Genomic DNA, 45,885 nt, shown 5'->3' on the forward strand with positions numbered 1-45,885 from the left:
GCAATACTTTGAAAGCGCACATGGCCAATTAACCTCCTTTATTCGCCACATTGCGATAAAGGATATAGGTTTTCATTACATTTTGTGGCCGCTATGCGGCTCATGGAGGTTAATATGGGAAAAGCTTTAATTATTGGTGCGGGCGGCGTTGCAAGTGTTGTAATCCATAAATGCTGCCAGAACCCCGATGTATTCGAAGAAATATGCATAGCCAGCAGAACAGTTGAAAAGTGCGATGCCATAAAAGCCAAACTGGATGGAGGAAAAACCAAAATCCAGACTGCCCGGGTTGACGCAGACAACACCGAAATGGTTATTGAACTTATAAATAAATTTAAGCCCGACATAGTTATAAACGTAGCGCTTCCGTATCAGGACCTCACTATTATGGATGCGTGTCTTGCCACAGGAGTGCACTATCTGGACACTGCAAACTATGAGCCGCCTGAAATACCAAAGTTTGAATATAAATGGCAGTGGGCCTACAGGGAAAGATTTGAAAAGGCAGGTATCACAGCTCTGCTGGGCAGCGGCTTTGACCCCGGCGTAACAAGTGTTTTTTGCGCTTACGCCCAGAAACACTATTTTGACGAAATACATTATATTGATATAGTTGACGCCAATGCAGGCGATCACGGCTACCACTTTGCTACAAACTTCAACCCTGAAATCAATATACGTGAAATAACAGCGCCCGGCAGCTACTGGGAAAACGGAGAATGGGTGGAGACAGAACCTCTGGAGCTCAAAAAAGTGTATGATCTGCCCGAGATAGGACCAAAGGACATATACCTGCTGCACCATGAGGAAATAGAATCCCTTGCCTTGAATATAAAGGGCGTAAAGAGAATCAGGTTCTGGATGACTTTTTCGGAAAAATACCTCACTCACCTGAGAGTGCTTGAAAATGTGGGTATGACTTCAATAGAGCCAATAGAATTCGAGGGTAAGAAAATAATTCCGCTTCAGTTCTTAAAGGCCGTATTGCCCGATCCTGCTTCACTTGGACCCAGAACAAAGGGCAAGACCAACATTGGCTGCATCATACAGGGTATAAAGGACGGAAAACCCAGAACATATTATGTCTACAATGTATGCGTCCATGAGGAATGCTACGCCGAGGTGGGCTCCCAGGCCATATCCTATACAACAGGGGTTCCTGCCATGATAGGTGCCATGATGATATTGAAGGGAATCTGGAAGAAACCGGGAGTATACAATGTGGAAGAGTTTGATCCCGATCCGTTTATGGACGCCCTGAACAAATACGGGCTTCCCTGGAAAGAGGATTTTTCTCCCAGGCTTCTTGATTGATTCCTGATTAATTCCTATTGCTTCTGATTGATACGAAACTGAAAATACGCCGCTGTTCACATGCTTGATGCAGGTATGCAGGTGGACAGCGGCGTATAATATATATCCTCATATGGAAAGGCCGTGGTAACTGTTATGGATATTAATATTGATATTGATTTTGGGAAATTGCCCACACCCTGTTATATAGTCGATGAAAGACTTCTTATAAAAAATCTTGAAATACTGGATTCAGTCCAAAAAAGGACGGGCTGCAAAATTCTGCTGGCCCAGAAGGGCTTTTCCATGCATGCGGTTTATCCCCTGATTGGAAAGTACCTTAAAGGTGTTACCTCCAGCTCGCTTTTTGAAGCCAGGCTGGGGTATGAAAAAATGGGGAAGGAAGTCCATGTATATGCTCCCGCATATATCGAAGAGGAGTTTGATGAACTGCTGAAATACACAGATCACATAGTATTCAACTCCTTTGCCCAGTGGGAGAGGTTTAGGTCCAGGGTCAAGAGTTACCCCGGCAAAAGGATAGAGTGCGGGATACGCATAAATCCTGAATATTCCGAGCAGGAGCATGCGATATATGATCCCTGCTCCAGGCATTCAAGGCTGGGAGTCACACTGAAAAATTTCAGGCCCGAGCAGCTGGACGGCATAGACGGGCTGCATTTCCATACCATGTGCGAGCAGAATTCAGACACCCTGGAACGTACCGCCGGAGCAGTGGAAGAGAAGTTCGGAGAGTTTATAAAACACATGAAGTGGCTGAATTTTGGGGGAGGACACCATATTACAAGACAGGACTATGATATCGAGACACTTGTCAGAACCATAAGCCGCTTCCAGGATAAATACGGCGTACAGGTATATCTTGAACCCGGTGAAGCCGTGGCTTTAAACACAGGCTACCTGGTGGCAGAGGTACTGGATATAGTAGAGAATGAAATGAATATAGCAATACTCGATACCTCGGCGGCCTGCCATATGCCCGATGTGCTGGAGATGCCCTACAGACCCAACATAATAGCTGCCGGAAAGCCCGGGGAAAATAAGTATACTTACAGGTTGGGAGGCCCCACCTGTCTGGCGGGAGACATAATAGGGGACTATTCTTTCAGGGAACCACTGAACCCGGGCGACAGGCTGGTTTTCTGTGACATGGCCCATTACACCATGGTAAAGAACAATACCTTCAACGGTGTCAATCTCCCGGCCATAGTGCTTTACAGCCAAAAGGACGGGGTGGAAATAGTAAGGAAATTCCAGTACGGTGATTTTGAGACAAGATTATCGTAAATATTGTTTAGAATTGAATATTGATTTTTGTATAAACCTAACAAAAAAGTTAGGTTTTTTGCTTCTATATGACACAAAATTATATGAAGAGGTAAGTTTTATAAATTAAATTGATCCTCCTTTGATGCTATTATAAATACATAAGGCGTGACTGAACATTGAGCTCATGCCAGTATATTAAAGGAGGTCATGAAAATATGAAAAAAGCTATTAGTAAGGCCCTTGCTGCAGGTATGGCCATCGTTATGACGTTGTCCATAGCAGCTTGCGGTTCATCGACACCGGCAGCTACTTCAACCTCAACCGCGGCAGCCAGCAGTGCTGCTCCGTCATCAACCGCAGCAGAATCATCTGCACCGGCAGGGGAGCCTGTAAAACTCACATTTTGGCATATCCAGACAACAGAACCTTTCCCGGGACTTATGGAAGAGTGGATGAAGAATTTCTCAACAGAAAATCCAAACTATACTGTTGAGGTTACAGCGGTTCAAAATGACGCTTTCAAACAAAAGCTTCTGATTTCAATGAGTTCAAATCAAACTCCGGACATATTCCCTCACTGGTCGGGCGGACCGATGAACCAATATGCCGATGAAGGAAAGATTGCTGACTTAACTACCTACATGAATGAAAATAACTATAAAGACCGCTTCATGACGGCAGCTATAAACCAGGCTACATATAAAGATAAAATTTGGGCAGTACCTGTTGAAAACACATCGGTGGCAATGTTCTTCTATAACAAGGAGCTGTTTGCAAAGTATAATCTGCAGGTTCCAAAGACAATTAAAGAACTTGAAGCTCTTTGTGACACTTTAAAGAAGAATGGTATCATACCTTTCTCTCTGGCCAACAAGACTCAGTGGACAGGTTCCATGTATTACATGTATCTGGCTGACCGTTTCGGCGGACCCGAACCTTTCAATGCTGCGGCACAGCGCACAGGTTCCTTTGAAAATGAAGCATTTACCCAGGCCGGAAACAAGATCCAGGAATGGGTCAAGAAGGATTACTTCAACAAAGGCTTCAACGGTCTTGATGAAGATTCCGGACAGTCACGTACTCTCCTTTATTCAGGAAAAGCTGCCATGACACTTATGGGCTCGTGGTTCCTTTCAACCGTTAAAGGTGAAAACCCGGAATTTTTTGATAAGAATGTAGGTTCTTTCCCATTCCCGGCTGCTGACGACGGAAAAGGTGATCCCAATTCAGTTGTTGGTACTGTAGGAGATAACTTCTATTCAGTTTCCGCAACCTCCAAAGATGTTGCAGGAGCCTTCAAAGCTATAACTTACCTTATAGACGACAAGGCTGTGGCTACACGTGTTGAAAACGGCAGAGTTCCTCCTGTAAAGGGTGTAAAGGTTACCGACCCGCGCCTCCAGGATGTATTAAATGCAGTTGAAAAGGCTCCTTATGTTCAGCTGTGGTATGATCAGTATCTCCCGGCTGAAGTTGCCCAGGTTCACAAGGATACTTCACAAGCCATATTTGGTCTTGCAAAGACTCCGGAACAGGTAAACAAGGAAATGGAAGCAGCGGCTAAAAAATACTTTGGCAAATAATAATCAGTAACTTAAAAGTATCTATAATTGATTGGGTATCACTCATCTGATACCCATCAATTATATTACTGTCAAAATATTTATTCCTAAAAATAACCGGTCTGAAATAAGCTGCTTACTCAGAGGGGAGGAGAAACAATGCAAAGTACCAAATCACTCTTAAGCTACAGAAAACGCAATACGGCAATTGCAGCAACAGTATTCCTTATTCCGGTATTCCTCTTTATCTTGATTTTTATAGTATATCCTATTATCAACTCTTTTTGGCTAAGTCTTCACAACTGGAACGGAATCAGTTCCAATAAGGTTTTTTACGGCTTGGAAAACTGGAAAACACTTGCGACCGACACCGTCTTTTACAAGTCTTTTCTTAATAATATAATAATAGTAATCCTGTCAATAGCCATACAGCTGCCCATAGCCATGGCACTGGCCTTTCTGCTGGATACGGGGGGAAAGAAACTGAATTTCCTCAAGATGGTCTATTTCCTGCCCATGCTCATGTCCTCAGTGGCAGTCGGCTTCCTCTTTAAATATACCTACGACCCCCAGTTCGGGCTCATAAGTGCAGTGTCCACATTATTCGGAGGAGAAGGCATGGTAGATCTGCTGGGAAATCCAAAGGTCGCCATTTATGCCGTTATCACAGTCATATGCTGGCAGTACATTCCATTTTACATGGTATATTTCCTGGCGGCTTTCAGTTCCCTGCCCGAGGAACTCTACGAAGCTTCAATAATCGACGGTGCCACATACGGACAGTACTTCTGGAGAGTTGCACTGCCCTGTATGAAGGGTACTGTAAAGAGCGCTGCGGTTCTCTCACTTGTGGGCTCGTTAAAATATTTTGATCTTATATACGTTATGACCCAGGGAGGACCTAACGGTGCGACAGAGCTCATGGCCACGTATATGTACAAAAACGCCTTCCAGACAATGCAAATGAGCTATGGCTCAACCATTGCCTCAGGTATGTTCCTTGTAATTACATTGATTTCATTGCTGACCCTCAGGGCTTTGAACGGAAGGGAGGAGGCGTAAAGGATGACCAGGAAAAAAAATTCAGCCGGAAAAATAATTGTAGCGTTATTGGCCCTGTTATGGTTGGTTATAGCAGGAGCTCCATTTTACTTCATGGTAATCTCAGCCTTTAAAGAACAGTTTGAAATTCTCACCACAGGTGTATTTTCAATACCCAAGGGTTTTTATATGGACAACTTCGCAGGTGTTATTAAAAGCCAGTTTTACAAATATTTGCTGAACAGCACCTTTGTGGTGATTGTTTCACTGGTACTTATTCTGGTTACGGCACTGTGCGCGGCATATCCATTTTCAAGATTTAAATTTAAGCTTAACAAGCCCCTGTTCGGACTTGTGGTAGCCGCAATGGCCGTGCCCATACACGTGACTCTTATACCTATCTTTCAGCTGACCCAGAAAATACACCTGTATGACACCATTTATGCGCTTATAGGGCCGTATACCGCCTTCAATCTGCCCATATCGGTATTCATTCTGACCAGTTTTATGGCAGAAATACCGAAGGAACTGGAAGAATCTGCTGAAATAGACGGCTGCGGCAAATACAGGACCTTCTTCCATATCATCGCGCCTTTGTCAAAGGCGGGACTGGCCACACTGGCCATTTACAACGCCGTCAACATGTGGAATGAATTCAGCTTCGCACTTGTACTGACCCAGTCGGCAAAGAGCAGGACATTGCCTTTGTCAATATGGGATTTCCAGGGACAATATAATTCCAATGTCCCCATGATAATGGCCGTATTGACCTTTTGCGCACTTCCCATGATAGTTGCCTTTGCCATCGGTCAGGATAAGCTGATCAAAGGCATGATGGCAGGAGCCGTGAAAGGATAGGGGCTGTATACATGTAAAACTTTTTTGCTGTTACCCGGGGATAAATATGGTGTATAATAAAAATGCATATGTTATCCCTGGCGGTTTATAACACACGTAAGCATGCAGAGGAGGTTAGCGTGAAAAGAATACTTCCAATCCTTATTGCACTTATAATAGTTCTTCCGCTGTCGGGCTGTTTTTACGACGGACACATGGGTATGACCACTCAGAGAGCGCAGAAAAAACAGCTGACCCTGTACAGTATTCAGGGGGATTCTGCCGTAAACGAGGTTATTACCGATTCAGTCAACCGGTTTGAGAGCAGCAATAGTGGTTTTGAGGTAGTACATGAACTAATTCCCAATGATCTGTATAAGAACAGACTTTCTGTGTGTGTGGCTACAAATCAGATGCCGGACGTGTTTCCAACCTGGTCGGGAAGCATATTGAAGGAATATGTGAGCATCGGAGGAGTTGTAAACCTGAGCAGTTATATGAGCAAGGAGGATTACAGCTCCAGATTCAACAAAAAAGCACTTGATATGGTTACCTTCGGAGACGGAATATGGGGTGTTCCGGTAGAAAATATGTCGGTTGCAATGATTTTCTATAATAAGAGTATCTATAAGACGCTTAACCTGTCGGAACCCGCCAATTTCACCCAGCTCAAGAAGAATATCGAGGTACTTAAAGAACATGGTTATATACCTTTTGCCCTGGCCAACAGAACGGCCTGGACGGGTTCCATGTTCTATATGTATTTTGTGGACCGCCTGGGAGGACCCGAGGTGTTTGACAATGCTGCTAACAGGAAAAATAACGGTTCCTTTGACAATGAAGTATTTGTAAGAGCCGGTCAAATGGTACAGCAGCTGGTTGACATGAGAGCTTTTCCCCAGGGGTTCAACTGGATGGATGAGGATTCCGGAGATGCGCGCAATCTTCTCTATAATGAAACGGCTGCCATGACCTTGGCCGGAAGCTGGTTTTTGAGCAATGTAAAATTTGAAAATCCCGGATTTTATGAAAAGATAGGAGTTTTTCCTTTCCCCGCAATTGAAGGGGGGAAGGGAAATCCAAACAATTCCATAGGTACCATGGGGGATAATTTTTACTCTGTGGCAGGTTCCTGCAATTACATTGATCAGGCCTTTGAGCTTGTGCAGTATCTCATTGACGATACTGCGGTTCAAAAGCGCATTCACGCAGGCAAAATTCCTCCGGTTAACGATGTCAGCATAGAAGATCCGCTGACAAATGAAGTATTTGATTTTATAAAGAAATCTCCAAATGTTCAATTCTGGTATGACCAATACCTCCCTCCCAAGCTTTCGGAGGCCCATTTAGCCCTTACAAGGCAGATATTCGGGGGTGAGGACCCTAAACGTGCTGCAAAGAGTATGGAAGATATAACACGACAGTACTATAGTCAATAAAGGGTGAGCCTATGAAGAACTGGTTATTACAATTAGCTAAAAAGAAAATGAGGAATATTCCTTTCAGATCAAAACTTACTTATTATCTTGTAATAACAATATGCTTGACCGTATTGATAGTGGTGGGCTTTTCATATACTGTGACCAGCCGTTCCATAAAACAGCAGGCAAAAGATATGACAATGCTTCAACTCCAGCAAAATACCTCAAACCTTGAGGACTACCTTCAAAACATTGAAAGTACTCCCGACAGCATAGTCACCGACAGAAGCTTTCAGGAATATCTTTCGAGACATGATGAAGACAGCATGGACTTTTCGGCCACTGTGGACGATGTTTACCGGTCCATGTCCAATATAATGGGCTCCAAGAGAGATATATTATATATGTTTCTTTATAAGGCCATTGACAATAATATTCTTTATCTGGGACCCACAAAAGCAGGACAGGACTCCGACTACTCCAATGTGGCAGCCTACATGTCAAAAAAGGACATCTCAGGAAGTCCCATAAGGGTCAGTTTCAGGCAGGATCCCATTTTAACGAAGAAATATACCCTTACAATATACCAGCCCATATTTGATATATACAGGATAAAGAGACCCATCGGCATGCTGGGCATATCGGTAACGGAGGATGTGGTGGCCAGGTTTTATTCCCACAGCAAAAGGGATCTCCCCCTTGAAACCTTTATTATGAACGGTCAGGGTACAATTGTTTCCCACACCGACAAGAGTAAGATAAGTTCAAGTGCCGGGCTGGATGAAATCCTGGATAAGCACGACGGTTCGGCCGAGATCGGAGGAAAGCTGGTCGTATATAAATACATAGAAGACTGGGACTGGTATGTGGTGGGTACTCTTCCCATCAGCTACCTCCTTAGAGATAATAATGTAATGCTTCTGGCAATACTGGCCATAGTTATTTTCACCATAATACTGGCATCATTTATCTCATTGATTTTCAGCCGGCATTTGCTGCGGCCCTTTAATGATCTGATATACAGGATGTCAATGGTATCAAAGGGGGATCTGACCACACGCATAAACCTATCGGACCACGGCTATGATTTCGAACAGGTATCAAAAGGTTTCAACCTCATGGTGGAACAGATAAATGTCCTCATGCAGAGAATATATGATGAACAAAGGCAGTTAAAGGAGATCGAGTTTAAAGCACTCCAGGCACAGATAAATCCTCACTTTCTTTATAACACGCTGGAGTCAATACATTGGCAGGCCCTTATGAACGGGCATCATGAAATTTCGACCATGGTAAAAGCCCTGGCAGGCTTCTACCGCATAAGCCTGAGCCGTGGAGAGGCCATTATTCCCCTGATGAATGAGTCCCAGCATGTTGAAAACTATCTGACCATACAGGAAATGCGGTATAAGGACAAGATGGAAAGTTATATAGATATTCCCGAGGAATTTCTGGAGGTAATGATACCTAAAATGACCCTTCAGCCCCTGGTGGAAAACTCGATATATCACGGCCTGAGAGTCAAGCAGTCAAAGGGCTTTATAAAAATAACCGCTGTCCGTGAAGGGGAGGATTTGATCGTAAAAGTCATAGACAATGGTATAGGTATGGTCCCCGACCAGATAAAAAGCCTGAACCGTACACTGGAGGATAACGATTCGGGTGTGGGCTACGGGGTCAGGAATGTCCACAGGAGGATAAAGCTTTTTTACGGAAACCCCTATGGCTTGTTCTATGAGAGCAACGAGTACGGCGGTGTCACCGTAAATGTCAGATTGCATATTAACCGGGAGGAAAACAATATATAATTTGCAGAGGGTTTCTTATGACTTGGGAAAATAGACTTAAAGGAAAAGGTTGGTGAAGTATATTGTACAAAGTGCTGATAGTTGACGATGAGGTAATGATACGGAACGGCCTGTATAATATGATTCCATGGAAAAAGCTTGAGATAGGTGACGTCCGGACTGCTTCCTGTGCCCAGGAGGCTCTTGAACTTGCCCGTGAAACAAAGCCCGATATTGTACTGACCGATATATGCATGCCTGAAATGGACGGCCTGGAAATGACCAGGCTTATGCTTGAATTCCTTCCCGATCTGAAGGTGCTTGTACTTACCGGCTATGATGATTTTAAATATGCTCAGAAGAGCTGCTATCTCGGTGTTAAAGAATTCATACTGAAGCCGGTGGATGAAGTCAGCCTGGCAAACAGCATCAAGCTCCAGGTGGAAAACATAAAAAACGAGCTGCAGTCCTCTTTGAAATGCAATATCCTCAACAGGAAGAGGGTACTGGAAAATCAGAGAGCCTTTGAAAAATCACTCATGCAGCTGACCGAAAAGTCCAATGAGACCGAAGAAATGGATATTGATGATCTGGCTCTGGAGGAGAACTGCCGGTATCAGGTGGGGCTCATATCACCCGTGCTGTCAGGTGACAGTGTGTGGGTGCAGCATAAAAATCTATTGTTGATTTCAATTAAAACCATTCTTATAGATATGATTGATTCCAATAATTCGGGCTGGACCTTTCAAAACAGGGACGGAGATATTGTTGTGATCTTTTACATAAAAAATAATAATGACAGTGCCGAGGACCAGATTTCCAGGCTTCAGGAAATTGTAAATGTGGAATATGACGTGGATCTGGAGACCGGTATCGGTCCCATAGTGGCCAATATTTCCAAAATAAAGACCTCATACAAAAAAGCAAAAGAGAATGTGAAAGCAAACAAAGCAGAATTTGATTTGCAGGAGGATAGCCAGGGTATTGAAGGCTCCAGGCAGAAGGATAAGCTGTCGTACTACAGGAATCAGATGCTGGAGAGCATACCGGATACCGAAGCGGTAAAAAAGTACCTTAAGCTGTATATTGACGAGGTAAAAAACTCAGGAATGAAAAAGGTGAATGCCGAGCAGAAATTCTATGAGCTGGCTTCGGCCTTTTACTGGGAATATCTGAAAACCACAGGCTACCAGGCCGACGGCCGTCTGGAGACTCTGATAACGACACTGCAGAGCAACGACCTTGAAAACTGCTGTGTTTTCATAGAAATGTTTATTGCCAAACTGATGTATACCAACAAAAAACAAATGCATGAGATAGTTGAAGCCGCTACCAAATATATTAAGGACAATCTGACCGAGGACCTTACGGTATTTACCCTGGCAGAGCAGTTCCATGTTGCCCGGAATTATTTTTCCAGGCTGTTCAAAAAGGAAATGGGAGAGGGCTGCAACGAATACATTACCAGGCTCCGCATTGAGAAGGCAAAGCAGCTTTTGGGGGCGTCAAGGCTGAAAACCTACGAGATTGCCGAAAAGGTAGGTTATCACGACACAAATTATTTTTCTCTGGCCTTTAAGAAAAATACCGGATTATCGCCGAAGGAGTTCAGAGAAAAGCTTAACAATCCCGAATAAAATAATTGGTAAACTGTTTTCCAGTCCCATGACAAATTTGCAGGATTTGCATTAAAACTGCGATTATTAAGGAAACTAATACTATAACCATGATCAGGAGGTATTGTAGCTATGGCAGTAAATACCAGAATTTTTCACTGTGACGAATACTTTCGTCTCCCAAGAAAAGAAAAAAAGGAATTTGACAGTATTATTCTAAAAGAACTGGAAGAGAATCCTGTCAGGCATCTGGAGACTGAATGGGGAAGATTTGAAAATCTGCCTCCCATGTCCGAAGAGGAGATTGACAGGCTGGCAGAGGATGTTTTGAGTGAGATGTCCCTGGAGCAGAAGGTTCACCAGATGTCCTGCGATAATTATGCAAGATATGCACTCATCAATCCTCCGAGATATAATTTCATACCCTATTATGCCGGAGAAAACCTGGAACTTGGCATACCGGCAGTCAAATTTACAGACGGACCTACGGGAATAGTGCTGGGCTATCATGCCACCGCCTTCCCTGTCTCCATAGCCCGCGGCTCCTCCTGGGATACCGAACTGGAGGAACGTGTGGGAGATGTCATTGGAATAGAGGGCCGCTCGGGCGGCGCAAACTTCTTTGCCGGGGTTTGTATAAACCTGCTGCGCCACCCTGCCTGGGGACGTGCCCAGGAAACCTACGGAGAAGATACGGTTCTGCTTGGAAAAATGGGTGCGGCTTTGACAAAGGGCGTTCAAAAGCACATGATGGCCTGCATAAAACATTACGCCGCAAACAGTATGGAAAACGCCCGCTTCAAGGTTGACGTGCAAATGGACGAAAGGACCCTGCGGGAAATCTATCTCCCCCACTTTAAAGCCTGTGTGGATGCGGGCGCAGCTGCAATCATGAGTGCCTACAACCGTGTAAGAGGGCAGTGGTGCGGGCACAACAGCTACCTTCTCAATCAGATACTCAACGGTGACTGGGGTTTCAAAGGTCTGGTGATGTCCGACTTCATATGGGGTGTGAGAGACACGGTAGAAGCGGCTAACGGAGGAATGTGCATAGAAATGTATGCCACACAGTATTTCGGAGAAAGGCTTGTGGAAGCGGTCAGGGAGGTCAAGGTGGACGAAAGCAGGATAGATGAGGCAGTCAAGCGCATTCTGAGGCAAAAGATCAGATTTTCCTTTGTGGGTGACAGGGCATTATATTCTGAAGATAAAATGGGCTCAAGGGAACATGCGGCCCTGGCTCTGGAGGTATCTGAAAAGTCCACGGTTCTTCTTAAAAATGACGGCATATTACCCCTCCACAGGGACAGGGTCAAAAAAATTACGGTGGTCGGAAAGCTGGCCGTCCGGCCCAATACCGGTGACCTGAAGGGCAGCAGTGCCGTATTCCCTCCCTATGTGGTCACTCCCCTTCAGGGGCTTGTCAATGAAGCCGGCGGCAGCATTGAGATATGCTATGTTGACGGAAGGACCCCCCACCAGGCTCAGGAACTGTCCAGAAATGCCGATGCAGTGGTGGTGGTTGCAGGCCTTACTTCACTTGACGAGGGTGAATTTATTACAAATGGAGGAGATGTGGGCGGAGACAGAAAAAATCTGGGCCTGCACCCAGAGGATGAAGACCTCATTGAAACGGTTTCCCGGGTCAACCCCAATGTCATAGTGGTAATGCAGGGCGGCAGCACAATAATTGTAGAGCCCTGGAAGAAGTTTGCCAAAGCAATTCTCATGCAGTGGTATCCGGGTATGGAGGGCGGAACTGCACTTGCGAACATTTTGTTCGGAAGCGTGAATCCGTCGGCCAAAATGCCTGTTACGGTTCCTGCGACCCCGCAGCAGCTTCCCTATTATGATATGGATGCCACCGAGATTGTTTATGACTATTACCACGGGTATTTCCTTGCCGATAAAAACAACTATGCAGTCACTTACCCCTTCGGCTTCGGAATGAGCTATACCACCTACAGCTACAGCCACGCCAGGGCTTCGGCCGAAAATGGGAAAATCATTGTAAGCGTTGAGGTTAAAAATACCGGCAAAATGGCAGGGGATGAGGTTGTTCAGCTCTATGTGGGCTATAAGGATTCCAGGGTTGAGCGCCATGTGAAGGACCTGAAGGGCTTTACAAAAGTCAGCCTGGAGCCAGGGCAGGAAAAGACGGTAACCATTGAACTTGACAGCCGGGAACTGGCTTATTACTGCGAAACCTCCAAAGGCTGGGTTGTGGAAGATATAGTTTATATTGCCATGATAGGAGCGTCCTCTGCCGATAAGGACCTTTTAAAGGCCGAATTCACTCTGAAATAGCTGTGGATGGCAAGAGGCAGGTAAATAGGCAAAGTTAAATAATAAAATTTTAATAAAACAGTACGGTAAACAGCCGGTAAAACAGCCCGTGTGAGATGTAAAGTGCACCACAAATGTTAGATAAAAAAATCTAACTTTTGGAGGTGTACTTTTTATGACTGAGTTCAGCAAAGATTTTCGGATTAAATTGGTAAAGGAAGTAGAAGAATTGACCATAGGCAATATATTGTTTAGATGCTGCATACTTCTTGCAGGTTCCAAAGAAATAGAATAAGTTATAGTTTGTGATTTGAAATCTGTTTTACAATATGGCCAAACCTTGCAATATCGGTTTTATCTGCTTTTAAATCCAACTTTTTATTAAGCACATCAAACTGCTGCTTCATTTCCGAATATATTTTTGTCATTAATTCAAAAATTTTATCGTCCATGTTCCAGACCTCCTGAGAATTTAATTATACCATATTACCCTCTATTGACAATGTACAATACGTTTTTGAGTGGTTAATTTGCCCTGCGGCTGCGTAAGTCGCTTGCAAGGCACAAAGCCTTACTGCACGTCTTTGACTTGTCGCAAACCAAATTCTCTCGCTCAAAAATCACCGGCGTGAGGCGTGTTGTACTTTGTCAATAGAGGGTACCATCAGCATTTATATATGACCGTCACAGAGCACAGCCACTTTGTTCATGTATTTGCATTTAATTACTTTTTAGGACTATAATTATGAGATACAGAGTTGAACTCAGACACAAAGAAAAGGTTGGTGATTTTTATGGAAAGAACAAGATTGGGACGGACAGGTCTGATGGTTGCAAGAAGCAGCTTTGGAGCACTTCCCATACAGAGGGTTTCCTTTGATGAAGCAAAGGAATTGTTATTAAAGGCATATGATAACGGAATTAACTTTTTTGATACGGCCAGAGCTTACACCGACAGCGAAGAGAAGGTCGGATATGCTCTTTCAGAAGTCAGAAAAGATATTATAATAGCTACTAAAACTTTTGCCAGCGATAAAAAGACACTGTTTGAACACCTTGAGACAAGTCTTATAAATATGAAAACCGATTATGTGGATATACTTCAGCTTCACAATCCTGCCGAACTGCCTGATCCCAATGATCCGGACAGTACTTATGCAGGACTTCTGGAAGCGAAGAAGAAGGGCATGATACGTTTTATCGGTATAACAAACCATAGAATAAAAACAGCTATGGAAGCAGTTGCATCAGGGCTGTATGATACGATGCAATTTCCTTTGAGCTCCTTATCCTCCGACGTGGATCTGGAGCTGATAGAAGAATGTATAAGATATGATGTGGGCCTGATTGCCATGAAAGCAATGTCAGGCGGTCTTATAACAAATGCCGCGTCAACCTTTGCTTTCCTGCGCCAGTATGAAAATGTCGTACCCATATGGGGCATTCAGCGGGAGAGGGAGCTGGACGAGTTTCTGGCACTGGAAAAGAATCCTCCTGTGCTGGACCAAGCCTTATGGGAGGTCATCAATAAGGACCGGGAAGAGCTGGCGGGCAATTTCTGCAGGGGCTGCGGCTACTGTATGCCATGTCCTGCAGGTATAGAGATACCTACCCAGGCAAGAATCTCCCTGCTTTTGAGGAGGGCCCCCTATCAGCAGTTCCTGCAGGATGCTTTCAGGGATAAAATGGAGCTTATAAACAAATGTATAGAATGCGGCCAGTGCAGGGAGCACTGTCCATATAAAATAGACACTCCAAACCTGCTCAAAAGCCAGCTGGCAAATTACACCGAGTTTTATAATGAGCATATGTAAAGCTGCAATAACCACAAAGACTCTTTAACTTACTATACCCTCTATTGACAATGTACAATACGTTTTTGAGTGGTTAATTTGCCCTGCGGCTGCGTTGAAGCCGCTTGCAAGGCACAAAGCCTTACTGCACGCCTTTGCCTTGCCGCAAGCCAAGGACGACGACAAAGAAAAGTGGCAAAATAGCCTGCGTGAGGCGTGTTATACATTGTCAATAGAGGGTACTAAAACAACAAAACACAAAGCGGCAGAGAAACAATTTGACTTTACCGGTACGCGAGGACAGAATTAAATTCAAAGGGAGGCACGTGGCCGGTTTTAGCATGTTGAAAAAATATCTCAAAGCCGGAAGGAATTATGCCGGCAGCAGCAATACCGGACTGAGCAATACAGATAGACTGCAATAACTACAAAGATTCTTTAACTTATATACTTGAACAACAAAACACAATGAGGCAGAAAGACATAGGGTTTTCCGGTACGCGAGGACAAAATTAAAGTCAAAGGGAGGCTCGATAGAAAGCAGTTGCTGAATTTTTTGGCGAAGTTCAAATGATGCAGCCGTCAAAGCGACAGGAGGTCGCTTTGAGCATCAAGAGCAGCAGGAGGCTGCTTGTTGTGCGACGGCGGAAGAATTTGAACGAGCCAATAAAAATTCAAGCAACTGCTTGGGGAGCAATCCCTTTGACTTAATTTTTGTACGGGAGTACCGGTAAACCCTATTCCAGCTTACCCGCCACATTGTGTTTTGTTAACATAGGAAGTACAAATTAAAGAGTCAATTGAGGATATTGCAGCTTCTTAATTCCACAGTCCGCTAAAAGCCGTTACTGGCATACCTTCCCTGGATTTAATATATTTTTGGGGTCGAAAGCCAGCTTTATCCCTCTCATTATCCCCATTATTTCAGGATCAAGAGATTCCTTGAGATAAGGCTTCTTTGCATAACCGATACCGTGCTCTCCAGAAACCTGTCCCCGGAGTTCGTTTGCCTTTTTATACATTTCCTCCATAGCCAGGGCAAGTCTCTTTTCCCATTCTTCTTCGCTGAGGTCGTCCTTGAGGATATATGCATGAAGATTACCGTCTCCGGCATGGCCGAAGCTCTTGATCCTCACGCCTACCTGATCCTGAAGTTTATGGCTGAATTCAACTATTTCGCTAACCTTGTTCCTGGGAACAACCACATCCACTTCGTCCATATAGGTGGTGGAGGCTTTAATTGCTTCAAGGAATGCGCCTCTGGCCTTCCAGATGGAATCATTCCTTTCCTCGGTATCGGAAATGAGAATATCAATGGCTCCCTGTTCCAGACATATTTTTGCAACACTGTCATAGGAGGCTTCGATTTCTTCGGTGGAATTGCCGTCAAATTTCAAGAGCAGGTAGGAGTCAGACTGATTGTCGGGGAACTTTTTGCCCAGAAATTCTTCGGCATCCATGATTGTCTGTCTCTGCATAAATTCAATAGCGGTGGGAATGGTCTTTGACTTGATAATCAGGGGTACTGTTCCTATAGCCTGCTCCAGAGACGGAAAAGGTATTAAAAGGCTGATTGCTTTTTTAGGCAGAGGCAGAAGCTTTAAGATTGCCTTTGTTATTATGCCCAGAGTGCCCTCGGAGCCAACTATCAGATCCTTCATGGCATAACCCGAACTGTTCTTGACCACCTTGCCGCCGAAACTGACAATATTACCATTGGGCAGAACTATTTCCAGACCTCTGACATAATCCCTGGTAACACCGTATTTTACCGCACGCATACCTCCGGCATTGGTATTGATATTGCCTCCGATGGTTGCGGTTTTTTCACCCGGATCGGGGGGATAGAAAAGATCGTGCTCCTCGACATACTTTGAGAGCTCCATGAGCAGAACACCCGGTTCAACAGTGACTGTCAGATTTTCCTCATCGAGCTCAAGGAAATGGTTCATCAGGCTCAGGTCCATAACAATCCCCTTGTTTATGGGGACGGCACCTCCCACAAGACCGGTGCCCGAGCCTCTGGGTGTAACCGGAATGTTGTTTTCAAAGGCATATTTCATAACTGCCGATACTTCTTCGGTTGAAACCGCCCGGACAACAATATCGGGATAGCATTCAGTGCCTCCAAGCTCATCATGGCTGTACTCTTCATTTATGTTTTCCCTGTAAAGAACTCTTTCTGTGTCGTCTATTATACGGGTTACAGCTTCGAAGTCCTTCTGGTCGAATATTTTGTAATTCATTTATATACCTCCCATTTCGCTGTTTGCAGCGATAAAATTAGTAATGAAAACCCGCCAGGGTTTTTTATGCGTGAAAAGTATGATGATCCACTTAATGAGTTTTTCACGCTGGCCTCCTTGATACCTTGATTTTTTCAATGAGCTTCGGAAGAATATCATATAAATCCCCGACGATGCCATAATGTGCTATTTTAAAGATTGATGCCTTTTCATCCTTGTTTATTGCAAATATATAGTCCGAGTTGTTCATACCGGCTGCGAACTGTACCGAACCGGAGACTCCGCAGGTTATTATGAGCTTGGGTCTCACTGTTCTTCCGCTCAGGCCGATCTGTTTTTTTGCGTCAAACCAGCCCGCTTCAATCATGGGTCTGGTGCAGGCAATTTCCCCTCCCAGAAGGTCGGCCAGCTCCTTTATGAGTTTCAGATCTTCCTGTGCTCTGACTCCTCTGCCTGCAACGACCAGAACATCTGCGTTTTCTATGAGATTTTCCTTCGGCTTTTCCACAACTCCCAGGACATCTATTTTGGACTCCAGACACTCCCTGCCAATCTTGCAGCTTATTATCCTGCCTGCCGGTTCTGCTTTCCTTTCAGGGGAATTCATAACCTTGTAACGGACTGTAGCCATCTGAGGTCTTGCGTTGGGGGTCATGATCTCTGCCATGATATTTCCTCCGAATGCAGGTCTTATTTGAACAAGATCGGTGTTTTCCCTGATATCCAGGATGGTGCAGTCGGCTGTAAGTCCTGTTCTGAATCTGGCGGCTACCCTGGGGGCAAGCTGTCTCCCGACGCTGGTTGCACCTACCAGGATGGAGGAAGGCTTTATTTTATTTATAAAGTCTTCAAATACGGCGGTATAGGCATCTATTTTAAAGTGATCCAATTCTTCATAGTCATAAACATATACTTCGTCAACTCCGTAGTGAAGCAGCCCGGCTGCACTGTCTCCGATTTTATTGCCCATAAATATGCAGTAAACCTTGTGGTTTACCTTATCTGCCAGTTCTCTGGCCTTTCCGATCAATTCATAGGTTACGGGGTGGATATCCCCGTTAACATGATCCACATAGACCGCTATCCCGTTCCAGGCGGATTTGTCTATACCTGCCTGCTCTTCCTTCAACAGCTCGGCAGCGCCTGCCGGTCCTTTTTTTACGCAGAGTCCGCACATTTTACAGGCACTGTTTACCTCAACCCTGCCATTGTTTTTTTCCAGCGCACCAAATGGGCAAACTGCCATAAATTCTTTGATATTTGTTATTTTATCTTGATGGATTATTAATTTTGACATGGTTTGCCTCCTAAACAAATTTCAATTCTTTGATTTTATTGAATAATTTTTCGGGAATATCCTCGGCGGCATCATTCCAGAGCTCGCGGTGATTGTTGGCCTCGGGAGGAAATATTCTTTGCACCTGTGTGGGAGAACCGTTTAAACCGTATTTCTTTTCATCCTGATCTCCCAGATCATTAAATGAGATGATTTTTATTTCCCGGTTTTTTGTCTCCATTTTTTTGACGTAGGAGGGAAGCCTCGGCTGACAGATATCCTTATCCACCGTCAGAAGGCAGGGGTAGGGGACCTTGGCAATTTCAACCGTATTTGCCATATCCATTTCAACCGTAATATGACTGTCACCGATTTCAATTAATTTTTTAACGTTGGATATACTGGGTATATTCAAGTATTCGGCCATTTCCGGGCCTACCTGTGCCGTATCGCCGTCAGTGGTCTGCTTGCCGCACAGTATCAGCTCGAATTTCCCCAGCTGTGCCACACCCTGGGAAAGGGTATAGCTGGTGGCAAGCACATCGGAACCGCCGAACTTTCTGTCCGAAAGCAGTATGCCTTCATCTGCGCCCATTGCAAAGGCTTCCATTATTATCTGCTTTGCCTGGGGAGGTCCCATACTGATTACCGTAACCGAGCCGCCGTGGGCTTCCTTTAATTTTAAAGCTGTTTCAAGGGCATACAGGTCATAGGGATTCATTTTTGAATCCACACCGTCCCTTTTTAAGACTCCCGTAACCGGATCAACCTCAACCTTATTGGTCCCGGGTACCTGTTTTATACAAACTAAAATATTCATATTAACCTCCTAAGCCATGTATGGCTTTGAGCCGCTTAGCGGCCACAAAACTGTAATGAAATTTTTTCTCTCCTCATCCGCTATAAGGCGAATAAACTGCTAGAAACCGAATAATGAACTGCAGAAATAGCTGATTAATCCTAAAATAACTACATACACTGCGCAAACCTTTATGGTGCTTCCGAGAATCTTGCCCTCGCTGCCTGCCAGGCCTGTAGCTGCAACCGCTATGGCGATGCTCTGGGGAGAGATCATTTTTCCTGCCGTTGCCCCGCCTGTGTTTATGGCGGCTATCCAGTACGGATTTGCTCCGGCTGCCTTTGCAGCCTCGGACTGAAGATTACCGAACAATACATTTGCCGAGGTATCACTGCCTGTTACAAAGGTTCCCAGGGCTCCTATAAGGGGTGCCACCAGCGGATAGAACGAACCTGTGATCATAACCAGCACTGTGGCTATGGAGTTTATCATTCCGCTGTAACCCATTACTTTGGCCAGGGCAATGATGGAGACTATTGTAATGGTGGATTTAATCAACTGTTTAACCGTTTTTAAAAGTATGCCTGTTATTGTTTTGAACTTTACTCCCTGTATCATACCGCCGATATAAGTTGCTATAATAATCAGCGTTCCGGGTGCTGCCAGCCAGGAGAAGGTATAAGGCTTCGCTCCCTCGCCGGTAAAGATTTGAACCGAGGTCTTGACTGCCGACAAAGCCTCGTTTACCGGAGGGATCAGTGTTGAAGAGCACAGTATGAAGAGGAATACCAGTATGAATGGCAGCCAGGCCATCAAGCCCTGTTTCAGTGTTATCTTTTCCTGCTTTGCTGCTCCAGCCGTTTGTATCTGATATTCTTTAGGTACAGGAGCCTTGCCTTTAAAAAGTTTGGCGGCTATTACAGTACACATCATTGAACAAACCGCGCCTACGACTGCCGGAAGCTCGGGTCCGAGGTATTTTGCTATGAGGAGCTGGGGTACTGCGAAGGAAATACCCGAAACCAGTGTGATGCCGAAGATTCCTTTAACAGCTTTAAAGGATTTGCCTGTAAGCATTACAAGTGCGAAGGGAAGCAGCATTACCAGCGGCAAAAGCTGAATTCCCACGGCATAGGACAGCTGCGATACATCCAGGCCGGTTACCTTGGCCAGGGTAACTACCGGGATACCGATGGCACCGAAGGCAGTAGGAGTTGTGTTGGATATGAGGCAGATCACTGCGGCAAAAAGAGGGTTGAAACCCAGTGCGACCAGTATACCCGCAGGTATGGCAACCGCTGTTCCGAAGCCTGCTATTGCTTCGAGAAAACCGCCGAAGCCCCAGGCCAGAATAAGGATCAGTATTCTTTTATCGGTGGTGACACCTGTTATCATTCTTTTAATTACATCCATGCCTCCGGTATGGAGAGACAGATTGTAAGTAAATACTGCCGCTATGATAACAAGGGTTATTGGCCATATTGCCAGGGCCACACCTTCCAGACCTGCGGTAAGAGTGTCCGGCAGATTGAGTTTCCATACAAATACTGCAAGAGCCGCCGTCAGTCCAAAAGCGATGGGACATGCCTTATAACCCGGCCATTTAAGTACACCCAGTGAAACAATAAGCCACATTATGGGTAAAAGAGCTAATACAAATAAAACAGCGATATTCATGGCTTTTCTCCTTTGAAAATCAGTATTGGCTAGCATTGGTTTTAGCTTTGAGCAGTTAGCATAAAGAAGTGCTGTAAATTGGTATGACCAATTTGATTAAAAAAATAAACATCTGAATTCAAGTGTTTGTGCATGTTACACATATTGGTCGTACCAATTTGTATCTTTATATTACAATATCACTAAAGCCGTGTAAACAATAGTTATTTATTTAACTATTTATTTTAACTTTACCTGCATATATCTGGAATAAAAAAGACCTCAATGAGGTCAAAAATACCTGAAGGTCAATTGTGCTTAATGTATTGGGCAATGATGTCAAAATGCTGCATGATGGCTTCATGAGTGGCTTTTGAGTCTCTGGCCTTTAAGGAATGGACAATTTTTTCATGAATATTCTGGAGCCTGGATACATTGTCCCTGTTGGATAGAATTTCCTTGCGCCTGTCCTTGATATATATGTTTATCAGTTCCTCCAGAATTTTGAGTATCTGTATGATAATGCTGTTGTGTGAGGCGGCGGCAATTGTGTAGTGGAGCTCGCTGTCCAGTGCCACGTTTTTGTTCTCATCCTCTGTTACAGCCATTTCTCCGACTATTTCCTCAAGCCTTTTTATTTGTTCATCCGTTATGTTTTCAACAGCCAGAAGAGCTGCCTTCGTTTCCAGGGCCTCTCTCAATTCACTTATTTGAAGGCTGTTGAACTGCTGCAGCAGGAACATCATGGACATTGATTCTGTGAGACTCTTTGTATAATTTCCCGTAATAAAGTTTCCAGAGCCTTGAATGCTTTCAATTACACCCAGTATTTCAAGAGTACGCAAGGCCTCTCTTATTGATGTACGGCTTACTCCAAACTGTCTGGCCAGATCCCTTTCAGGCGGCAGCTTGTCCCCGGAGGAAAGTTTTCCGGTGATCAGGTCGGTTTTTATAGAGTCGATTATTGATTCATAAGTTCTTTTTGAAGAATCCTGTTTTTCCATGTTCATCACCATTTCCGCGGTTTATGAATTGCAGTAACAATATTATCCTATCATCAGTATGGGCTAAAAACAACCCGCTGAAAAATAAATGGTCCGGGTATGTTGAATTAACTCCGATATTGTGATATTTTCAGTGTAAGAAGTAATGGCGGACATTGATGGAAAGGTTGGTCAAATGAAAAACATATTTATTTACAGCACTGCAATCGGGCGCATCGGAATTGCAGAAAAAGATGAGCATATAACAAATATTTTTTTTGAAGGGGAATTGCCGGGAATTGATTTACCGGTTACAAAAGATACAGGCCCGGTGACCTTCAGGGGAGAGGAATACGCAGTCAGGGAGACAGGTCTTATAAAGGAGGCCCTGCAGCAGATGGAAGAATATTTTTCCGGCAGGCGGAAGAGTTTTTCACTGCCTCTGGCACCCCAGGGAACCGATTTCATGAAAAATGTGTGGCAATGTCTGTGTGAGATTCCTTTCGGAGAGACAAGAAGCTATAGGGAAATAGCGGCGGCGGCAGGCAACCCCAAGGCTTCGAGGGCGGTGGGACTGGCCAACAACCGAAATCCCATACCTCTTATTATACCCTGCCACAGGGTTATAGGCTCAAACGGGAAGCTTACAGGCTACAGAGGGGGCCTGGAAACCAAACAGCAGCTTTTGGAGATTGAACAAAAACATGCGGATATTTAATTACGGACAAAAGGAAATTGATTACCTCAGAAAAAAAGATAAAAAGCTTTGTGCGGCAATTGACAGAATAGGCAGGATTGAACGCGAAGTGATACCAGACCTGTTTACTGCGCTTGTAAACAGTATAGTAGGACAGCAGATATCTGCCAAAGCTGCTGAAACGGTCTGGAACAGGGTGACTGAAAAGTTCGGTGAAATAACACCCGGAACCATAGCCGAAATACCTGCCGACCGGATACAGCAGTGCGGATTGTCACACCGGAAGGTACAGTATATCAAAGGTATCGGCCAGGCGGTACTGGACGGAAGAATTGACCTTGAACTGCTTCAAAGGAGTGAGGATGCCGGGGTGATTTCCTGTCTGTCCTCCCTTAACGGAATAGGGAAATGGACTGCCGAAATGCTTTTGATATTTTCAATGGAAAGACCCGATGTGGTCAGCTGGGGAGATCTGGCAATCCAGCGGGGAATGATGAAATTGTATGGATTGAAAACTTTGACAAAAGAACAGTTTGACAGGTATGTAAAAAGATACTCTCCTTACGGGACGGTGGCGTCGCTGTACCTCTGGGAAATTTCCAGAGAATAAAGTTAACATGAAATAAAAATCAAAATAAAATGAAAATCAAAATAAAATAAAAATCAAAACGAAATGAAAATTAAAACGAAAGATATTTTGATAATTGGGTATATATATTTATATACCCGATTTTTTATTGTCCAGAAGGTATTTTTCATGGGAACACGCCATATCCGGCTCACGGTATGTGTGTCGTATCATATTTTGTGAGCCGGAAAGGTAGATAGTACTTATATGGGTAAATTCGAGAGATTTGAGAAAGTCGGTTTAAGGGATAAGGAAACAAAAGCACTGATTGCCGTTTATCCTAAAAAGCCGGAGGGAACGGACGACCAGGTAGAGGCTGATGTAAAGTACTGGTATTACCAGAGAAGCTGTTCGGCAGAAGAGGAACTGAAGGGTCTTTTTGTGGATCATTTGACAGAACATGAGTTAAAGTCAATTCAATAGTATATTAAAGCATATTAAAAATTTTGATCCGGAAATTGATGGGAATTGCCGGAGCAGGTTTTCGGGCAGTTCCATCCAATTTCCTGCAGAGGTAAACTATGTTTAAACTCAGGAATATATATTTATATCTGGTAAGCTTTGTGTCACTGATGCTGATACTTATAGGGCTGATTTTTACAATTCAGAATTTGACCGACCTGATTTTCCCTACCAACTATTATTACGACACCGCCCCAATAGATAAAACCGGGCAGACCGAAGAGGAAAAAAAGGCCTATGAGGAGAGTCAGAGAAGAAATGAGCAGAACCAGCGAACCCTAAGAGGCAAAGCTGTGGCAAAATCCACGTCTGTAGTTGTCGTGGCGCTGCCATCCTTCATATATCATTGGAGAAAAATTGAGAAAGAGAAAAGGGAAAAATAATCCGTTATTTATTTTCCTTAATATCCTCAATTTCCTCCTTTAAAAGAATTTTAACCATATTGATGACGTCTTCGTCCACCACTCTGTAGCAGATTTCCAGGCCGTTGCGCACCCCGGCTATTATTCCGGCCGCCTTGAGCTTTGCAAGGTGCTGTGAAACCGTTGACTGGGGGAGGCCGAGACATTCCTGTATCCTGGTTACATTACAGCCGCCCTCCATCAGGCCCTTTATGATGCAGAGCCTGTGAGGGTGTGCTATTGCTTTAATTTTATCAGCTTTTTTTTCATATATTTTCAAATCGATCAATGGGGAAACCTCCTTGCAGGTAACTTTTTTCCAATGCTAAAGGGAATCAGATAAACAAGCTCATATCGGATTCTTCGGCCGAGCCAAGGAAGGATGCCACGCCTCCTATGGTGACGCCGTCAATGAGCTCCTCTTTTTTTATACCCATTATGTCCATTGACATATTGCAGGCAACAAACTCGATACCGTTCTGTTTAGCCTGGTCTATCAGGACTTCCAGGGAAAAGACATCCTTTTTGTTCATAAGGTACCGTATCATCTTTGGTCCCATGCCTGCCATATTCATTTTTGACAGGGATAATTTTTTTGATCCCTTAGGCATCATAACACCAAACATCCTGGAAATAAAGTCTTTTTTTACACCCGGACCGCCGGGCCTTCTTAAAATATTCAGTCCCCAGAAGGTAAAAAACATGGTGACCTTTCTTCCCATGGCGGCAGCTCCGTTTGCAATAATAAAGGATGCGATTGCCTTGTCCAGGTCGTTGCTGAATACAATCATCGATTTGTTATTTTTCTTTTCTGCAAAATTATTTTCCTTTTTTATTTCTTTTTTTATCCTTGCGGTGAATACATTTTTTTCATAATTTACTCCCAGCAGGCTGTTGCCGGTGGTTTTGCACCAGGTGCCGATATCCTCCTGGAAAGCCGGGTCAGTTGCCCTGACTTCAAGGATTTCATCATAGTCCAGATCCTTCATGGCATTATAGACCGTCATGATGGGCCCCGGACATTGCAGTCCGCAAGCATCCAGCTGAAGCCTGACCTTTGCCTCTTCGGGCCGGCAGGCAGTTTGCAGGGGAGCCTGCAGGGGAGTTTCTGTTCCTCCGGTACTTGCCGCCACCTCGTTTTCAGCGGAATAACCGGCTGCAGCGGCATTGTTGTCATTACTGAATATATCTTCATTGGATTGCTTGATTGAAGCCGTATGATATGTTTTGTAACCTCCGCTCAAATTTTTAACATTTTTAAAACCCAGCTGCAATAGGATTCTGACGGCGAGATACCCTCTTAAGCCCACCTGGCAGAAAATATATATGGTTTTATCCTTTGGAAATTCATGGATTCTGCTCCTGAGCCGGTCAAGGGGAATGTTTATTGCACCGTCGATAGTCCCGAGCAGGGCTTCTTCCTCTTCCCGCACATCCAGCAGGATATCTCTGGCTGTGTCAATTCCTGCCACCTCATCCCAATGAAATACAAAGGAGTCTTTTTTCAGGATATTATTGGCGGTGTAGCCTGCTATGTTTACAGGATCTTTTGCGGAGGAATAGGGAGGCGCATACGCCAGTTCAAGGGTTTCCAGATCCGAAACCGTCATGCCTGCACGCATGGCCGTTGCCAGTACATCCATCCTTTTGTCCACACCGTCATACCCTACGATTTGCGCACCCAGGAGTTTTCCGCTGTCATTGCTGAAAAGCAGCTTTACCGACATTGGAATGGCACCGGGATAATAGCTTGCATGTGAGGCCGTATGCGTGATGGATTTCTCATAAGCGGCGCCGCTGCGCTTTAATACCCTCTCGTTATTTCCTGAAACAGCTACCGTAAGGTCAAATATCTTGACGATTGAAGTTCCCTGGGTGCCCGAGTACTTTTCCTTCAGCCCGTATATATTGTTTGCCGCAATCCGACCCTGCTTGTTGGCGGGACCTGCAAGCGGGATCAATGCCGGGTTCCGGCTTACAAAATCCTGTACCTCAATTGCATCTCCCACCGCGTAGATATCCGGGTTGGAGGTCTGGAGATACTCATTGACACATATGCCCCCCGTTTGACCTATTTTCAGCCCGGCTCCCACTGCCAGCCCGGTTTCGGGCCTGACTCCTATTCCCAGTATAACCATATCTGCTCTCAGTGTTCTGCCGCCCGACAGTTTGACCCGTATGGCAGTATCGTCTTCCTCAAAGGCCTGGACAGCTTCCTTCAGATAAAGCTCGACTCCCTTTGCCTTCAGATGCTGATGAACAATTGCGGCCATCTCAAAGTCCAGAGGTCCTATGACATGGTCGGCAAGCTCCACAACAGTGACATTTATACCCTGTAAATGAAGGTTTTCCGCCACTTCAAGGCCTATGAAGCCGGCGCCTACAATTACCGCCCTTTTTGGTGAAGCCTTTTCTACAAAGTCTTTGATCCTATATGTGTCGGGTATGTTCCGGAGGGTAAAGATCCTCTTTGCTTCGATTCCCGGCAGGCCCGGCCTGACAGGTTCGGCGCCGGGCGACAGTATTAATTTATCATATGATTCGATATAGGTTTTGTTCTGGGGTTTATCAAATATTTCAACGCTTTTGTTTTCTGTGTTTATACTTTTAACCTCGGAACAAACTCTGACATCTATATTAAAACGTTCCTTCATTTTTTCCGGGGTTTGAACCAAAAGTTTTTCTTTTTCCTTGATGACTTCGCCTATGTAATAGGGAAGACCGCAATTCGCAAAAGATATATGCTCACCCTTTTCTATGAGGATAATCTCGGAATTTTCATCCAGCCTCCTCAACCTGGCTGCGGCACTTGCTCCGCCGGCAACACCACCGACAATGATAACCTTTATACTCATGGACAGACCTCCCAAATCAATTAATATATTATTATATTATGATTTTACGATACAATTGGTACCCAGTCAAGCTTGATTATCCGGGTTATTATATGAATATTAATTTTTTGAGATAACATACTAATTATTAAAGCTTGTTAAAAAATAATGTTCAGAAAAAACATCTGAGAAACGGAGATAAATATGCCTACCGATAAAAGAAGCAAAAAAACCAAAGACAAAAGGGAAGACGGAGCTTTCCCCTCAAAAAATATCACCCATGATCCCCAGGCCGAAAGTGCAAGAGCCAAATTCGGAAAAGATACTACGGCCGGGGAATAACGGATAACTTGTTTAAAAGGAAGTGCAATGGTATCATATCTATTGTACTTCCTTTATACATAAAGGTTTTTTGAAAAGTGCACTGATTTTGCATCCGTTTAAAATACAAAATAGCGGGGATGAATTGAATGAAAACAAATAATCAAATAACGAGCTTTAACAATCCCATTTTATCCGGATTTTACCCGGATCCGTCAATATGCCGTGTTGATGAGGAGTATTATCTTGTCACCTCGAGCTTTGCCTATTTTCCCGGAATACCCATATTTCGCAGCAGGGATCTTGTTAATTGGGAACAGCTGGGCCATGTATTGGACAGGGAATCCCAGTTAAATCTGGATAATCTCCGGCAGTCAGAGGGGATATTTGCTCCGACAATAAGGTATCACAACGGGGTTTTTTATGTCATATGCACCAATGTGGGAAAGGGCGGGAATTTTATTGTAACGGCAGAAAATCCTTCAGGTCCGTGGTCGGAGCCTTTTTGGCTGCAGGATGCACCCGGGATAGACCCGTCACTGTTTTTTGATGATGACGGAAAGGCCTATGTAACCGGTACCAGTGAAGCACCCCAAGGCGGACAGTACTACGGTGATAATGAAATATGGTTAAGGGAGCTGGATCTGAAAAGTATGGCCCTGGTGGGTCCCAGATACGGATTATGGAAGGGAGCACTCAAAAATGCCGTATGGCCTGAAGGGCCGCATTTATACAGGATCAACGGGATGTACTATTTAATGATAGCTGAGGGAGGCACCGATTATCACCATTCTGTTACCATAGCCAGAAGTGAAAGGCTTACAGGCCCCTATTACGGTAATCCCGGCAATCCCATCCTCACCCACAGGCACCTGGGAAGGTCTTATCCAATAGTAAATACCGGTCATGCCGACCTGGTTGAAACCCAAAGCGGGGAATGGTGGATGGCAGCTTTAGCCTCCCGCCCATATGGAGGGTATTATAGAAATCTGGGAAGAGAGACATTTCTTGTACCGGTTGTCTGGGAAGACGGGTGGCCAATAGTGAGCCCCGGGACAGGACGCATTGAGTTCCAGTACGGCAAACCTGCACTTCCGGAAGGGGACAAGATTACAAGCCCCGAAAGAGATGATTTTGATGGTTTGGAGCTGGGATTTATATGGAATATGTTACGGACTCCCAGGAAGCGTTTCTGGAGCCTGTCGGAGAGGCCCGGACACTTGAGACTGAGGCTGAGGGCAGCCAGGATAACTGAACAGTCAAATCCCGGCTTTATTGGCCGGCGCCAACAGCACATGGCTTTCTCTGTTGCAGCAAAAATGGAGTTTGTTCCTGCAGGTGAGGATGAAACTGCCGGTATTGCTCTATTACAAAATAACAATTATAATCTGCGAATGGAGCGTACGTTATCCGAAGGGAAAAATATTGTGCAGCTTATCCGCTGTTTTGACGGGAAGGAAACAATTATTGCCCGGAAAGAATTTGAAGGCAGGCATTTATACCTTAAGGTTTCGGCATTGGGGCAGGATTACAGCTTCTATTGCGGAGCAGATGAAAATGCTTTGCAGGCACTGTCTGAAAATGTGGACGGAAGACTTTTAAGCACCGATGTTGCCGGCGGTTTTGTGGGGGCATATATTGGAATGTATGTCTCAAGCAACGGCAGAGCCAGTACAAACCATGCCGATTTCGACTGGTTTGAATATAAAGGCCTTACGGCTTTTTAATTATATATTGTATATTATATATTATTTATAAGGTTAAATTAAAAGTGCGATCCCGCCATAGGGGATCGCACTTTTAATTTAACCTGTTGTGCTAATTGAAATTTTGTTTTGCTTTACAGTTAGCTCTATTTAGAATCAACTGGTACGCGAGGACAACTTCATGAAATAAGATGCACGGTTAAAAACAATTGCTATAAATTGTCGACAACGGAAGTTACCAGTTGATATAAAAAAGTTACATAGGTAAAGCAAAAATTAAATTAATTAGCGCAACAAATTAATTTACTCTTTTATATCACTTATTTATATTCACTTATCCAATGGTTAACTTATTTTAAATTTAGCTACCAATAGCTTTAATTCGTCAACCAATTCCTTTAACTTCTCACTGGAATTGGAGATTTCTTCAATGGATGCTGTCTGCTCTTCCACAGAAGCCGAAACCTCCTGGGTGCTGGCAGCATTTTGTTCGGCTATGGCAGCCAGGTTTTGCATTATATCCAGGATATTTATTTTATTCTGTTCCATTTCGCTGCTCAAGGTATTCAGATTGGAAATCCTGTCCACCGAAACCGAAATGGCATCGGCAATGCTTCTGTACTTGATATCGGTGGCTTCCACGCTGTGCTGCTGTTCTTCGATTATTTGCATAACCTGCTGCATTGTCTGTACGGCTTCATTTGAATTTTCCTGCAATTCTTTTACGACAAGATCGATTTGCTTGGTTGAAGTGCTGGATTGTTCGGCAAGCTTCCTGATCTCATCGGCAACAACCGAGAAGCCTTTACCGTGCTCTCCTGCTCTGGCAGCTTCAATTGCGGCATTCAGGGCAAGCAGATTTGTCTGTTCGGCTATCGAAGCGATTACGGCGCTTGCTTTACCGATCTTTTCCGAGCTTTCGTTTGTTTTTATGATGCCTTCGAAAATCTGTTTGGTTGCAAGGTCGCTTTGCCTGGTTTTTTCAGTTAATTCCCTTACTTCTTCAAGCCCGTTATTAACAAGTGATACCACATTATCCGAAGACTCATTCAGTTCACTCAAAAGAGCAATGTCTTTCTCAAGAATCCTGCCCAGATTTATGATCATGTCTGCCCCGTTCTGGGTCATCTCCGACTGTTCATTTGCACCCCTGGAAATCTCCTCTATGACTCTTGCGGTTTCCTCCGAGACGCGTGCCGTTTGATCAGTAATATCACTTAGCTTGTCAGAGGACATTTTTACGTCCTCTGCCGAGATGCTGACCTTGTTTATAAAATATCTCAGGTTTTCAATAAGGGACTGAAAGGACTTGCTGAGTACTCCTATTTCATCCTTCTGTTTTAAAAGCTTCTGAGGCAGATCCTCTTTGACATTCAGCCCACCGACAAGTTGGGCATAGGAAGTTACCTGAATGATAGGCTTTGAAATGGAATTGCCCACTACAAATGTTATCAGAAGGATAAGGAAAACTATAATGACGCCGGCTACCAGGGTAAATACCTTATAGCCGTTAAGTGCGGCAAAAATCTCACTTTCACGTTCGCTGGAAATGACGAACCAGTCGGTTCTCTCTATTGGAGCAAATGCCGCATATCTCACTTCTTTATTAAATTCGAATCTATGGACGCCGGTAGCTTTTTTAATGGCTTTTGTCACAATGCCTGCAAATTCCTTTGAGGCATTATTTTTTTTCGAATCTTCTATGGGGTTGAAGGCATTAAATACATAACTGCTTTCAATATGGGAAACAATGGTTCCTTTTTCATCAACCAGCATTGAATATCCGGTTTTATCAAATATGCTCTGATTTGAAAAAGAGGACAGAAAATCTCCGTTCAACTGGCCGACAAGAACACTTGTTACTTTACCGTCAACAGTAATGGGGACAGCAACCACCAGGACAAGTTTTGATTCTTCACCTTGAACAATGCTGATAATTGGATTTGAGATATTTGCCACACCCTTGAGGGCCTTTTGGAAATAATCTCTCTTGCTTATATCGGTTGTTTTCCCGTCAGGTAATGCGGCTATACCGTTAAGGTCGCTGACAATAATCATGTTATATTTAAGTCTTTGAGCTTCCTGTTTCAATTTTTCAGGTGCAGCAGGATCCGAGGTGTCCATAACAGCGGCAAGTGTCGCCATTTCTCTGATTTGAGCATCAACGAACGAGTCTACAAGCCTTGAGGTATCCTTTGCTCTTGTGACTAACTGGGCTTCAGAGGAATCCATTAACAGGTTTGAGACGCTTACATAATTAACTACGCATAATAGTACAAAAAATAGAGCCATGAAAGTAGAAAAATATAGTATTAATTTTTGCTTTATACTCTTCATTAAATTTCCTCCCTGATATAAATATATCTTATTATACAATATATGACTTATTATGACACTCGTTCTTAATTCCAAATGTTGAGAATAAGTTTACAATTATTTGTATAAGAAGTATCTTGACAAATCAGGGTATTCCTATTTCATGAAGTTGTCCTTGTGTTACCAGTTGATTCTGGTTAAGTCTATCTGTAAAGCAAAACACAATTACAATTAGCACAACTTTAAAAAATCTTAAGTAAACCTGCAACAATCACAACTACGGCAAAAATCATTCTGTAATAGGCAAATCCCTTCATAGGTTTTCTCTTGAGGTAGGATATGAACTTGCTTATAACCGCCACCGCCACTACAAAAGACACAATGAAGCCCACAATCAGGGCTGTGATTTCGGTTCCGGACAGTAAATTAAAACCGCCCAGCTTAAATATTTTCAAAAAGCTCATTCCAAACATGACGGGTATTGCCAGAAAGAAGGAAAACTCGGCCGCAACCACGGTTGAAAGCCCTGAAACCCAACCTCCGATTATTGTTGAGGCTGAACGGGACATGCCCGGAATTATTGCAAGACATTGGAAGAGCCCTATAATTAAAGCCTGCTTTGGTGTAACGCTGAGTTTCTGTTTTGTCAGATTGTTGTTGCGGAATTTATTTTCCGCATATATCATCCAGATGGCTCCAAGGAAAAGTACAACGGCTACAATTATGGAACCTGAAAGATATTTATCTGCGAGATCGTTGAACAATATACCTAAAATAGCTCCCGGAACGCATGCTATTACAATCATGAACCAAAACTTGAAGCCTGATTTTTCATATCCCACTTTACTTGGGAAGAAATTTATAATGGTATCCTTGATTTTTTTCCAGTAAAGAAGTACTACGGCAAGTATTGCTCCCAGCTGTATAACGTATGTATACATATCAACATAGTGCGGAGTTGTACTCTCAAAATGCATGAGGCTTTCAAATATCCTCAGATGTCCTGTCGATGAAATGGGCAGGAACTCGGTAATTCCTTCAACTATACCAAGTACGATTGATTTTAGAACGAACAGTAAAAAATCCATTTTCTCCTCCATACTTCCGCTGTACAATTCAGTTTATAGTGAATTGTATAAAAGTACTTTCCATACTTTATGGGAATAAATATATTTATAGGGTACAAAACTGCCGGCCTTAAGTCAAGCTGCAAAAAAGTTATATTAATAAAGTTATATTAATAACGGAGTTATTGGCCCTGCCGGATTCATTAATGCCGCTGGCCGGCGGATTGACCCTTTATGCTTCCATAAAGTTTACGGCAGGCAAATTGGTTTGTCTGATTAATTCTGGGTACAAATTATTATAGACACATTACCTTACTGAATGTACAATATCTTTTAGCAAGCGTCATTTTATTACTATTTATAGCGTGCAGGAGCACCGATATGGAGGTAAGCGAGTGTGAGACTCAGAAGGAAACCCTGGGCAAGGCCTGAATTGGCAGCATGTCCTTTTTATATTGACAATCCGCCCGAAGTGAAGGGGAAATGGAGGGAACTGTTTGGGAACGACAGCCCCATGCATCTGGAACTGGGATGCGGAAAAGGCGGATTTATTTCAAAAGTTGCCGCTGCCAATCAACAAATAAACTATATTGCGGTGGATATAAAAAGTGAAGTGCTTGCGCTTGCAAAGCGCAAGATAGAAGCGGAATATGCCGCCGCAGGAATAACTGAAATAAACAACATCAAGCTGATGTCACAAAATATTGAGCTGATAGATGACATTCTGGCTCCCACAGATGCAATAGAAAAAATATATATAAATTTCTGCAATCCCTGGCCCAAATCTCCCTATAAAAAGAAGAGGCTGACACACGGGAAACAACTGACAAGATATAAGACTTTTTTAAAGCCTGGCTCTGAGATATGGTTTAAAACGGATAATGATGAACTTTTCAGGGAATCGGTTAAATATTTTGAAGAAAATGGGTTTATAATAAAGTATACCACAGAAGATTTACATGCCAGCGGCTTTACAGATAGTGTCCCCACCGAACATGAAATAATGTTTTCCAGGGAGGGCATAAAAATCAAATTCCTGGCAGCCGTATATATGGAATAAAGTGCTGATGTTAATGGCGGATATTAATAAAACGATGATATTAACAGCCGGTATTAATAATGGATATAGTTATTTGCAATATTAATATATAAACTACCAAAATACAAATTGTTAAGGGATTGAGACATATGGAATTTTATAAACAAATATCGAAATATTATGACTATATCTTTCCTGCGGGTGAAGAGCAGGTAAAGTTTATAAAGGAAGTGGCGGGCAATCCGCCCAGGAACTTACTGGATATAGCATGCGGAACGGGAGGGTATTCCCTGGAGCTGGCAGCGCAAGGCTATAATGTGACTGCTGTGGATCAGGATGCCGGAATGCTTGAACAGCTCAGCAGCAAAATGAATGGAGCCGGAGGTTCACTGAATATTGTGCAGGCTGATATGGTCGGGGTTGATGAAAAGCTGTCAACAAAGTTTAACATGGCTTTTTGTATTGGCAATTCCCTGGTCCATCTTGAAAATCTGCAGCAAATAAAAGAGTTTCTGGCAAGCGTGAAAAATACCCTGGAAAGTGACGGTAGTCTTGTACTGCAGATTATGAACTTTGATAGAATATTGCTAAGAGAAATAAAAAGCCTGCCCACAATAGAAAATAAAAGTGTCGGGCTTACATTTGAAAGAAATTATGATTACAATAAGCAGGATAATACAATAGCTTTTAAAACAAGGCTTACTGTGGAGGGGAAAAGTCTGGATAACCAGGTCGCTCTTTACCCTCTGAGGCAGGATGAACTGACAGAGGCTCTCAGCCAGGCCGGCTTTAAAAAGCTAAGGCTCTTTGCCGATTTTAACGGCAATGAATTCGATAAGTATAATTCATTTATGCTGGTATTGTGGGCCAGACAAAAATAAACCGGATGAAAGTGAAGGATAATTTTACATGAGCAGAATTGGTCAGGAAATAAATAAATTAAGGCTGCAAAAGGGCTTGTCGGCAAAGCAGCTGGGAAGGACCCTGGGAGTTTCGGAAAGTTTTATCCTTGATATAGAGTCGGGAAAGAAGATAATCAGCGACGATATGATAGGGAGGGTATCAAAAGCCCTGGATTTTGAACTTGGCCCCATAGGCCTGTTTGCCTCGGAGGACAGCAATACCGTCAAGTATGAGGGAAATGTGAAAAATGCCGCGGCAAGCGCTGGCGCCGGAAGGGTTCCGAATACCACCGTACAGCCCAAGGTGCTTCAAAGCCAACCTGTACAGGAGGTCTGGGACGATGCCTTCGGAAATATTCTGAAAACCGTGCCGGTATATGACTATAAAATGGACCGGTTGATTGAAAAAAAGCTTTTACCCATCGAAAAGAACAAGGTGGAAGGTTTTCAAAAGGAAAAAGTGTTTTATTTGAATATCCAGGATGCCGATATGTCGGGCTTTAGGATTTTTAAAGGCGACAGAGCCCTTTGTGTATTGACCGGTGATATTGAAACGGATGGAATTTATTTTATTGAATATAATGAGACAAGAGCAGTGAGACAGGTAAAAAGGCTTCAGGCCGACAAGCTATTGCTGGTAAGCAATAAGGGGACTCTGGTTACCGAGACCATCAGCACTAAAAATGTAAAAGTCATTGCCAGACTGGTAAAGCTTGAAATCTCACTTTAGTTATAAATTGTAATTGTATATGAAGGAGTACATATGCAGAAGCTTGTAAAATCCCGTTCAAGAACAATTGGGTTACCACCCGGGACGCTTGTCCACATCGGAGAAAAAAAGCGTGAGACCACATTAATAACTCTGATAGATTATGATGAGGAAAACTTTGAGCAAAAGTCCATTGACTCAAGAGGACTGGAAAATCTTCAGAACAGGGAAGCAGGCATAAGATGGCTGAATGTTGAGGGGCTGAGCGATGTAAATGTGCTTGAAACCATGGGCAGGATATTCAATCTGCACCCGCTTATTTTGGAGGATATCTTAAATACCGACCAGAGACCCAGGATAGATGTCAATGATGACTATATCTTTATCTGTGCCAAAATGCTTTTTTACCATAAGGAAGCTGGAGAATTCGAAATAGATCAGGTGAGTTTCATACTCGGGAGAAATTATGTAATATCCATTTCGGAAAAGGACACCGATGTATTTGAACCTGTGGTAAAAAGATTGCAGCAGGGAATGAGCCGCTTCAGAAAGCTGGGCGCCGATTACCTTGTTTACAGCCTGCTTGACGTAATTGTGGACAATTATTTTGCCGTGCTGGAAGTGTTTGGTGATCAGGTTGAAACAGTTGAGGACGAAATGGTTGTCAGGACCGGCAGGCAAACCCTGGGAACCATTCACAAGCTGAAAAGGCAGATATTGTTCCTGCACAAGTCGGTATGGCCCCTGAGAGAGGTGCTGTCCTTCCTGGAGCGCGGTGAAAGCCTGCTGGTGCAGGAGAGTACCGAAATATATATACGTGATCTGTATGACCATATCGTACAGGTCATGGACACTACCGAAACTCTCAGGGATATTTTATCAAGTATGCTTGATGTATATCTTTCCAGCAGCAGCAACAGGATGAATGAAATAATGAAGGTTCTCACCATTATTTCTACCGTATTCATGCCGCTCTCCTTTATTGTGGGAGTATACGGAATGAATCTGAAGAATATGCCCGAATTGAACTGGCCCTGGATGTACCCTGTTTTATGGATGATCATGCTGGGAATATCGGTATTCATGCTTATGTATTTTAAAAGGAAAAAATGGTGGTGATTATAAAATATTGTTTTAAATTTCACTTTCTTGGTATATAATATAAATGCGAATGATTCCTGTTTGCGCCATTTATATTAGGAGGATGATTTTGATTACAAATAAAAATATCAGGAAAGAATCTAAAAAGAGACTGACAGCGCTGATTTTAGCTGTTGCCGGCATATTCGGCATAATTACTCTGGCCGGCTGTACGGCGGCCGAAAACAAAAAAAATGATGACGGCACCTACACCATAGTTACATCCTTTTACCCCATCTACGTTTTTACAAAGAATATAACAGCCGATATACCGGATGTGGAGCTTATCAATATGACCGAGCCGCAGACCGGTTGTCTTCACGATTATCAATTGATACCCGCAGACCTTAAGACGCTGGAAAAGGCGGATGCTTTTGTAATAAACGGAGCGGGCATGGAGGCCTTTATGGATAAAGTCATAAAGCAGCAGCCGGATTTGGACATCGTCGAGGCCTCAAAGGGCATTGAACTGTTAAAGGACGACAACGGTGAGGAGAATCCCCATGTGTGGGTGGGTATATCAGGGGCCATCAGTGAGGTGAAAAACATCGCTGAGGGACTGGCGGCCTCCGACACAAAAAATGCCGCCGCTTACAGGAAAAACGCCGATAAATATGTAAAATTGCTGGAACAGCAAAGGGAAAAGATGCACCAGCAGCTGGACGGCTTTAAAAACAAGGATATAGTGACCTTCCATGAAGCTTTCCCATACTTTGCAAAAGAGTTTGGGCTGAATATTGTTTCTGTTGTGGAGAGAGAACCCGGAACCGAGCCAAGTGCGGGAGAACTTGCAGAATTGATAGATAAGATCAGAGAAACAAAGGTAAAGGTTCTCTTTGCAGAGCCGCAGTATTCCCAGAAATCAGCCGGGTCTATTGCAAAAGAAACGGGGGCGAAGGTATACATGCTTGATCCTGTTGCCACAGGAGAGAGAAATGCTCCTGCAGACAGCTATATAAAAGCCATGGACCAAAATTTGAAGGTGCTGGTAGAGGCTTTCAGTCAGAATCAATAACGTGTAATGAATATTGATATAGTGCTCCCGTACTAACTACAAAAAATGGATAGCTCACAAAGCACATGCCTGAATTTTGTACAGCTTATCACAAATGTTTTTGCTGTCACAGAACACTCGACATCCTGTCTCGGGGTTCTGTTCAAATCGGCTTCCTGCCGATTTGCCAGCAAAAACACTTGTGCTTCGCCTACAAATTCAGGCATGTGCTTTTAATAGAGCTTTCCATTTTTTGTAGTTGTACTCGCGCACTATAATTAATATTAATTCAGGTATTTAATTCTGTACTTTTTTATATCCCGCATTGTCTTGCGGCACAGTTCAACCTATATTCCTATTCTGCCATTTTCTTAAGCTTTGTGTATTTCTCTCTGGCATGTTCTTCAGCCTTGCTGAACAAATCTTCGGCCTCTTCAGGGAACTGCTTTGCAAGAGAAGAGTACCTGACCTGGTTCATGAGGAAATCTCTGAAGCTTGACTTCGGTTCTTTCGAATCAAGACTGAAGGGATTTTTGCCTTCCGGCTTGAGATCGGGATTGTATCTGAACAGGTGCCAGTAGCCTGAAGCAACCGCATCGGCAGAGTTCGCTATACTTCTTCCCATACCGTCCTTAATGCCGTGACTGATACATGGAGCATAAGCTATGATGATTGAAGGCCCCTTATAGGCTTCGGCTTCAGCTATTGCCTTGAGCAGCTGGTTCCTGTCGGCTCCTATTCCGACCTGTGCAACATAGACGTTGCCGTAAGTCATCATCTGGGCTGCCAGGTCCTTTTTGGCGGCTTTCTTTCCTGAGGAGGCAAACTTTGCAATTGCCGAGGTAGGAGTTGCCTTTGAGGCCTGACCGCCTGTATTTGAGTAAATTTCGGTATCAAAGACCAGCACGTTGACGTCATCGCCCGAGGCAAGCACGTGGTCCAGTCCGCCATAGCCGATATCATATGCCCAGCCGTCACCGCCCACAATCCATACCGAGCGCTTGACCAGGTAGTCCTGTTTTTCCAAAAGTTCTGCTATCAGCTGTGCCTGGAGCTGGTCTTTTGGAGTATAGGCCTTGATTGCTTCGAGAAGCTCTTCGCTGGCTCCCTTTGAAGCCGCTCCATCCTCAACGCTCTCTGTCCATGCAATGAGCCCGGTTTTAAGGTTTTCGTCCACATCCGTGCCTGCAAGCTGAAGAGCAATGTCAGTGATGCGTTCTCTTATCTGTTTGATGCCCAGATACATACCGTAACCGAATTCGGCATTATCCTCAAACAGTGAGTTGGCCCAGGCAGGACCCTTGCCTTCATTATTTACGGTATATGAGCTGGTCGGGTAGGAGGCGCCCCATATGGATGAGCAGCCTGTGGCATTGGCAATCATCATGCGGTCTCCGAAAAGCTGTGTTACAAGCTTGATGTATGGTGTTTCACCGCAGCCTGCGCAGGCCCCGGAGAATTCCATGAGAGGCTTTCTGAACTGGCTGTCCTTGATTGTCTTGCCGCCGAAATTTCCGCCCTTATATGAAATCTTGTTGGTAGCAAAATCATAGTTGGGGATTTCGTGTTCGGTCTGGGTGCTGAGCTTCTTCATAACCAGTGCCTTCGGTTTTGCAGGACATACATCGGCACAGTTGCCGCAGCCGGTACAATCCATAGGACTTATTTGTATTCTGAACTGGTATTCTTCCATTCCCTTGCCCACAGCCTGTTTGGTTATGAAGCTTTCAGGCGCATCAGCCAGCTCTTCCTTTGTTGCAAGAACAGGTCTGATGACTGCATGAGGACATACAAGAGAACAGATATTGCATTGTATGCAGGTATCGTGATTCCATTCAGGAACGTTAACAGCGATGCCGCGCTTTTCATAAGCTGAAGTACCGTTGGGAAGAGTTCCGTCTTCCAGTTCCACAAAGGCACTTACGGGAAGGTCTTCACCCCTCATGGCATTTATGGGACGAAGCATGTTCTTGATGAAATCAGGTTCGTCAAGGGTTGGCTGTGCAGTATCCTGTGCATCCTTCCAGGCCTCGGGAACATTAATTTTGACCACGGAATTTATACCTTTGTCAATTGCTTCCTGATTGATTTTTACAACGTTTTCGCCTTTTCTGCCATAGGTTTTGACAACCCCTTCCTTCAAGTAACGGACAGCGTCATCCAGGGGGATTATGTTGGCCAGTTTGAAGAATGCGGCCTGCATTATCATATTGATTCTGTTTCCAAGGCCGATGTTCTCGGCAATTGAATATGCATTGACAGTATAGAACTGTACATTGTTCCTGGCAATCTGACGCTTTATTTCTGCGGGGAGATGTTCTTCAAGTTCCTTTTCATCCCACAGGCAGTTCAGTACAAAGGTGCCTCCGTTCTTAATGCCTTTCAGCAGGTCATACTGGTTTACATAGGATTGGTTGTGACAGGCAATGTAATCGGCTTCATGAACAAGGTAGGCAGACTTTATGGGCTGGTCCCCAAATCTCAGATGGGACATGGTAACACCGCCCGATTTCTTTGAATCGTACGCAAAGTAAGCCTGCACATATTTGTCGGTATGATCGCCGATAATTTTTATGGCCTGCTTGTTGGCACCAACAGTACCGTCGGAGCCCAGTCCCCAGAACAGGCTCTTGAAGGTTGATTTGGGAGTGGCATTGATGTGTTCGTTAATATTGAGAGATGTATTTGTCACATCATCCACTATGCCGATTGTAAATCTATCCTTGGGGCTTGACTGTTTCAGATTGTCATAAACAGCCTTTATATGAGCCGGGGTTGTATCCTTTGAAGCCAGGCCGAAACGTCCTCCCACAATCAATGGAGCGTTTTCGATTCCGTAATAGGCAGCTTTTACATCAAGGTAAAGGGGTTCGCCGATTGCGCCCGGTTCCTTGGTTCTGTCCAGAACGGCTATTTTTTTAACTGTCTTGGGAATTACCTTCAGTAAATGTTTGATTGAGAAGGGCCTGTATAAATGAACCTTTACAAGGCCGTATTTTTCCCCGCTGCCGTTCAAATAATCAATGGTTTCCTCAATTACGTCGGTGATTGACCCCATTGCTATTATAATGTTTTCAGCATCGGAAGCGCCGTAATAGTCAAAGAGGCCATGTTTTCTGCCTGTGAGCTCTCCGACTTTGTCCATATATTCTTCCACAATGTTGACTATATTGTCGTAGTATGGATTTGAAGCTTCCCGGTTCTGGAAGTATACATCCGGATTCTGAGCTGTTCCCCTGGTAACAGGATGATTGGGTGACAGGGCCCTGTTCCTGAACTCTTTTAAGGCCTGGTAATCTATCAGACTTGCCAGATCATCATATTCGAGGGCTTCTACCTTCTGTATTTCATGGGAAGTCCTGAAGCCGTCAAAGAAATGCATGAAAGGAAGCCTTCCCTTGATTGCCGCAAGGTGCGCTACCGGAGCTATATCCATAATTTCCTGGACCGAGCCTGAAGCAAGCATAACCACACCTGTCTGTCTGGCGGCCATTACATCCTGATGATCTCCGAATATGGACAGAGCCTGGCTTGCTATAGCTCTGGCGCTGACATGAAAAACGGCAGGCAGGAGTTCTCCCGCTACCTTGTACATGTTGGGTATCATCAATAAAAGTCCCTGGGAAGCAGTAAAGGTGGTGGTCAGAGCTCCCGCCTGCAGTGAACCGTGCAGCGTTCCGGCTGCTCCCGCTTCCGATTGCATTTCTACAACACGGACCTTTTGTCCGAATATATTCTTTTTGCCCTTGGCAGACCATTCATCTACTGATTCTGCCATATTGGACGATGGCGTAATAGGGTAAATGGCAGCCACATCGGTATATGCATAAGAGACATACGCGGCAGCCGTATTACCATCCACCGTCATTTTAATTTTCGACATAAAAAAATCACCCCGTTATTTTATTTTTTACTTAGAGTCTACTACCGTTATCTACCCATTTTTTTGCTTCTGAAACGCCTTCTTCATCAGGAATGATGACATCGGTGTGCTTCTGTTTTGTCTTTTCCATGGTCCATGCTGCGGTGCCCTCATTATCTGTGGGTCTGTGCGCTGTCATTCGCCTGTTGTCGTGTCCGTCAAGCTGTGCATCTTTTTTGCCCATAATTTACCTCCATACATCGTTATTTTTTGGAATTATATTTTAGTTTTTCTTATTTAGGGTTATTTATTCTATATACTTATATTGATACAAATAATTACCACAAATATGATATGTTTATGAAATATAAAATGGAAAACAGGAAAAGAAGAAAAGTATAAAACCGATAAAGAATTGATGAAGGTTCGATAAAAGTTGGATGTTAAGAAAATGGCTGTACCGAAGCAGGAAATAAATAATACACATAAATAAAATTCCGTCCGGATTATATTTCAGACGGAAATTTCACACTGGTACACGGGAAATTCAGTCGCCGGTGTCAAAGGACGAAACACCGCCTCGTATGATGCCGCGTCTTATTTTTAAATTTTCAATATTGCGGATGAAAACTCCAAAGCATTTGCTCTCAATGGTTCCTCCGTCAATTATTACCCTGGGGCTGTAATATTCGTTCCAGCTGTACAGGGAGCAGGAAGCTTTAATGGTTCCTCCGTACAGATTCAGAGCACCGGAATGGTAAAAATATATTCCAATACCATTTGAATAAGTATTTTCAATAAATCCGCTTCTGGTTGAACTGGAATCCAAAACGGTCAGCGAACCTTCCAGATATATGGTGCCGTCACCGTTGTAACTGCTGATATTATAACCCGCCAGATCAATAACTATATTCTGGTTTTGGCAGATATAAATGTTTCTGTTGAACAATTTTATATCCGAATGCAGTGTAATCAATGTTTCTTTTGAGGTCGATACGGAATTGATAGCCTCTTGGAGTGTGGTATAATAAACACCGTTGACAGACACCTGCTTAGTGCTTCTTAAAGCGTTGAAAGTCTCCTGGAGTGTAGAATAGGCTACACTGTTAAATGAGAACTGTCTTAAACTTTTCAATTTAAAAGTTGTTATTGTTGATGCTTTAGTTCTGAGCTTATAGTCTGTCTTAAAATTAAATCCCTTTTTATTCATGAAGTATCTCGCCTCTTTTGATATAATTTTAAACTATAATTACTTAACTACTTTTATAAAATTATTTAAATTTTAACATATTTTACTATAAATAATAAGGAGGTCGTGCAATTCAATGTCAAAACGTGCAATTCCATACGAAATAATGTCGAGGCGTTGAAAAAATGCTCTCAAACATGATATAATTCAAGAAAAATAGAGGGAAATTAATATGAAGATAGCCATTTGTGACGATAATAAATTTGACCGGGCTCTATTAAGTGAGTACATACTGCAATACGCCGAAAATACCATGTCCATTGTGGAACTTGTTGAGTTTGACTGTGGAGAGGAGCTTTTAAGCGCCTTTACAAAGGAGCAGTTTAAAATTTTATTTTTGGATATATATATGACGGGTATAAACGGTGTAGCCGTAGCTGAAAAAATCCGGGAAACCGACGAGGAATGTAAAATAATTTTTACTACTTCAAGCCTGGAACATAAGAGCGACGGATTTGAAGTGGCAGCTACTCATTATCTTGTAAAACCCATTACATATGAACAGGTCGGAAAAGCCCTGAATCGCTGTAAGAAGGTTCTCAATTCAAATGCAAGATGCATTGAACTTACCGTTAATAAGGAAATTATAAAAATTCGGTTAAAGGACATATATTGTATTGAGGCAATGAGGAATGGAGCAGTAATCACTACCAGGCTGGAAACACTCCGGGTTCATTATTCCATGACCAGCATGGAGGAATTATTGACAGATAACAGATTTCTGCGGTGTCACAGAGGGTTCATAATCAATATGGATCACATATCACTCATGAAAGATGATGTGTTCATAATGAAAAACGGGTTTACCATACCAATAAGACAAAGTGGAAGAAAAGCCATAAGGCAGGCTTTCATGGATTACAAAAGTCATCAGTAAGGTTGTATACAAAGCTTCTGCAGAAATGCAGGAGCTTTAATATTTTATACAGGCATAGAATATTGTATAGGCCAAACTGTATTTTTGTATACTAATTTTGCACTAAGAAGCTTATCATAAATATATAATAAATTAGACAGTCAATTCACTGATAATTAGTACTATGTCAACCCTAATTCTATATATTACCGATGGTTGAATCTCCGTATTACTGCGTTGTCGTCAATGGCAATACATACAGGATTACTCATTCCTCCGCCTTGTACTCATCGGTAATATACATTTTAGAGTTGACATAGTACTAGAAGGATGGCTATTATGCAGAAAATAAACCTTAACTTCGGCTGGCAGTACAAAATGGATTTTTGTGAAAAATATTTATCGGGCAGTGATGACAGTAATTTTGAATTGGTCAACATACCCCATACCAATATAATCCTTGATTATAATAATTTTGATGAGTCGGAATACCAGTTTGTGTCCTGCTACAGAAAGCCGGTTAATATTGCCTGTGAATTAAAGGGAAAAGCTCTCCTTCTGAGGTTTGAAGGAATAGCCTCACATGCCCGGCTATATATAAACGGCAGCTTTGTTGCCGAGCATTCGGGCGGTTATACGCCTTTTGACATAGATATTTCTGATCAGGTCATATACGGAGCAGGTAATTTATTTGTTATAGTGTGCGATTCCACCGAGAGAGAAGAGATTCCGCCCTTCGGAAAAGTCATTGACTATCTGACATATGGGGGGATATACCGCGAGGTATATCTGGAGGTCCGGGAAAAAACCCATATAAAGGATATATTCGTAAGAACCCTTGATGTACTTGCACCGGCAAAAATCCTGGATATGGATGTGGAGCTTTCCCGGGTGTGTCCGGGAATGTCCGTTGAATTCAAACTCAGCAGCAGCCTGAACGAGCCGGTAAGCAGATTTAACTGCACAATTGGGAATTCTGCAAAAGGAAAAGTCACGGGAAAGGTTTCGGGCGTCCGGTTATGGGATGTTGAAAACCCCGTACTCTATACTTTGCAGGCAATATTAAAAATAAATGATACCGAGGTGGATTCCTATGAGGTCAGGTTTGGGTTCAGAGAGGCCATATTCAGAACAAACGGCTTTTATCTCAACGGAAAAAGAGTAAAGCTTATGGGCTTGAACAGGCACCAGGCATACCCTTATACGGGTTATGCCATGCCGGAAACAGCCCAGAAGAAGGATGCCGATCTGCTGAAATTCGAACTGGGAGTAAATATGGTGAGGACGTCCCATTATCCCCAATCCCGGCATTTCCTTGACAGGTGTGATGAGATAGGATTGTTGGTATTTGAGGAAATACCAGGCTGGCAGCATATTGGAAATGAAAAGTGGAAGGAATTATCCTGCCGGAATGTAAGGGATATGATCCTCCGGGATAGAAACCATCCCGCCATAGTCCTGTGGGGTGTTAGAATAAATGAATCTGCAGACTGCGACGACCTTTATGTAAAGACAAACAGAATAGCACATGAACTCGATAATACCAGGCAGACCGGCGGAGTCAGGAATTTCAAGGACAGCAGGCTTCTCGAAGATGTATATACCTACAATGACTTTTCCCATCACGGCTCAAATGCTGCGCTGGAGCTGCCCTCAAAAGTTACGGGTACAAACGCCCCTTACCTTGTAACGGAGCACAACGGTCACATGTTTCCCGTAAAGCGCTTTGACAATGAGGGCAGAAGACTTGAACACGCCTTGAGACATATGAGGGTATTGGACAATATGCTGGGCAGTGACCGGATAAGCGGCGCCATAGGATGGTGCATGTCGGACTACAATACCCATAAGGATTTCGGCAGCGGAGACAGAATATGCTATCACGGTATCAGTGATATGTTCAGGATACCAAAACTGGCGTGGTACGTATATGCATCCCAGCAGGACCATACACCCGTCCTTGAAATCTCCTCCTCCATGGATATAGGTGAACATTCCGGAGGAGATCTGGGAACGGTGTATGCCTTCACAAACTGTGACCATATCAAGCTGTACAAGGACAATGAATATATTAAGACCTTTTATCCCGACAGGAAGCTGTTTCCCAATCTTAAGCATCCGCCTGTCAGAATAGATGATTTTATAGGTGATCTCCTGACAAAATATGAGAATATCTCTGCAAAGGATTCGCTCAGGATGAAAAATATTCTCCGCCATGCCTCCAAATATGGAATGAACCTTCCCCTGAGTTCAAAGCTGGCGATGGGCAGGCTCATGCTTAAATACAAACTGTCAATGGATGACGGAATGAGGTTGTTTGGCACCTATGTAAGCAATTGGGGAGGCCAGCGGATAAGTTTCAGATTTGAAGGCTGCAAAAACGGCCAAATAGTGAAGAGCGTCGTCAAGTCAACGTCTGAAAGTACACATCTTGAAGTTCGGCCCGACAGCGGGGAGTTGATTGAAGCCGATACCTATGATGTCACCAGAATTGTAGTGAGGGCGTTGGATCAGAATGACAACCTGATGAATTACGCAATTGATGCCATGGTTATTGAAACGGAAGGACCTATTGAAATCATAGGCCCAAAATGCATAGCACTTATTGGGGGAGCCCGGGCCTTCTGGATAAAGACTGCAGGACGCTCAGGCAGGGCACTTGTAAGGATAAAATCTGAAAAATACGGCATGCATGAGGCCGAGTTTGAGATAAAAAAGTTTTTAAGGTAACGGTTACCGCTGGAACAGTAAATGGATTAACGGGTTGTGCCGGTTAATTTTGACGGTTGCTTTACCTGTATGATTTTTATATCAAC

Annotated in this window: 36 protein-coding genes; 23 read left to right on the plus strand and 13 right to left on the minus strand. The window is 43.7% G+C overall.

Annotation, left to right across the window (positions count from 1 at the left end; all coding sequences use genetic code 11):
- Positions 1 to 114 precede the first annotated feature (114 nt).
- The 9 genes from T344_RS0126100 (at position 115) to T344_RS0126140 (ending at position 13,154) form a co-directional block, all read left to right on the plus strand.
- The gene (locus T344_RS0126100; protein WP_027631148.1) at positions 115 to 1,314 is read left to right on the plus strand and encodes a saccharopine dehydrogenase family protein; all 1,200 of its coding nucleotides are present in this window, start codon (positions 115 to 117) and stop codon (positions 1,312 to 1,314) included.
- A gap of 135 nt (positions 1,315 to 1,449) precedes the next feature.
- Positions 1,450 to 2,601, plus strand: coding sequence for a carboxynorspermidine decarboxylase (nspC, locus tag T344_RS0126105; protein WP_034863308.1), 1,152 nt, complete (start codon positions 1,450 to 1,452; stop codon positions 2,599 to 2,601).
- Between the two features lie 197 nt (positions 2,602 to 2,798).
- Complete coding sequence (locus tag T344_RS0126110) at positions 2,799 to 4,166, plus strand: extracellular solute-binding protein (protein ID WP_027631150.1); 1,368 nt, start codon at positions 2,799 to 2,801, stop codon at positions 4,164 to 4,166.
- 138 nt (positions 4,167 to 4,304) lie between these two features.
- Positions 4,305 to 5,207: a carbohydrate ABC transporter permease gene (locus T344_RS0126115; protein WP_027631151.1), complete on the plus strand. Its 903-nt coding sequence runs from the start codon at positions 4,305 to 4,307 to the stop codon at positions 5,205 to 5,207.
- Positions 5,208 to 5,210: 3 nt separating this feature from the next.
- A complete protein-coding gene (locus T344_RS0126120; RefSeq protein WP_027631152.1) occupies positions 5,211 to 6,044 on the plus strand; it encodes a carbohydrate ABC transporter permease in 834 nt (277 codons plus the stop codon).
- Between the two features lie 119 nt (positions 6,045 to 6,163).
- Entirely contained in the window at positions 6,164 to 7,462 is a 1,299-nt protein-coding gene (locus T344_RS0126125; protein WP_027631153.1) for an extracellular solute-binding protein, read from the plus strand.
- 11 nt (positions 7,463 to 7,473) lie between these two features.
- A complete protein-coding gene (locus T344_RS0126130) occupies positions 7,474 to 9,252 on the plus strand; it encodes a sensor histidine kinase (protein WP_034863277.1) in 1,779 nt (592 codons plus the stop codon).
- A 71-nt stretch (positions 9,253 to 9,323) separates the two neighbouring features.
- Positions 9,324 to 10,868, plus strand: coding sequence for a response regulator (locus tag T344_RS0126135; protein WP_242842151.1), 1,545 nt, complete (start codon positions 9,324 to 9,326; stop codon positions 10,866 to 10,868).
- A gap of 111 nt (positions 10,869 to 10,979) precedes the next feature.
- A complete protein-coding gene (locus tag T344_RS0126140; RefSeq protein ID WP_034863281.1) occupies positions 10,980 to 13,154 on the plus strand; it encodes a beta-glucosidase family protein in 2,175 nt (724 codons plus the stop codon).
- A gap of 275 nt (positions 13,155 to 13,429) precedes the next feature.
- Here T344_RS0126140 and T344_RS31090 read toward each other — a convergent pair whose 3' ends face one another.
- Positions 13,430 to 13,585: a hypothetical protein gene (locus tag T344_RS31090; RefSeq protein WP_154669479.1), complete on the minus strand. Its 156-nt coding sequence runs from the start codon at positions 13,583 to 13,585 to the stop codon at positions 13,430 to 13,432.
- Positions 13,586 to 13,927: 342 nt separating this feature from the next.
- Here T344_RS31090 and T344_RS0126155 point away from each other — a divergent pair, with 342 nt between their 5' ends.
- Complete coding sequence (locus tag T344_RS0126155; RefSeq protein ID WP_027631157.1) at positions 13,928 to 14,947, plus strand: aldo/keto reductase; 1,020 nt, start codon at positions 13,928 to 13,930, stop codon at positions 14,945 to 14,947.
- 824 nt (positions 14,948 to 15,771) lie between these two features.
- On the opposite strand, the gene T344_RS0126170 is transcribed toward T344_RS0126155, so the two are convergent.
- The 5 genes from T344_RS0126170 to T344_RS0126190 all read right to left on the minus strand — a co-directional run bounded on the left by T344_RS0126170 (position 15,772) and on the right by T344_RS0126190 (position 21,907).
- Positions 15,772 to 17,172, minus strand: coding sequence for an FAD-binding oxidoreductase (locus T344_RS0126170; protein ID WP_027631159.1), 1,401 nt, complete (start codon positions 17,170 to 17,172; stop codon positions 15,772 to 15,774).
- A gap of 103 nt (positions 17,173 to 17,275) precedes the next feature.
- Positions 17,276 to 18,469, minus strand: a complete 1,194-nt coding sequence (locus T344_RS0126175; protein ID WP_027631160.1) for an electron transfer flavoprotein subunit alpha/FixB family protein — start codon at positions 18,467 to 18,469, stop codon at positions 17,276 to 17,278.
- A gap of 10 nt (positions 18,470 to 18,479) precedes the next feature.
- Positions 18,480 to 19,268, minus strand: a complete 789-nt coding sequence (locus T344_RS0126180; RefSeq protein ID WP_004627967.1) for an electron transfer flavoprotein subunit beta/FixA family protein — start codon at positions 19,266 to 19,268, stop codon at positions 18,480 to 18,482.
- A gap of 99 nt (positions 19,269 to 19,367) precedes the next feature.
- Positions 19,368 to 20,924: an L-lactate permease gene (locus T344_RS0126185; RefSeq protein ID WP_027631161.1), complete on the minus strand. Its 1,557-nt coding sequence runs from the start codon at positions 20,922 to 20,924 to the stop codon at positions 19,368 to 19,370.
- Positions 20,925 to 21,211: 287 nt separating this feature from the next.
- Positions 21,212 to 21,907, minus strand: a complete 696-nt coding sequence (locus T344_RS0126190; RefSeq protein ID WP_027631162.1) for a FadR/GntR family transcriptional regulator — start codon at positions 21,905 to 21,907, stop codon at positions 21,212 to 21,214.
- 175 nt (positions 21,908 to 22,082) lie between these two features.
- Here T344_RS0126190 and T344_RS0126195 point away from each other — a divergent pair, with 175 nt between their 5' ends.
- From T344_RS0126195 to T344_RS0126210, 4 genes are all read left to right on the plus strand, one after another.
- Entirely contained in the window at positions 22,083 to 22,604 is a 522-nt protein-coding gene (locus T344_RS0126195; RefSeq protein ID WP_027631163.1) for a methylated-DNA--[protein]-cysteine S-methyltransferase, read from the plus strand.
- Positions 22,591 to 23,193 (plus strand): DNA-3-methyladenine glycosylase family protein, encoded by a 603-nt coding sequence (locus T344_RS0126200; protein ID WP_027631164.1) that lies wholly within the window; start codon positions 22,591 to 22,593, stop codon positions 23,191 to 23,193. The genes T344_RS0126195 and T344_RS0126200 overlap by 14 nt, the downstream gene beginning before the upstream one ends.
- A 225-nt stretch (positions 23,194 to 23,418) precedes the next feature.
- The gene (locus T344_RS0126205) at positions 23,419 to 23,634 is read left to right on the plus strand and encodes a hypothetical protein (RefSeq protein ID WP_027631165.1); all 216 of its coding nucleotides are present in this window, start codon (positions 23,419 to 23,421) and stop codon (positions 23,632 to 23,634) included.
- A gap of 98 nt (positions 23,635 to 23,732) precedes the next feature.
- Entirely contained in the window at positions 23,733 to 24,056 is a 324-nt protein-coding gene (locus T344_RS0126210; RefSeq protein WP_027631166.1) for a hypothetical protein, read from the plus strand.
- A 4-nt stretch (positions 24,057 to 24,060) separates the two neighbouring features.
- Here the strand turns inward: T344_RS0126210 and T344_RS0126215 are convergent, their stop codons facing one another.
- Together T344_RS0126215 and T344_RS0126220 are read right to left on the minus strand one after the other, a co-directional pair.
- Positions 24,061 to 24,363 (minus strand): ArsR/SmtB family transcription factor, encoded by a 303-nt coding sequence (locus tag T344_RS0126215; protein ID WP_027631167.1) that lies wholly within the window; start codon positions 24,361 to 24,363, stop codon positions 24,061 to 24,063.
- A 46-nt stretch (positions 24,364 to 24,409) separates the two neighbouring features.
- Positions 24,410 to 26,929 (minus strand): CoA-disulfide reductase, encoded by a 2,520-nt coding sequence (locus T344_RS0126220; RefSeq protein ID WP_027631168.1) that lies wholly within the window; start codon positions 26,927 to 26,929, stop codon positions 24,410 to 24,412.
- Between the two features lie 183 nt (positions 26,930 to 27,112).
- On the opposite strand from T344_RS0126220, the gene T344_RS31300 reads away from it, so the two are divergent.
- Positions 27,113 to 27,250 carry a CPC_1213 family protein gene (locus T344_RS31300; RefSeq protein ID WP_004627949.1) on the plus strand — a complete coding sequence of 46 codons (138 nt, stop codon included), beginning with the start codon at positions 27,113 to 27,115 and terminating at the stop codon, positions 27,248 to 27,250.
- 128 nt (positions 27,251 to 27,378) lie between these two features.
- Entirely contained in the window at positions 27,379 to 28,956 is a 1,578-nt protein-coding gene (locus T344_RS0126230; RefSeq protein ID WP_034863285.1) for a glycoside hydrolase family 43 protein, read from the plus strand.
- A 324-nt stretch (positions 28,957 to 29,280) separates the two neighbouring features.
- On the opposite strand, the gene T344_RS0126235 is transcribed toward T344_RS0126230, so the two are convergent.
- A complete protein-coding gene (locus tag T344_RS0126235) occupies positions 29,281 to 31,272 on the minus strand; it encodes a methyl-accepting chemotaxis protein (RefSeq protein WP_027631170.1) in 1,992 nt (663 codons plus the stop codon).
- A 221-nt stretch (positions 31,273 to 31,493) separates the two neighbouring features.
- A complete protein-coding gene (locus T344_RS0126240) occupies positions 31,494 to 32,339 on the minus strand; it encodes an undecaprenyl-diphosphate phosphatase (protein WP_027631171.1) in 846 nt (281 codons plus the stop codon).
- Between the two features lie 376 nt (positions 32,340 to 32,715).
- Between T344_RS0126240 and trmB the strand changes: the two genes are divergently transcribed.
- The 5 genes from trmB to T344_RS0126265 all read left to right on the plus strand — a co-directional run bounded on the left by trmB (position 32,716) and on the right by T344_RS0126265 (position 37,123).
- The gene (gene trmB / locus T344_RS0126245; protein WP_027631172.1) at positions 32,716 to 33,378 is read left to right on the plus strand and encodes a tRNA (guanosine(46)-N7)-methyltransferase TrmB; all 663 of its coding nucleotides are present in this window, start codon (positions 32,716 to 32,718) and stop codon (positions 33,376 to 33,378) included.
- Between the two features lie 128 nt (positions 33,379 to 33,506).
- Complete coding sequence (locus tag T344_RS0126250; RefSeq protein WP_027631173.1) at positions 33,507 to 34,238, plus strand: class I SAM-dependent methyltransferase; 732 nt, start codon at positions 33,507 to 33,509, stop codon at positions 34,236 to 34,238.
- Between the two features lie 28 nt (positions 34,239 to 34,266).
- Positions 34,267 to 34,989: a helix-turn-helix domain-containing protein gene (locus T344_RS0126255; RefSeq protein ID WP_027631174.1), complete on the plus strand. Its 723-nt coding sequence runs from the start codon at positions 34,267 to 34,269 to the stop codon at positions 34,987 to 34,989.
- 33 nt (positions 34,990 to 35,022) lie between these two features.
- Positions 35,023 to 36,087 (plus strand): magnesium/cobalt transporter CorA, encoded by a 1,065-nt coding sequence (gene corA / locus T344_RS0126260; RefSeq protein WP_027631175.1) that lies wholly within the window; start codon positions 35,023 to 35,025, stop codon positions 36,085 to 36,087.
- 91 nt (positions 36,088 to 36,178) lie between these two features.
- Positions 36,179 to 37,123 carry a metal ABC transporter substrate-binding protein gene (locus T344_RS0126265; protein WP_117407547.1) on the plus strand — a complete coding sequence of 315 codons (945 nt, stop codon included), beginning with the start codon at positions 36,179 to 36,181 and terminating at the stop codon, positions 37,121 to 37,123.
- A 334-nt stretch (positions 37,124 to 37,457) separates the two neighbouring features.
- Here the strand turns inward: T344_RS0126265 and nifJ are convergent, their stop codons facing one another.
- The 3 genes from nifJ to T344_RS29390 form a co-directional block, all read right to left on the minus strand.
- Positions 37,458 to 40,985: a pyruvate:ferredoxin (flavodoxin) oxidoreductase gene (gene nifJ, locus T344_RS0126270; protein WP_027631177.1), complete on the minus strand. Its 3,528-nt coding sequence runs from the start codon at positions 40,983 to 40,985 to the stop codon at positions 37,458 to 37,460.
- A gap of 31 nt (positions 40,986 to 41,016) precedes the next feature.
- Positions 41,017 to 41,208 carry a CDIF630_02480 family spore surface protein gene (locus T344_RS0126275; RefSeq protein WP_004627982.1) on the minus strand — a complete coding sequence of 64 codons (192 nt, stop codon included), beginning with the start codon at positions 41,206 to 41,208 and terminating at the stop codon, positions 41,017 to 41,019.
- 303 nt (positions 41,209 to 41,511) lie between these two features.
- Positions 41,512 to 42,174, minus strand: coding sequence for a hypothetical protein (locus T344_RS29390; protein WP_051572311.1), 663 nt, complete (start codon positions 42,172 to 42,174; stop codon positions 41,512 to 41,514).
- A 211-nt stretch (positions 42,175 to 42,385) separates the two neighbouring features.
- Here T344_RS29390 and T344_RS0126285 point away from each other — a divergent pair, with 211 nt between their 5' ends.
- Both T344_RS0126285 and T344_RS0126290 read left to right on the plus strand, forming a co-directional pair.
- Positions 42,386 to 43,090 carry a LytR/AlgR family response regulator transcription factor gene (locus T344_RS0126285; protein ID WP_027631178.1) on the plus strand — a complete coding sequence of 235 codons (705 nt, stop codon included), beginning with the start codon at positions 42,386 to 42,388 and terminating at the stop codon, positions 43,088 to 43,090.
- A gap of 318 nt (positions 43,091 to 43,408) precedes the next feature.
- Positions 43,409 to 45,799, plus strand: coding sequence for a glycoside hydrolase family 2 protein (locus T344_RS0126290; protein ID WP_034863290.1), 2,391 nt, complete (start codon positions 43,409 to 43,411; stop codon positions 45,797 to 45,799).
- Positions 45,800 to 45,885: the final 86 nt, after the last annotated feature.

The organism is Ruminiclostridium cellobioparum DSM 1351 = ATCC 15832, from assembly GCF_000621505.1.
GTDB classification, from domain to species: domain Bacteria; phylum Bacillota; class Clostridia; order Acetivibrionales; family DSM-1351; genus Ruminiclostridium; species Ruminiclostridium cellobioparum.

What these genes read in the sequence shown, in the direction of transcription:
- T344_RS29390 (WP_051572311.1), bottom strand. Translation starts at nt 42,174, where the DNA reads ATGAATAAAAAGGGATTTAATTTTAAGACAGACTATAAGCTCAGAACT.
- T344_RS0126290 (WP_034863290.1), top strand. Translation starts at nt 43,409, where the DNA reads ATGCAGAAAATAAACCTTAACTTCGGCTGGCAGTACAAAATGGATTTT.
- T344_RS0126155 (WP_027631157.1), top strand. Translation starts at nt 13,928, where the DNA reads ATGGAAAGAACAAGATTGGGACGGACAGGTCTGATGGTTGCAAGAAGC.
- T344_RS0126200 (WP_027631164.1), top strand. Translation starts at nt 22,591, where the DNA reads ATGCGGATATTTAATTACGGACAAAAGGAAATTGATTACCTCAGAAAA.
- T344_RS0126130 (WP_034863277.1), top strand. Translation starts at nt 7,474, where the DNA reads ATGAAGAACTGGTTATTACAATTAGCTAAAAAGAAAATGAGGAATATT.
- T344_RS0126250 (WP_027631173.1), top strand. Translation starts at nt 33,507, where the DNA reads ATGGAATTTTATAAACAAATATCGAAATATTATGACTATATCTTTCCT.
- T344_RS0126235 (WP_027631170.1), bottom strand. Translation starts at nt 31,272, where the DNA reads ATGAAGAGTATAAAGCAAAAATTAATACTATATTTTTCTACTTTCATG.
- T344_RS0126195 (WP_027631163.1), top strand. Translation starts at nt 22,083, where the DNA reads ATGAAAAACATATTTATTTACAGCACTGCAATCGGGCGCATCGGAATT.
- T344_RS0126110 (WP_027631150.1), top strand. Translation starts at nt 2,799, where the DNA reads ATGAAAAAAGCTATTAGTAAGGCCCTTGCTGCAGGTATGGCCATCGTT.
- T344_RS0126185 (WP_027631161.1), bottom strand. Translation starts at nt 20,924, where the DNA reads ATGAATATCGCTGTTTTATTTGTATTAGCTCTTTTACCCATAATGTGG.
- T344_RS0126255 (WP_027631174.1), top strand. Translation starts at nt 34,267, where the DNA reads ATGAGCAGAATTGGTCAGGAAATAAATAAATTAAGGCTGCAAAAGGGC.
- T344_RS0126100 (WP_027631148.1), top strand. Translation starts at nt 115, where the DNA reads ATGGGAAAAGCTTTAATTATTGGTGCGGGCGGCGTTGCAAGTGTTGTA.
- nifJ (WP_027631177.1), bottom strand. Translation starts at nt 40,985, where the DNA reads ATGTCGAAAATTAAAATGACGGTGGATGGTAATACGGCTGCCGCGTAT.
- T344_RS0126180 (WP_004627967.1), bottom strand. Translation starts at nt 19,268, where the DNA reads ATGAATATTTTAGTTTGTATAAAACAGGTACCCGGGACCAATAAGGTT.
- T344_RS0126115 (WP_027631151.1), top strand. Translation starts at nt 4,305, where the DNA reads ATGCAAAGTACCAAATCACTCTTAAGCTACAGAAAACGCAATACGGCA.
- T344_RS0126230 (WP_034863285.1), top strand. Translation starts at nt 27,379, where the DNA reads ATGAAAACAAATAATCAAATAACGAGCTTTAACAATCCCATTTTATCC.
- T344_RS0126120 (WP_027631152.1), top strand. Translation starts at nt 5,211, where the DNA reads ATGACCAGGAAAAAAAATTCAGCCGGAAAAATAATTGTAGCGTTATTG.
- nspC (WP_034863308.1), top strand. Translation starts at nt 1,450, where the DNA reads ATGGATATTAATATTGATATTGATTTTGGGAAATTGCCCACACCCTGT.
- T344_RS0126275 (WP_004627982.1), bottom strand. Translation starts at nt 41,208, where the DNA reads ATGGGCAAAAAAGATGCACAGCTTGACGGACACGACAACAGGCGAATG.
- T344_RS31300 (WP_004627949.1), top strand. Translation starts at nt 27,113, where the DNA reads ATGCCTACCGATAAAAGAAGCAAAAAAACCAAAGACAAAAGGGAAGAC.
- T344_RS31090 (WP_154669479.1), bottom strand. Translation starts at nt 13,585, where the DNA reads ATGGACGATAAAATTTTTGAATTAATGACAAAAATATATTCGGAAATG.
- T344_RS0126285 (WP_027631178.1), top strand. Translation starts at nt 42,386, where the DNA reads ATGAAGATAGCCATTTGTGACGATAATAAATTTGACCGGGCTCTATTA.
- T344_RS0126240 (WP_027631171.1), bottom strand. Translation starts at nt 32,339, where the DNA reads ATGGATTTTTTACTGTTCGTTCTAAAATCAATCGTACTTGGTATAGTT.
- T344_RS0126140 (WP_034863281.1), top strand. Translation starts at nt 10,980, where the DNA reads ATGGCAGTAAATACCAGAATTTTTCACTGTGACGAATACTTTCGTCTC.
- T344_RS0126170 (WP_027631159.1), bottom strand. Translation starts at nt 17,172, where the DNA reads ATGAATTACAAAATATTCGACCAGAAGGACTTCGAAGCTGTAACCCGT.
- T344_RS0126175 (WP_027631160.1), bottom strand. Translation starts at nt 18,469, where the DNA reads ATGTCAAAATTAATAATCCATCAAGATAAAATAACAAATATCAAAGAA.
- T344_RS0126210 (WP_027631166.1), top strand. Translation starts at nt 23,733, where the DNA reads ATGTTTAAACTCAGGAATATATATTTATATCTGGTAAGCTTTGTGTCA.
- corA (WP_027631175.1), top strand. Translation starts at nt 35,023, where the DNA reads ATGCAGAAGCTTGTAAAATCCCGTTCAAGAACAATTGGGTTACCACCC.
- T344_RS0126220 (WP_027631168.1), bottom strand. Translation starts at nt 26,929, where the DNA reads ATGAGTATAAAGGTTATCATTGTCGGTGGTGTTGCCGGCGGAGCAAGT.
- T344_RS0126190 (WP_027631162.1), bottom strand. Translation starts at nt 21,907, where the DNA reads ATGGAAAAACAGGATTCTTCAAAAAGAACTTATGAATCAATAATCGAC.
- T344_RS0126205 (WP_027631165.1), top strand. Translation starts at nt 23,419, where the DNA reads ATGGGTAAATTCGAGAGATTTGAGAAAGTCGGTTTAAGGGATAAGGAA.